Source organism: Aequorivita sinensis (genome assembly GCF_006346335.1).
GTDB classification, from domain to species: domain Bacteria; phylum Bacteroidota; class Bacteroidia; order Flavobacteriales; family Flavobacteriaceae; genus Aequorivita; species Aequorivita sinensis.
Genome location: NZ_VDMC01000005.1, coordinates 57,672 through 115,342 on the forward strand (window position 1 = coordinate 57,672; position 57,671 = coordinate 115,342).

General features: G+C 35.2%; 47 protein-coding genes (2 of these 47 cut by a window edge). 11 read left to right on the forward strand and 36 right to left on the reverse strand.

Going from position 1 to position 57,671, the window contains the following annotated elements:
* The 4 genes from bamA to murI all read left to right on the forward strand — a co-directional run.
* A protein-coding gene (bamA, locus tag FHP04_RS07785) for an outer membrane protein assembly factor BamA (RefSeq protein ID WP_139855533.1) crosses the window boundary here: on the forward strand, window positions 1-882 show its final stretch. 1,719 nt of this gene lie to the left of the window's left edge; the window shows 882 of its 2,601 coding nt (coding positions 1,720-2,601); the start codon falls outside the window, past its left edge; its stop codon occupies window positions 880-882.
* A gap of 42 nt (window positions 883-924) precedes the next feature.
* The gene (locus FHP04_RS07790; protein ID WP_139855534.1) at window positions 925-1,761 is read left to right on the forward strand and encodes an OmpH family outer membrane protein; all 837 of its coding nucleotides are present in this window, start codon (window positions 925-927) and stop codon (window positions 1,759-1,761) included.
* Between the two features lie 122 nt (window positions 1,762-1,883).
* A complete protein-coding gene (locus FHP04_RS07795; protein WP_139855535.1) occupies window positions 1,884-2,393 on the forward strand; it encodes an OmpH family outer membrane protein in 510 nt (169 codons plus the stop codon).
* A 93-nt stretch (window positions 2,394-2,486) separates the two neighbouring features.
* Window positions 2,487-3,278 carry a glutamate racemase gene (gene murI, locus FHP04_RS07800; RefSeq protein WP_139855536.1) on the forward strand — a complete coding sequence of 264 codons (792 nt, stop codon included), beginning with the start codon at window positions 2,487-2,489 and terminating at the stop codon, window positions 3,276-3,278.
* 4 nt (window positions 3,279-3,282) lie between these two features.
* Here murI and FHP04_RS07805 read toward each other — a convergent pair whose 3' ends face one another.
* From FHP04_RS07805 to FHP04_RS14505, 4 genes are all read right to left on the reverse strand, one after another.
* On the reverse strand, window positions 3,283-3,792 hold the full coding sequence (locus tag FHP04_RS07805) for a gamma carbonic anhydrase family protein (RefSeq protein ID WP_139855537.1): 510 nt from the start codon (window positions 3,790-3,792) through the stop codon (window positions 3,283-3,285).
* A gap of 101 nt (window positions 3,793-3,893) precedes the next feature.
* Complete coding sequence (locus FHP04_RS07810) at window positions 3,894-4,895, reverse strand: PorP/SprF family type IX secretion system membrane protein (RefSeq protein WP_139855538.1); 1,002 nt, start codon at window positions 4,893-4,895, stop codon at window positions 3,894-3,896.
* A 91-nt stretch (window positions 4,896-4,986) separates the two neighbouring features.
* A complete protein-coding gene (locus FHP04_RS07815) occupies window positions 4,987-11,331 on the reverse strand; it encodes a T9SS type B sorting domain-containing protein (RefSeq protein WP_139855539.1) in 6,345 nt (2,114 codons plus the stop codon).
* 6 nt (window positions 11,332-11,337) lie between these two features.
* Window positions 11,338-11,490 (reverse strand): hypothetical protein, encoded by a 153-nt coding sequence (locus tag FHP04_RS14505; RefSeq protein ID WP_158319128.1) that lies wholly within the window; start codon window positions 11,488-11,490, stop codon window positions 11,338-11,340.
* Between the two features lie 90 nt (window positions 11,491-11,580).
* Here FHP04_RS14505 and FHP04_RS07820 point away from each other — a divergent pair, with 90 nt between their 5' ends.
* From FHP04_RS07820 to FHP04_RS07840, 5 genes are all read left to right on the forward strand, one after another.
* On the forward strand, window positions 11,581-12,492 hold the full coding sequence (locus FHP04_RS07820) for a NifU family protein (protein WP_139855540.1): 912 nt from the start codon (window positions 11,581-11,583) through the stop codon (window positions 12,490-12,492).
* Between the two features lie 177 nt (window positions 12,493-12,669).
* Window positions 12,670-12,870, forward strand: coding sequence for a dodecin family protein (locus FHP04_RS07825; protein WP_139855541.1), 201 nt, complete (start codon window positions 12,670-12,672; stop codon window positions 12,868-12,870).
* Window positions 12,871-12,941: 71 nt separating this feature from the next.
* A complete protein-coding gene (locus tag FHP04_RS07830) occupies window positions 12,942-15,047 on the forward strand; it encodes a thioredoxin domain-containing protein (RefSeq protein ID WP_139855542.1) in 2,106 nt (701 codons plus the stop codon).
* 24 nt (window positions 15,048-15,071) lie between these two features.
* Complete coding sequence (locus FHP04_RS07835) at window positions 15,072-15,926, forward strand: mechanosensitive ion channel family protein (RefSeq protein WP_139855543.1); 855 nt, start codon at window positions 15,072-15,074, stop codon at window positions 15,924-15,926.
* A gap of 11 nt (window positions 15,927-15,937) precedes the next feature.
* Window positions 15,938-16,639, forward strand: a complete 702-nt coding sequence (locus tag FHP04_RS07840; RefSeq protein ID WP_139855544.1) for a hypothetical protein — start codon at window positions 15,938-15,940, stop codon at window positions 16,637-16,639.
* Window positions 16,640-16,646: 7 nt separating this feature from the next.
* On the opposite strand, the gene tsaB is transcribed toward FHP04_RS07840, so the two are convergent.
* The 15 genes from tsaB to cyoE all read right to left on the reverse strand — a co-directional run bounded on the left by tsaB (window position 16,647) and on the right by cyoE (window position 29,963).
* Window positions 16,647-17,306 (reverse strand): tRNA (adenosine(37)-N6)-threonylcarbamoyltransferase complex dimerization subunit type 1 TsaB, encoded by a 660-nt coding sequence (tsaB, locus tag FHP04_RS07845; RefSeq protein ID WP_139855545.1) that lies wholly within the window; start codon window positions 17,304-17,306, stop codon window positions 16,647-16,649.
* A gap of 3 nt (window positions 17,307-17,309) precedes the next feature.
* Window positions 17,310-18,578: an efflux RND transporter periplasmic adaptor subunit gene (locus FHP04_RS07850; RefSeq protein ID WP_139855546.1), complete on the reverse strand. Its 1,269-nt coding sequence runs from the start codon at window positions 18,576-18,578 to the stop codon at window positions 17,310-17,312.
* Window positions 18,579-18,580: 2 nt separating this feature from the next.
* Window positions 18,581-19,912 carry a TolC family protein gene (locus FHP04_RS07855; protein WP_139855547.1) on the reverse strand — a complete coding sequence of 444 codons (1,332 nt, stop codon included), beginning with the start codon at window positions 19,910-19,912 and terminating at the stop codon, window positions 18,581-18,583.
* A 144-nt stretch (window positions 19,913-20,056) separates the two neighbouring features.
* On the reverse strand, window positions 20,057-21,211 hold the full coding sequence (locus FHP04_RS07860; protein WP_139855548.1) for an efflux RND transporter periplasmic adaptor subunit: 1,155 nt from the start codon (window positions 21,209-21,211) through the stop codon (window positions 20,057-20,059).
* A gap of 161 nt (window positions 21,212-21,372) precedes the next feature.
* The gene (locus tag FHP04_RS07865; RefSeq protein ID WP_139855613.1) at window positions 21,373-22,635 is read right to left on the reverse strand and encodes an ABC transporter permease; all 1,263 of its coding nucleotides are present in this window, start codon (window positions 22,633-22,635) and stop codon (window positions 21,373-21,375) included.
* A gap of 1 nt (window position 22,636) precedes the next feature.
* Window positions 22,637-23,881 carry an ABC transporter permease gene (locus tag FHP04_RS07870; RefSeq protein WP_139855549.1) on the reverse strand — a complete coding sequence of 415 codons (1,245 nt, stop codon included), beginning with the start codon at window positions 23,879-23,881 and terminating at the stop codon, window positions 22,637-22,639.
* On the reverse strand, window positions 23,874-24,581 hold the full coding sequence (locus tag FHP04_RS07875) for an ABC transporter ATP-binding protein (RefSeq protein ID WP_139855550.1): 708 nt from the start codon (window positions 24,579-24,581) through the stop codon (window positions 23,874-23,876). The genes FHP04_RS07870 and FHP04_RS07875 overlap by 8 nt, the downstream gene beginning before the upstream one ends.
* 140 nt (window positions 24,582-24,721) lie before the next feature.
* The gene (locus tag FHP04_RS07880; protein WP_139855551.1) at window positions 24,722-24,955 is read right to left on the reverse strand and encodes a hypothetical protein; all 234 of its coding nucleotides are present in this window, start codon (window positions 24,953-24,955) and stop codon (window positions 24,722-24,724) included.
* A gap of 27 nt (window positions 24,956-24,982) precedes the next feature.
* Window positions 24,983-25,507: a DUF420 domain-containing protein gene (locus FHP04_RS07885; protein WP_139855552.1), complete on the reverse strand. Its 525-nt coding sequence runs from the start codon at window positions 25,505-25,507 to the stop codon at window positions 24,983-24,985.
* Window positions 25,508-25,510: 3 nt separating this feature from the next.
* Complete coding sequence (locus tag FHP04_RS07890) at window positions 25,511-26,134, reverse strand: SCO family protein (RefSeq protein WP_139855553.1); 624 nt, start codon at window positions 26,132-26,134, stop codon at window positions 25,511-25,513.
* Window positions 26,135-26,183: 49 nt separating this feature from the next.
* The gene (locus FHP04_RS07895) at window positions 26,184-26,828 is read right to left on the reverse strand and encodes a hypothetical protein (protein WP_139855554.1); all 645 of its coding nucleotides are present in this window, start codon (window positions 26,826-26,828) and stop codon (window positions 26,184-26,186) included.
* 150 nt (window positions 26,829-26,978) lie between these two features.
* A complete protein-coding gene (locus FHP04_RS07900; protein WP_139855555.1) occupies window positions 26,979-27,362 on the reverse strand; it encodes a cytochrome C oxidase subunit IV family protein in 384 nt (127 codons plus the stop codon).
* Between the two features lie 18 nt (window positions 27,363-27,380).
* Window positions 27,381-28,364, reverse strand: coding sequence for a cytochrome c oxidase subunit 3 (locus FHP04_RS07905; RefSeq protein ID WP_139855556.1), 984 nt, complete (start codon window positions 28,362-28,364; stop codon window positions 27,381-27,383).
* Between the two features lie 46 nt (window positions 28,365-28,410).
* Entirely contained in the window at window positions 28,411-28,992 is a 582-nt protein-coding gene (locus FHP04_RS07910) for a cytochrome c oxidase subunit 3 (protein WP_139855614.1), read from the reverse strand.
* Between the two features lie 71 nt (window positions 28,993-29,063).
* Complete coding sequence (gene cyoE / locus FHP04_RS07915) at window positions 29,064-29,963, reverse strand: heme o synthase (RefSeq protein WP_139855615.1); 900 nt, start codon at window positions 29,961-29,963, stop codon at window positions 29,064-29,066.
* Between the two features lie 118 nt (window positions 29,964-30,081).
* On the opposite strand from cyoE, the gene FHP04_RS07920 reads away from it, so the two are divergent.
* Entirely contained in the window at window positions 30,082-31,065 is a 984-nt protein-coding gene (locus tag FHP04_RS07920; RefSeq protein ID WP_139855557.1) for an MBL fold metallo-hydrolase, read from the forward strand.
* A 28-nt stretch (window positions 31,066-31,093) separates the two neighbouring features.
* Here the strand turns inward: FHP04_RS07920 and FHP04_RS07925 are convergent, their stop codons facing one another.
* The 8 genes from FHP04_RS07925 to FHP04_RS07960 form a co-directional block, all read right to left on the reverse strand.
* Entirely contained in the window at window positions 31,094-33,184 is a 2,091-nt protein-coding gene (locus FHP04_RS07925) for a gliding motility protein RemB (protein ID WP_139855558.1), read from the reverse strand.
* Between the two features lie 106 nt (window positions 33,185-33,290).
* Complete coding sequence (locus FHP04_RS07930) at window positions 33,291-34,070, reverse strand: energy transducer TonB (RefSeq protein WP_139855559.1); 780 nt, start codon at window positions 34,068-34,070, stop codon at window positions 33,291-33,293.
* A gap of 111 nt (window positions 34,071-34,181) precedes the next feature.
* The gene (locus tag FHP04_RS07935; protein WP_139855560.1) at window positions 34,182-34,904 is read right to left on the reverse strand and encodes an energy transducer TonB; all 723 of its coding nucleotides are present in this window, start codon (window positions 34,902-34,904) and stop codon (window positions 34,182-34,184) included.
* A 66-nt stretch (window positions 34,905-34,970) separates the two neighbouring features.
* Window positions 34,971-35,363 (reverse strand): VanZ family protein, encoded by a 393-nt coding sequence (locus tag FHP04_RS07940; protein ID WP_139855561.1) that lies wholly within the window; start codon window positions 35,361-35,363, stop codon window positions 34,971-34,973.
* Entirely contained in the window at window positions 35,353-35,733 is a 381-nt protein-coding gene (gene gcvH / locus FHP04_RS07945) for a glycine cleavage system protein GcvH (protein WP_139855562.1), read from the reverse strand. Before gcvH ends, FHP04_RS07940 begins: the two co-directional genes overlap by 11 nt.
* Before the next feature lie 18 nt (window positions 35,734-35,751).
* Window positions 35,752-43,014: a T9SS outer membrane translocon Sov/SprA gene (gene sov, locus FHP04_RS07950; RefSeq protein ID WP_139855563.1), complete on the reverse strand. Its 7,263-nt coding sequence runs from the start codon at window positions 43,012-43,014 to the stop codon at window positions 35,752-35,754.
* Window positions 43,015-43,017: 3 nt separating this feature from the next.
* Window positions 43,018-43,599 (reverse strand): Holliday junction branch migration protein RuvA, encoded by a 582-nt coding sequence (ruvA, locus tag FHP04_RS07955; protein WP_139855564.1) that lies wholly within the window; start codon window positions 43,597-43,599, stop codon window positions 43,018-43,020.
* Window positions 43,600-43,850: 251 nt separating this feature from the next.
* Window positions 43,851-46,133, reverse strand: a complete 2,283-nt coding sequence (locus FHP04_RS07960) for an NADP-dependent malic enzyme (RefSeq protein WP_139855565.1) — start codon at window positions 46,131-46,133, stop codon at window positions 43,851-43,853.
* A gap of 202 nt (window positions 46,134-46,335) precedes the next feature.
* Between FHP04_RS07960 and FHP04_RS07965 the strand changes: the two genes are divergently transcribed.
* On the forward strand, window positions 46,336-48,204 hold the full coding sequence (locus tag FHP04_RS07965) for a hypothetical protein (RefSeq protein ID WP_394344271.1): 1,869 nt from the start codon (window positions 46,336-46,338) through the stop codon (window positions 48,202-48,204).
* A 29-nt stretch (window positions 48,205-48,233) separates the two neighbouring features.
* On the opposite strand, the gene queG is transcribed toward FHP04_RS07965, so the two are convergent.
* From queG to nrfD, 9 genes are all read right to left on the reverse strand, one after another.
* Window positions 48,234-49,160: a tRNA epoxyqueuosine(34) reductase QueG gene (gene queG, locus FHP04_RS07970; RefSeq protein WP_139855566.1), complete on the reverse strand. Its 927-nt coding sequence runs from the start codon at window positions 49,158-49,160 to the stop codon at window positions 48,234-48,236.
* Window positions 49,161-49,163: 3 nt separating this feature from the next.
* Complete coding sequence (locus FHP04_RS07975; RefSeq protein ID WP_139855567.1) at window positions 49,164-50,495, reverse strand: cytochrome P450; 1,332 nt, start codon at window positions 50,493-50,495, stop codon at window positions 49,164-49,166.
* Window positions 50,496-50,503: 8 nt separating this feature from the next.
* The gene (gene ruvB / locus FHP04_RS07980) at window positions 50,504-51,526 is read right to left on the reverse strand and encodes a Holliday junction branch migration DNA helicase RuvB (RefSeq protein ID WP_139855568.1); all 1,023 of its coding nucleotides are present in this window, start codon (window positions 51,524-51,526) and stop codon (window positions 50,504-50,506) included.
* 220 nt (window positions 51,527-51,746) lie between these two features.
* A complete protein-coding gene (locus FHP04_RS07985) occupies window positions 51,747-53,576 on the reverse strand; it encodes a cytochrome c oxidase subunit I (protein WP_139855569.1) in 1,830 nt (609 codons plus the stop codon).
* Window positions 53,577-53,605: 29 nt separating this feature from the next.
* On the reverse strand, window positions 53,606-54,667 hold the full coding sequence (locus FHP04_RS07990) for a cytochrome c oxidase subunit II (RefSeq protein ID WP_139855570.1): 1,062 nt from the start codon (window positions 54,665-54,667) through the stop codon (window positions 53,606-53,608).
* 29 nt (window positions 54,668-54,696) lie between these two features.
* Window positions 54,697-56,067, reverse strand: coding sequence for a quinol:cytochrome C oxidoreductase (locus FHP04_RS07995; RefSeq protein WP_139855617.1), 1,371 nt, complete (start codon window positions 56,065-56,067; stop codon window positions 54,697-54,699).
* A gap of 39 nt (window positions 56,068-56,106) precedes the next feature.
* Window positions 56,107-56,751, reverse strand: coding sequence for a c-type cytochrome (locus tag FHP04_RS08000; protein WP_241836853.1), 645 nt, complete (start codon window positions 56,749-56,751; stop codon window positions 56,107-56,109).
* 1 nt (window position 56,752) lies between these two features.
* Window positions 56,753-57,289: a DUF3341 domain-containing protein gene (locus FHP04_RS08005; protein ID WP_139855572.1), complete on the reverse strand. Its 537-nt coding sequence runs from the start codon at window positions 57,287-57,289 to the stop codon at window positions 56,753-56,755.
* A 2-nt stretch (window positions 57,290-57,291) separates the two neighbouring features.
* Window positions 57,292-57,671 carry the 3' end of an NrfD/PsrC family molybdoenzyme membrane anchor subunit gene (gene nrfD, locus FHP04_RS08010; RefSeq protein ID WP_139855573.1) on the reverse strand. It continues 1,357 nt past the right edge of the window, so the window shows 380 of its 1,737 coding nt (coding positions 1,358-1,737); its start codon lies off the right edge, out of view — the gene reads right to left on this strand; its stop codon occupies window positions 57,292-57,294.

Consider the following 57,671-nt stretch of genomic DNA (forward strand, 5'->3'; position numbering starts at 1 on the left):
AAGAAGGTTAAATGGCCAGATGATTATTTTGTGTGGTCTAATGCTCTTAGTTTTCAACATTACAACTTAAATAATTACAATACTGGATTGTTTACATTCGGTGATGGGTACTCAAATAACTTAGCCTATACTATAGGGATAAGCAGAAACAATACCGCTACAAACCCGATATATCCAACTTCTGGATCGGACTTCAGCATTACTGCTAAACTTACCCCTCCATATTCAGCATTTAACAGTGTAGATTACGGTGCTTTAAAAGATGAAAGAGCTAGATTATTGGAAACATTACCAGACGATCCTAACTTTGTAAATGCAAATCAGAGAATTTCTGAAATTGATCAAGAACGTTTTAAGTGGTTAGAATACTATAAAGTTAAATTTAAAGGAACTTGGTACACACGTTTATACGATAAGCTTGTGCTTCGTACAAACACTGAATTAGGATTCTTAGGCGCATACAACCAAGACCGTGGTGTTCCTCCTTTCGAAAGATTCTTTGTTGGTGGTGATGGTCTAGGAGCTTATAGCTTGGATGGTCGTGAAGTAATTCAAATGAGAGGATATCCAAACCAAGGACTTTCTGATCCTGATGGAAATACGATTTACAATAAATTTTCGTTAGAGGTAAGATATCCTGTAACTTTGGCACAAATGGCGTCGATTTACGTATTAGCTTTTGCTGAAGGTGGAGCTTCATACGATGGCTTTAGAAATTACAATCCATTCGAACTCAAGCGTTCAGCTGGAGCAGGATTACGTATATTTATGCCAGCATTCGGACTCTTAGGTATCGATTTCGGATATGGATTTGATCCAGCGTTAGGAGGCACCGAAAAAAATGGATGGGAGACACATTTTATCATCGGACAACAATTTTAAAAAAACTGGCACGATATTTTCTTAACCTACAACCAAACAACTATGAAGACAAAAAAAATACTCTTTTTTACTATTGCCCTTTTTTGCTTTACCTTCATGGCAGAAGCACAACGAGGTGTTCGTATAGGATATATTGACATGGAATACATTCTAGAGAGTGTTCCAGAATATAAAGAAGCGTCAATTCAATTAGAAGGAAAAGTTCAACGTTGGAAGCAAGACATCGAAAAAAGGCAAAAAGATATCGATCAGATGAAATTGAATCTTGCCAATGAAAGAGTGTTACTAACACAAGAATTAATTGAAGAACGAGAAGAAGAAATAAAAATTAAGGAAGATGAAATGCTTCAGTACCAGCAAGACCGATTTGGCCCTAATGGTGACTTAATGATTCAGCGCAGACAATTAGTTCAGCCAATTCAAGATCAAGTATTCAATATTGTTCAAGAAATTGCAGAAGGTAAGAAATACGACTTTATTTTTGACAAGTCTGCAGATGTAGTAATGTTGTTTGCAGCAAAAAGAAATGACATTAGCGACTTAGTAATCAGAAGCATCGAACGTGCTGGTAGAAGAACGCAAGCTTTAGATAAAAAAGAAAAGCGTGAAATAGAACGCAAAGAAAAACTTTCTTTAGAAGAGGAAGGAGCACTTTCAGAAAGAGAAGAAGAAATTCAAAAGAAACAGGAAGAGCGCGAGGCTATTATCGAGGCTAAGAAAACAGAGCGTGAGCAAATGATGGAAGATCGCAAAAGAGAACGCGATTCTATTAGAGATGCAAAAAGAGCTGAAATGGAAGCTCGCAGACAAAAAATGATTGAAGAAAGAGAACGCAGAAGAGATTCTATATTAAATGCTCGAAAAAATAGAAACAACTAAAACCCTGGAAACAGTGGTGAGGAATAGGAAGTAAATAAATGAGTTGTTAAATCTCACTAAACCTTTAACAGAATAACCAAATCAATTTAATTAAAATAACACTTAAATTTAATACACTTACGATGAAAAAAATGAAAACCTTATTAATGGCAGTTGCACTAATGATAGGAGCTACTAGTTTCGTAAACGCTCAAGTAAAAATTGCTCATATTAATGCACAAGAACTTATTGAGTCAATGCCAGACTATAAAGCTGCTCAAAATCAGTTAGACAAAGTTCAAAAGACTTACGATACTGAAATTAAAGCAATGGTGAAAGAATGGGAAACTAAAATGAAGCAATACGATGCTGAAGCTTCATCAAAAACCGACGAAGAAAACCAAAAGAGATTCCAAGAGGTTCAAGCAATGCAAGAAAACATTCAAGCATACAGACAACAAGCATTACAAGATTTAGATAAGAAAAGAGCTGATACATTTAAGCCAGTTCTTGAAAAAGCTCAATCTACAATCCAAAGAGTTGCTAAATCTCTAGGATACCAATATGTATTGGATTCTACAATGGGAGGTGGTGTAATTCTTGCCGATGGTAAAGACCTTATGGCTGATGTGAAAAAAGAATTAGGAATGTAATTCTTTTTTAGATTATACTTTTTAAAAAAACTGCCCCTCAAAAGGGCAGTTTTTTTATGCAATATTTTTAATGGAATTGGCTACTTTTACGATATGAATAAAAACAGTCCAATAGGAATTTTTGATTCTGGAGTGGGTGGCACTTCTATATGGAAAGAAGTAGAAAAGCTACTTCCTTTCGAGCACACCATTTACCTTGCTGATAGCATAAACGCTCCTTATGGCGATAAGTCTGCTGACGACATTATCGCACTCAGTATTAAAAATGTAGATAAGCTACTTAGTTTAAAATGCAAGATTATAATTGTAGCCTGTAATACAGCAACTACAAATGCAATTTCAGTCCTTAGAAATAAATACGATATTCCAATTATCGGAATAGAACCTGCAATAAAACCTGCAGCATTACAAACCAACTCAAAGAGTATTGGCATTCTAGCTACAAAAGGGACGCTTAGCAGCGCACTTTTCAGCAAAACCACCAAAGAGTTCACTAAAGATATTAACGTTGTTGAAATCATAGGAGAAGGACTCGTTACGTTAATTGAAAAAGGAAATTTAGACGGTCCAGAAATGATGGCTCTTTTAAAGAAGCATATTCAACCTATGATTGATGCCAATGTAGATTATTTGGTTTTAGGATGTAGCCACTACCCTTATATTATCCCTCAATTAAAAATGATTTTACCAGACAACGTTAAAATTATTGATTCAGGGGAAGCAGTGGCCAAACAAACAAAAACGATACTACAGAGCTTGGATTTACTTCGTGAAGAAACTTCTGCTCCAACTCTTCAATTCTATACTAATGCCAAAACAAGAACTTTAGAATTTCTATTAGAAGAATATTCTAAAATCATTACTATAGAAAAAAAAGACTTTTAGAAAGTTATTTAAACCAAGAAGAATACATCACGTAATTTTCGGCAATACGTTCAACTTCGCCTTTTGTAAGTTCTGGACTAATATCCTTAATTTTTTTTGCTGGGATTCCAGCGTAAATACTGCCACTTTCAACTACAGTGTTTTTAGAAACAACAGCTCCCGCAGCTATGATGGTATTACTCTCAACAATACAATCGTCCATAACAATACTCCCCATCCCAATTAGCACGTTATCGTGTACCGTACAACCGTGCACGATAGCATTATGACCTATGGAAACATTATTACCAATGGTTGTAGGTGAGGTTTTGTAGGTAGCGTGAATTACTGCTCCATCCTGAACATTTACCCTATTTCCCATTTTAATATAATTCACATCTCCGCGAATAACTGCATTAAACCATACACTACACTCATCACCCATAACTACATCGCCAACTATAGTAGCATTTTCAGCTATAAAACAATTTTCAGGTATTTCAGGATGTTTTCCGTTTACTGATTTTATGATCATAAGAATATATTAAGAAAGTAAAGTTCAAATCTATTAATAAAACAAAGCCTAATACAAATTTAAGTATTAGGCCTTATTGTAAAATATAAAAACTGTATCAATTAGTTAATCGCAGGGCAATTACATTCATACGGCGCTGGTCTTCCACCTAAAAAGTCGAAACCTAAAGTAATTTGATGAAATCCTCCACTTTGATATTTAACATTCCCAGATTGATATGAATAAGTATAAGCAAACATAAAGTTGTTAAAGTCTATCCCTAAAACTGGAGTAAAATATTGAAGTTTTTGATTTTCAATTTTTGTACCATCTAAGTATTCTGCACCGTCTAAAGTTCTTCTGTACGATATCCCTCCCCAAAGTTTTCCAAAATCCATTTTGCGATAGGCTTTCATATTTACATCAACAGTTTTTTCACCTGTACGTTCAGCCCATTGGAATAGAAATGAAGGTTCGTAACTCCAATCGGAATCAAACTTTCCAATTGCGTAAGCCATAGAAGCTAAGTATTTACGCTGGTTGTTCGATTCAAATTCTTCACTGTAAATATTTCTATTTCTAAAAATGATGTTTTTAACAGTAAGGTGACTTGAGAAATTTAAAAAATTATAAGAAAACCCTGCGTCTACATTAAAGTAAGTACTACTCTGAATAATTCCACCAATAACAGGATCGAAGTCGGATAAATCAAAGCTTGTTTCATCCAATCTACCTTGAGTAATTCCCGCACTTAATCCAAAAGATAATTGATTTAAATCAACTTCAGTTCTGGAAAACATAATATGATGCGCATAAGTTACATAGCCCCCGGTTTGCGAATGGTATCCATTTTTATCGTTATACAGAATTAATCCAAGACCAGATTGTTCTCCTACTCGAGCATTAACACTCAATGTTTGCAAATTTGGTGCTTCCTTTTGATCAAACCATTGCTTTCTAGCCGTTAGTCTAATCTTGTTATAATTTGCTGCACCCGCCATGGATGGATGAATAAGATATAGATTATCTGCAAAATAGTCTGAGTACACCGGAATTCCATCTTGTGAATAACCACAGAAAGAAACTATTAGTAGCAGTAAAATGGGGAATTGTTTAAATTTCATGTGCATAAAATATTTGATAATGCGTAAGATAAATTGCCTGTTCTAATCTTCGGTAATTTACTATTTTTTGTTAAACACTTTATATTTTCTATTAACGTTTTAAAGTAAAATGTCCTTTAAATTCTTTTAATTGATCGTCTTCTTTATATTCAACTCTAAACCAATAGTCACTAGATGGTAATGGTGTTCCATTATATGTTCCATCCCAACCTTGTTCTGTAGGGCTTAATTGCTTCAATAATTTTCCGAAGCGATCAAAGATATATATTTTTGCCGTTGGGTCACTTGCACCAATGCCATAAATATTCCAAGTATCGTGATAACCATCTTCATTTGGAGTAAAATACTGAGGATAATCTATTACACTTACTTCAAAAGTAACAGATCCGCAACCATTCACATCCTTAATAGTTATTAAGTGAACTCCAGGACTTACATTTTCAAATATATTGCTAGTTTGAAATGGTCCATTATCGAGTTGATATTGATACTCTCCAATACCAGTAGCGAGCACTTCTATTATATGATTTCCTGCAAAAGCTCCATTACTTAAAACAGCCTCATAAGTAAGCGGTGGAGATGATAAAGTAACCGTTGTACTTGCTGTGGTTTCACAGCCTGTAGCAATTTCAATAATTGTAACTGTATACACCCCTTCTTCCAAAGCAGTTATAGAAGGTCCGGTTTCTCCAGGCACTAGTACTCCATTTAAATCCCACATAAATGAATACAGGTTAGGGTCTAAACCAGTATCAATTACAGGAGGCGACACACTTCCCTCTTCCTCAGGAATCGGATTGCCATTTTCATCAACACATAATCTATATTCATCATCAAAAACAATAGTTGGCAAATAATTCACTTTCAAAATCATTTCAACTACTGCATAACATTTCGGAATAAAAGTATTGCTTTCATTAGTAACCCTTACATAAATACGTTGTGGATTTATGATGTTTACATAAGGGAATTCAATTGCACCTTCTCCACTTTCGGCACCTTCAATTGTTTCATAGAAGGTTAATTGGAAATTAGCAGGATCTTGACCATCTAAAATTTCATTGTGAAGATCTTGCACTTGTGGATCTGTTAAATCGTATAAATCAAATTCTGTAAAACCATCACTTGGAGGAAGGTTGTCACAAACTACAAATGGTTGAGCTGGTGTATTTGCAAGTGCCTCTCGATTCACCTGAAGTTCGAAAGATTGATTGCCACCTACATAACATCCTGTTTCTGTGTTGAGAATACCTGTGTAAATAATCTGTGGGTTTATAGCATTGTTATTCGCATCTCTATTTTGATAAGTAGTAGTGTTTACAATTGCATTTGTTTGATTTTCTGCATCTACTATATCTGTATAAAAACTTACTTCAAAAATAGATAAAGACTGACCATTTAATATTTCATCAACCTTAGAATTTAAATTGAAAATACCAATTCCGCTATCATTCGAGATACAAACTACATAGGGAGAAACCTCAGCCGTATCATCAGGAATTGGGTTTACGATTAGTTCCAATTCTACTATTTCAAAACATAGTGAAGTAGGATTGGTTGTACGAACGTAAATTGTTTGTGGATTACTTATGTTTTGATAAGCTGTTGTTTCCGCCTCTGGAATAGCATCGGTTTCTGAAACCGCATTTTCATAACTTAAATAATAATCTAACGTCCAAGTGGTGTTTCCATTCAGAATTTGATTATTGCGAGAAGTAAGGTCGAAAAGTTCTGTTTCATCATATGGTCCCGGAGGAATAATCAAGTTGTTATCGCAAAGCACTATAGGGTCTGGTGTAACAGGTTCTGGATTGCTTTTAACTCTTATGGTTAATGTTGTAAAAGACAAACATCCGCTATCACTATCTTCTACTCTTACATAAAGCACTTGAGGATTAATAGCATTACCTGAAGTGTCAACATTTACATAAGCTGTATCTGGATTTATAGGGTTAATATTATCCTGAGCATCTTCTTCTGTAATAAAGTAAGAAACTCCATGTGTAAGTACTCCCCCTGTAATTTCACTATTTTTAACTGTAAGGTCAAAAGTTGTTATTCCGTCGTTTGCCTCACCTAAGTCATCACATAAAGACAATGGTGTTGGGTCTATTATTTGCACTCCATCTTGAACTACAAGATCAAATTCGCCTAGCTTATAGCATTCCGTGACATTATCACTTAACCGAACCCATATTGTCTGTGGGTTGCTTGTGTTTGTATAAGATTCTGGTTGAGCTATAACATCTGTTCCTAAGGCTGCTGAAGCTTCCGATTCATGATACGTCAAAGTAAAATCACTGGTCGACTGACTGCCAAAAATTAGATCTTCCTGAACAGTAAGATCAAAAACAGCAAAATTATCATCGCCACAAAGTATTAAATCTGGTAAATCTTGAGGAACAATTGGCGTTGGATTAACGATAAGCTCTAAGGTAGTAACATCAAAACATCCTGTCCCGTCTGGTTCATCTTCAAAGGCTACTCTTACAAATATCGTTTGATTGTAAGCTATAATATTTTCATAAGGACTTTGTAATGGAAAATTACCTGTATTTGCATCCTGTAGTGTTTCGTGATAGCTAACATTAAGAAGTGTATTACCTCCGCTAATTTCATCACTCTTACTTTCTAAATCAAAATCGGAAACTATTCCATCGTTATCCATATCGCAAACAACTAATGGTGTTGGCTCTACAGGAACAGGAAGTGGGTTTACTATTAGATTAAACGAAAGCTCTGCCATACAATCCTGCTGATTTGAAATAGAAACAAATATTTCGTGGGGATTGCTTGTGTTTTGAAACGCTGTAGGGTTATCAATAGGAATATTATTCGCTAAATCGTTTGCATCTTTATAGTACGTTACTGTTAATGTTGCATCATTATTAGTTATCAAAGGCGTATTCAATGTTAAGTCGAATGTAGATACCTCATCATTTGATGTACTTCCATTAACTTCATCATCGCAAAGTTCAAGATCTTCTGCCGTTCCCGAACCAGGGAATTCTCCAACTTCTAAATCAAAAGAAGAAACTCTGTAGCAACCAGTATTTAAATTTTCTAAGCGCACATATATAGTTTGTCCCATGCTAGAAAACTCATTTGCTTGCGTAATTTGATTAATACCGGTTATGGCATCTGATTCAACTTCATAATAAGAAATTGGCGCAAAATCGGTAGGATTTTGAATTCCATAAACTGAAGAATTTTGAATTGTTAAATCAAAAATTCCAAATCCATCACCGTTTAAATCACAAACGATATATGGATCTAAAAAGTTAGCATCTGGCGCATCTGGCAATGGAATAACAATAAGTTGCAGTTGCACAATGGCATAGCATTCAGATTCATTCTTCTCAACTCTTGCCCATACAGAATCATTAAAGGCAACAACGTTTGTATATAGGAAAGGAGCTACAATTTCACCTGCACCCCCTACTTCAGCTTCTGCTTCGGTTGGGTAATATTTTACCGTTACGTCCAACTCTCCATTCATTATTTGGTTTGTACGCAAACTAAGGTCGAATTCTGCAAATCCATCACCTTCATCACAAAGTTCAAGTGGATCAGGAACAGCTGGAGTTGGCAACGGGTCTACCACTAATGTTAAAGTAACAAGGCTTTTACATTCAAAAGTATTTGCAACTCTTGCCACAATAGTCTGTGCATTTGTAATATTTTGATAAGCGGTTGGGTTAGCTATTGGATTATCGGCAGCTTCATCTGCAAAAGTTTCAAACCAGGTAACAACTAAATTAGGAATGCCTCCTGTTATCTCGTTATTTTTTGAAGTTAAATCGAAAGTACTTATTTGGTCAGTAGTTGTACTTCCATTTACAGTATCATCACATAAATGATAATCGACTGGTTCATTTCCTACGGGACTTGGCTCTACAATTAACTCCAACTCAACAATTGTATAACATCCCTGTCCTCCATTATTTGGAGTAGTGTTAGCTGCTGAACCAACTCCAAGAAAATAGATAATCTGGGTATTTGGAACTATATTTTGATAAGCAGTGGGGTTTGCAATTGCTTGAGAGAAATCTGGATTTTCTAATGCTGAAATTCCAGCATCTATAGCATCTTGTTCTGATGCATAGTAGTAAATGTCGTATTGCAACGGATCAAGTCCGTTAAGTATTTCGTCTTGTTTAGTTGTTAAATTAAAAATTTCAAAACCATCGTTATTATCATCGCATATACGATACACTGAAGGTTCGTTTAGCATAGGGCTGTCACGTACTTCAAGCTTTAACAAAACAGTTGTGTAACAAGTTGAATTCGGACTCTCTATTCTTGCATATACCTCGTCGTTATATGGAATAATATTCTCGAACGGTTCTGGTAAAACCCCTTCGTTGGTTTGTGCATCTGATAAGGTATAATGATATGTAACTGTTAAAGTAGGATCTCCCCCTGTAATATCTTCGTCTGCATTATGGAGAAAAAAGTCTGTAAAACCATTGCTATCACTATCACATGCAACTAATGGATCAGGGTTTTCATTTACTACCTGAAGTGAATCAACAGTGATTTCAACAGAGGTAGTTAAAAAACAGTCTGGATTTATAACTGTCTCAATCCTAGCAAAAATCGTTTCGCCTGGAACAGAAACTGGATAAACAATTGGAAGTGGATTAGCTCTTGTTTGAGCTTCATTTAAAGTGTTGTGATATGTAATATTAAATTCTGAAGCATTTTGACCGTCCAAAACAAATGCATCAAACTCTAATGGTAAATTTACATCCTCACTACCATTTTCATCTTGATCGCATAAAGCCATTGATGGAAGTACGCCTACGCTAATTGGAGTATAATAAATCTCAAATTGTTCAAGGTCGTAACACATTTCCTGTGCTCTGTCATGAATACGCACATAGATTGTTTGTGGTGATGGCCCCACCATAGGGTAAGCCCCTGGTGTTGTAATTGTATTTATGTTATTTTCACTATCTGAATATGTTTCAAAATACTTAACCTCAAAAACAGTTGAGTTTTGCCCACCTAAAACATTTACGTCATTCTGAGTAAGGTCGAAAAAATTTGTTTGGGTTCCATTATCGCACCTAAAAAGATCTAATGGTTCATGGGCGACAGCTTGCGGATTGATTGTGACAATAAATGCGGGTGATTCTTCCACAAAACAAGCGGCTTTATTACCACTTACAGTGTAAACCCCAGACTGGGTTACATTTATTGTAGGCGTATTGCCACCATATGGATTTCCATCAAGAAACCAGTTATAGGTGTCTAAATCATTAAAATTAGCCGTTAATGTTTCTGTTTGACCTTCGCAGCTTTCGTTATTTCCTGTTATAAATAAACCCTGTGCTGCTAGATCTACTGTTTGCTCAAATTCATTATTTTCTTCATTAGTTTCTAAAACAATCCCCACCCCTGTTCCGTTGTCATCAACAACCGCTTTTAGCGTAAATATTTGAGGTGTACCTACTGGAATATTAAGGTTAATCGTTCCGCTTTCACTGCCATCAATTGGAAGTTCAATATTTGTTTGTGTTTGCCCTAACAAAACTGCATCGGCATAAAATGCTATAGGAGTACCAGCTGGCAATGCTGCAGTACTGTTAATATTGTATACGGTATAGTCTACTTCTATAGTACTATCTGCACAAAGCACCCCAAGATTATCAATAGTTATGGTAGCATCTGGAAGTTCTGAATTTACGCTAGTAATGATATTATTTACCATTATCCAGTCTTGGTCTGATGTAAGTTTAATTTCAATAGTACTATCACCAGGCTCAACGATTCCTACTAAATCGTAAAAATCCAGGTCCATATTATAATTTTGGGCATTTCCAGGAGCACCAATATAGGAGTTGGTTCCGTTAAACGCATTATTTGAAGGGTTTAATGGCGGATCGGATATTAGTTGTCCATTGATGTATAAACTTTCTTGATTATCGATAAACCTATCACCTTCCCAAGCAAGAAATCCAATTTTTGATAATTCATCTGAAGCTACAGAAATATCAGTAAGTGTTATTTCAATTGGATTCTCAAATTCGTTAACACCTTCAAGTCCGTCAAAAAGACTAATCTGATTTAATAAAATATCTGGATCGGTAGGGTCTTCATAAATTATATAGATGGCCCACCCTCCAAAGTTAGTACCACTACCCGAACCATTGGGAGGCGAACAGTAGTCAGACAGAATATTCATTACATCCAATCCAGAGAATGTATAAACTCCATTCCCATTAGCTAACAATAAATTTGTAACATCTGCATAAGCTGCAAAATATGGTAGGTTTCTAAAAGTATGTGAAAAAGTTCTTTCAGCAGTTATTGCTGTTCCATTGATATCAACTTGGAAATCTCCCGGGCCAATTGAAGACCAGTATAGATGAGCGGAAACTAGGCTTTGGGTTGCAGATAAATTTAATGTTGCGCTGCTTTCTGAAAGCATATCACACTAAGAACCACCGTTTTCAGCAGCATTTAAAGTATTACCTATAGCTGTAAAATCGTAACGCCCATTAAACTGTTGAAATAATCCTATTGGATTCTGTTGAGAAAATACTAATAGAGGTATTAGAAAAAGTAAAGAGAGTATTAATTTTTTCATAATTCGGTGTTAAGATACCAAATATATTGAATGTTCTGATTTCCTTTTTATAATTTCGCAAATTATTCCTAAAACTCTCCCCTTTTTATTATGGAAATCGCCAAAACATCTAATCCTAGTATAGTAAAATTTGTGTCTGATTCTTTTCTTACTAAAGCATCAAGTTATGAATTCAAAAATATTGATGAAGCTAAAAACAGCGTTTTGGCACAACAACTTTTTTACCTTCCCTTTGTGAAAACAGTTTATATTTCTCAAAACTTTGTTGCCATTGAAAAATACAATATTGTAGAGTGGGAAGATGTTCAAGAAGAGGTAGCAGAATCTATTTCAGAATATATCAAGTCTGGGAAATCTGTTGTTACAGAAGCTGAAGTTGTGGCTCCAAAAAAACTTCCTGTTAGTATTTATGCAGAAAGCACACCAAACCCAACGGTTATGAAGTTTGTTGCCAATAAAACATTAGCGGAAGGTACTTTTGAATTTAAAAGTGTTGAAGATGCTATTCTTTCACCACTGGCACAAGCGTTATTTAACTTTCCATTTGTAAAAGAAGTTTTTATTAGCAACAATTATGTTTCAGTTACGAAACACAATATGATTGATTGGGAAGAAATTTCTATGGAAATTAGAGAGTTTCTTCGTCAATATGTTCAAGACGACAAACCTATTGTGAAAGATGAAATTACCAAGGCTTCAAATATTTCGAACAATATTGGTTCGGCAGATTCTTCTCTAGAAAAAGAAGACAAAAATTATTCGGATATAGAAAAAGAAATCATATCTATCTTAGACGAATATGTTAAACCTGCTGTAGCCAGAGACGGTGGAAATATTATGTTCGACTCCTTTAACGAGAGTTCTAAAACCGTTAAGGTAGTACTTCAAGGAGCTTGTAGCGGATGTCCTTCATCAACCATCACTTTAAAAAATGGAATTGAAACCATGCTTAAAGAATTAATGAAAGGACAGGTGGAAAGTGTAGTTGCAATTAACGGATAATCTTTACTTTCTGAATTACTTGATAGCAATTTTATAATTTATTTAGTTCATTCTCAACTTTTAAGATCAAGGTTTAACTTAATTTTCAGACTAATAATTCTTAATAACTGTATCTTAGTGTTTTATTAATTATCCCACCTTGTTATTCAACGAGATGAGAACAAAAACTAAGTAATTATGGCAGTATTAAAAGTAATTGAAATTCTTGCTAGCTCTAAAGAAAGCTGGGAAGATGCTACAAGAAATGCAGTAAAAGAAGCTTCAAAGAGTGTAAAAAACATCCGTTCTGTTTATGTTCAAGAAAACAGTTGCGTTGTAGAAAATGGGGATGTAACTCAATTCCGTGTTAACGTAAAGATTACTTTCGAAGTTAAATAAATACTTCAGAAAATATTAAAAATACGCTTTTGAGCTTTCAAAAGCGTATTTTTGTTTTATAAACTTCTGTAATGAAGCTATTTTCTTCTATTTTAATTCTAGGTATTCTACTTGCCTGTAATACTTCTAAAAAAGACACTTTGGACACACATCTCTTTACAAACGATTTAATTCACGAAACTAGCCCTTACCTGCTTCAGCATGCTCATAACCCTGTAAATTGGAAACCGTATAATGATGCAGCATTGCAACAGGCCAAAAAAGAAAAAAAACTCATCATAATTAGTATTGGATATGCCGCCTGCCATTGGTGTCACGTTATGGAACATGAAAGTTTTGAAGATATTGAGGTTGCAGAGGTTATGAACAAAAATTATATCTCGATTAAAGTAGATCGAGAGGAACGACCAGATGTAGATCAAACATATATAAATGCAGTTCAACTTATGACTGGAAGTGCGGGTTGGCCATTAAATGTTATAACGCTTCCAGATGGTCGACCTGTTTGGGGCGGAACTTATTTTCGTAAAAGTGATTGGATAAATGCTCTAGAGCAAATTCAGGAGGTGTACAAAATAGAACCTGAAAAAATTATTGCTTATGCTAACAGGTTAGAACAGGGTATTAAAAGCATGGATCTAATTGAGTTAAATACTGAAGATGTAGATTTAACTCAGTTTCCAACAGCAGACATTATTAAAAATTTTTCAGAGAGATTTGATACTAAAAATGGTGGATTTCGAGGAGCTCCGAAATTTATGATGCCTAACAATTTTGAATTTTTATTACGACAAGCTGTTGAGAGTAACGATGAAACCTTATTGAACTACGTTACTTTATCATTAGATAAAATGGCATACGGTGGGCTTTACGATCAATTAGGAGGTGGATTTTCACGTTATAGTACAGATGAAAAATGGCACGTACCTCACTTTGAAAAGATGCTGTACGACAATGCCCAGCTTGTAAGCCTATATAGCAATGCCTATCTAGTTACTAAAAAGCCACTTTACAAAGAAGTGGTTGAAGAAACGCTAGATTTTATCGCCTTAGACCTCACCAATAAAGAAGGAGGATTTTATTCATCCTTAGATGCAGACAGTAACAATAAAGACGGAAAATTAGAAGAAGGAGCTTTTTACGTTTTCACTCAAGAGGAATTAGAAGATTTGCTAGAAGACGATTTTAAAATTTTTAGAGAGTATTACAATGTAAATAGCTATGGGAAGTGGGAACACAATAATTATGTTTTAATAAGAAAGAAAACAAATTCAGAAATTGAAAAAGAGTTTAATATTTGTCATGAAGCATTACAACAGAAAAAGAAAAGCTGGAAGCAAACCCTTTTAAACTATCGAAACAATAGACCAAAACCAAGACTGGATGACAAAACACTTACTTCTTGGAATGCCATGATGCTAAAGGGGTATATAGATGCTTACAAAACATTCAACAATCAAGAGTATTTAGATATCGCTCTTAGGAATGCTGAGTTTCTTGCTAAAAATCAACATCAGAAAAACGGCACATTATTTCATAATTATAAAGATGGGAAAAGCACAATTAACGGCTTTCTGGAAGATTACGCTTTTACAATTGAAGCTTTTATAAGTTTATACCAAGTTACCTTGGATGAAAAGTGGCTTAACATATCAAAAGAAATGACAGATTATTCAATCTTAAACTTTTTTGACGAGGAAAAACATATGTTTTATTTTACATCAAAAGAAGACCCAGTCATTGTTAGTAGAAATTTTGAATATCGAGACAATGTCATTCCTGCTTCGAATTCAGTTATGGCAAAGAATTTGTACAAACTTTCAAAGTATTTTGATGAGCCTCGTTTTAATGAAATTTCTAAGCAGATGCTAAAAAATGTATTAGCAGAAGTAGAAAATTACCCTAGCGGGTTTTCTAATTGGTTAGATTTGCTTTCTAATTTTCAAAATAACTTTTTTGAAATAGTTGTTGTTGGAGACAGTGCATCTGAAAAAATTCAGGAATTCTACAGTCACTATCTGCCCAACACAATTTTAGCTGCAAGCAATGTAGAAAACATTGCTCCTCTATTTAAAAATAGGTTCGTCAAGGATGAAACACTTATTTATATTTGCGAAAATAATACGTGCAAGATTCCAGTTAAGGATTCCGAAATTGCAATTAAATCATTAAACTAAAAATTAAAAAACAGTAAAACATTTATGGAAAAATTTAAGGACATTAATATTTATATCGAAGAATATGGTCAAAAATTAATTGACTTTCTACCGAGTTTAATCGGGGCTATTTTACTTCTGTTTATAGGAATGTGGGTTATAAGACTTATAAATAAGGTAGTTAGAAAGTTTTTTGACAAAAAAGATTATGATCCTACTTTAGAAAACTTTATCGCTAGTTTAATTAACTGGGCCCTTAAAATTGTTTTATTTGTTCTTGTAGTTACCCAGTTAGGAGTAGAATCTGCTTCGCTAGTCGCTATAATTGGTGCTGCTGGTCTTGCTGTTGGTTTAGCATTACAAGGATCATTAGCAAACTTTGCTGGGGGCATTCTAATTTTATTGATGAAACCCTTTAAGGTTGGAGACTTTATTAGCGCTCAAGGTATTGATGGTACTGTAAAAGACATTAATATATTTAACACTAAGCTTACCACTTTTGGAAACCAACTCGCTATAATCCCTAACGGAAAGTTAAGTAACGACAATATAGTTAATTATACTTCTGAAGGTATTAGAAGAGAAAACTTAACCTTTGGTATAGGTTATGACGATAATATTAAAGAGGCAAAAGATATTTTGCTTAACTTAGTAAACGAACAAGAGGCTGTATTACAACTTGAAGATAAAGCACCTATGATTGTAGTTGCCGAATTAGGTGATAGTTCAGTTAATTTAAGTCTACGTTATTGGGCTAAAAATGAAGATTTCTGGAATTTAAGATGGTTAATTTTAGAAGAAGGAAAGTCTAGATTAGAAGCAGCTGGAATTTCAATTCCATTCCCACAACGAGATGTTCACCATTTTAATTTGGAAACACTTAACACTAATAAATCTTAATATAATAAATCATGAAAAAAATATTGTTAATAGGACTAATTGCCCTTACTGCAAGTCCTTTATTTGCACAACGCGCAAGCACTAGTTTCGATATGTATGCTACTACTATAGATATAAATCAAAAAGCATTGGCTTTTGGATTAACTGAAGCCGAGTTTGAGTCTATAGTAGATGACGCTTATACAAATCCTAATTTCTTAGAGGGCTCTATTTTCCAAGGGGAAGATTTAATGAAGTCTAAAGTTCTTATGCGTTATAATGCTTTCGCCGATGAAATAGAAATTAAAAAACACGCTACCGACAAAAATTATGGAGCCTTAATTAAAGACCCAGAAGTATTTGTAAAAATTGGTAGAGACATTTATCTATTCGTGCCTTACCAGGGTAGTAATGAAAAAGGTGGTTATTTTAATGTGCTAAGCGACGGAAAAAACTATGATCTTTACAAAAAAGTGACATCAAAGTTTAACGAAGCAAAAAAAGCACGTAATAATTACCAAACAGACACTAAACCTTCATTTTCAAAAAATGTGAAGTATTATTTAGTAGAAGATGGAACCTTCCTAGAAATGCCGAGCAACAAGTCTAGAATTCTTAAAATGATGGATAAGAAAAAGACTGAAATGAAAGCTTTTATCAAGGAAAACAAATTAGACCTTGACAAAGAAGCTGATTTAATAAAAGCTGTTCAACATTTCGATTCTCTTTTATAAATCGAAATTAATTTAAAAGAAATTCTTTTAAATAATAAGGTTCAAAATAGGCGACGCTTTCAGTGTCGCCTATTTTATATTTAGCCTCTGCCAAACTAGCCATTTCAGCTGATGAAGGATGTGTTATTTTATGAAACTCTGCATTGTTATGATTACAAATTGCTTCAAATTTTGCTGAACCATCACCAATGAAAACTGTTTTTTTCTCATTTAGAAATTCAGCGAAAGAATTTTCATCGATAATTTCCGCTTTAGTATCTTTTATTTGCTTTTTCTCAGCGTTAAAAACAGCAGAGTAAACCTCCATTCTTCTAGCATCTAGCAAAGGAATAATAAAGCAGTCTTCGCACTTAACTTGCTGTGCCAATACTTCCAAGGTAAGTGTAGATATTAAAGGTATATCTAGCGCGAAGCACAGGCCTTTAGCTGCAGAAACACCAATTCGCAAGCCTGTGTAAGACCCAGGGCCTTTACTAACGGCAATTGCGTCTAAATTAGATTTTTCAATATTTGCCTCATTTATAACTTCATCAATAAAAACGTGAAGTTTTTCGGCATGCGAATATTTTAGATTGTTTTCTTCCCTTATAGCTTTTACTTCACCATCTATTGAAAGTGCAACAGAACAATTAGTTGTAGCCGTTTCTATGCAGAGAATTATTGCCATTTTTTAGTTATTCTTTGAATTTGAACTAACCTCAACTTTATCACCTTGCTTTAGTAATTTAGTTACAGTAGTATATGGACCAGTAATAACAGTTTCACCCTCTTTTAAACCAGAAAGAATCTCAATATTTGATTCATCCTGAATACCTGTTTTTACAACTCTTAACTTAGCCTCATCCCCTTCTTTCACATAAACCGCTTCAAACTTTTCGGTATTCGATTTTACTTCACTAGTCTTTGGTTTTCTAGTATCTGATGTATCAGTTTTAACAACAATTGAACTAATTGGAACTCCAATTACATTTCGTTTCTTATTTGTGATAATATCTACTGTAGCAGTCATTCCAGGACGGAACGGAGAATAGCTTTCTGGCTTTCCTTCAGTTAGATCCTTATATGATTCTGGAAGAATACTAACTTTAACTTTAAAATTAGTTACCTGATCGGCTGTTAAAGCATTTTCAGCACTATTTGCAATTGCAGTAACCACACCTTTAAACTCTCTTTTTAAATACGCATCAACTTCAACCATAGTTGAGTCACCAACCGATACTTTTACAATGTCGTTTTCGTTTACATCAACCTCAACTTCCATTTTCTGTAAGTTTGCAACACGAACAATTTCTGTACCTGCCATTTGAGCTGTACCCACTACTCTTTCCCCTAGTTCTACAGACAACTTTGAAATTGTTCCGCTCATTGGAGCATAAATTGTCGTTCTTGAAAGGTTATCTACCGATTGTTTAACGTTGGCAGCAGCACTTTGTACACTGTAATAAGCAGCTTTCACATTAGCTTTAGCCATATCGAAATCTGTAACAGATTTATCCCATTCAGACTTAGAAATCACGCCTTTTTCAAAAAGCGTCTTATTTCTTTCATAGGTTAATTGGGCATTCATTTTACTAGCTTCGGCTTGTGCTAATTGCGCTCTTACATTCTGAAGTCCAGCTTGGGATTGGCTTACCGCAGCTTGAATAAGGTCTGGGTTAATTTTAACCAAAAGATCTCCTTTTTCAACCGTTTGACCTTCTTTAATAGGAAGCTCAATAATTTCACCAGAAACCTCTGAAGAAAGTGCCACTTCCACTTCAGGTTGAATTTTCCCAGTTGCAGCAACAGTTTCAGTGATGTCTAATAATTCTATTTGAGTTATTTCAACCTCTTTGAAATCGCCTGATTTTCCAAACCAGCCAGCTTTTTTCCCGAAAATCAATAAAACTATAAGCAGGACAACCGCTACAACAATCCAAATAAGTGTTTTTTTCTTCATATTTAAAATTTTAATTCACTTGCTGGAACGCCAAAATACAATTCCAAAACTTTTAATTTAAAAATATACTCAAATTTAGTTCTGTTTTCTTCAATTTTAGCATTGTCATATCTCAGTTTCGACTGACTAAAATCGAAAGCATTGGTTAAACCAACATCATAACGATCTTTTGCATATTGATATGCTAATTCTTGCGATTCCATTGCAACTGTAGCAGCTTCATAAGCTTTTAATGCACCATTCGCATCTACATAGGCTTGGTAAACATTAGATTCAAGATCAAGCTGTGCCTGCTCTAATTGATATTCAGTATTCTTTAAATTTACTTTACTTCTCATTACCCCACTACGTGCTGCAAATCCATTGAATATAGGGATATTTAGCTGTAAACCATAACCTATTCCATCGTTCAAATACAACTGCTCCACGAAATCGCGTTCAAGCGGGTCATTATCTGCATAACGTGTATTATAACCAAAAAAAGCTGAAAGCGTAGGGTAGTAACTTCCTCTAGAAATCTGTAAATCCTTTTCGGCAAGCTCTACATTTTTTTGAGCAATTTTTACTTCAGAGCGTGTTTCTTTCGCACTTTTAATAATTTCTGAAACATCTTTATCTGCAATTCCGCCATCGATAATATTGTATTCTTCTTCGGCTATATCAAAACTAGAGTAATCCTTAATCAATAATAATTGCGCTAAACTAATTAGTGAAATTTTTACGTTGTTTTCCGAAATAGCAATTCTTTGTTTTTCACCGGCATCAGTTGCTTTTATTTCTAAAAGATCTCCACGAGGAAGCACTCCCGCATCTACAAGGTCATTAGTCCTTTGTAACTGTTGAAGGGTAACTTCATTTTGCGATTTTATAACTTCTAAGTTTGCCTTATTTAATAATACCTGCAAATATGAGTTTGCTACAGCCAAAGCAATATCATCTTTCATTTTGTCTAAACGATACTGTGCTGCAAGTTCTGAAAGTTTCGCTCGTTGTAATTGACGTACGTTCCTTAAACCATCAAAAAGTGTATATCCTACATTAATAGCTCCAGAGGCAGAACCAAGAGTTGTATTTTCTAATTGATTAGTTGTTGGGTTTAAACTAAGTCCTGTGTTTTTTGATGCTGAAGCATTGGCATTTAAACTAGGTAAAAAATTACCAATAGCTTGTAATTTATCAGCTTCGGTAAACTCTAAGTCTAACTGACTTTGTTTTACTGAAATATTATTTTCTAAGGCGTGGTTTACACATTCCTGAAGTGTCCATTGTTTGGTTTGAGCATTTAAGGAAATGCTACAAATCAATAAAAGAAATGGGATTACTATCTTTTTCATAAATTTTTCTATTACTGAATAAGTCTTTTGTATTGCTATTGCGTTACAAAAATTATGAAATTTAAATTTTTATAAGTTTTTAGTACGTAATAATTTGAAGCAAAGGTATCCTATAGTTATACAATGCATTTTCCCTTTACTATTTTATCTATCTGCAGGTTTTAATTGATTCCATACTTTAATAGCATCATCTTCGGAAACGCCACTTTTTACTTCTACATCTATACCATCACTTATACCTAACTCAACATCTTTTCTTTCAAACTTTTGGTCTCCAACCATAATTTCTACAAAAGGTTTTTGTGTTTTTGGATCGTATTGAACCAAAGCTTCCTTTATGGTCAGAACATTTTCAGCTTTAGCTAAGATTATTGAAGCGTTAGCACTTAATCCAGCACGAATAAATACTTTGGAGGTATCTAAGCTTTTCATTGTAGCTTTTATCTCAAACTGAATAGCTCCATTTTCATCTACACCTTTTGGTGCGATATAATCTAATTCCGCATTGAAAAGTTCATCTGGAAGTGCTCCAACTGTAATTTCAAGAGGTAGACCTTCTTTTATTTTTCCAACTTCACTTTCATCTACTTTACCTTCAAAAATCATTTTATCAACATCGGCTATGGTTGCAATAGTTGTCCCGTCGTTAAAGTTATTCGATTCAATTACTTGATTTCCCGTTTTTACAGGAACATCTAAAATCATCCCAGATACCGTAGCTCGAATTTCAGTATTAGCCAAGGCTCCCATTCCTGTAGTGGTTCCAGTTCTGATGATGTCGTAATTTTGATTTGCAGCCGTTAAGCCCACTTGTTCTTGCTTTAATCTCTGTTGAGCTTGATTGTATGCTAATTGAGCGTTATCAAATTCATTTGCAGAAATCACTCCTTTTTCAAACAGTTCCTTTTGACGATTGTAGATGTTTTTCTGATTTTCAAAAGCAAGGCGAGCCGTTTCTACTTGAGTACGAACATTGTTTATATTGCTTTTTGCACTATTAAGTGACGAAACATTCGGTACAACTTTCACCTTTGCAATTAAATCGCCAGATTTAACCACTTCACCGGCTTCAACAAATATTTGATCTATAATTCCCGAAATATTAGGTTTTATTAATACCTCCTCCTTGGGAACTATGCTTCCTGTTGCGACAGTCTTTTTTAAAATAGTGCCTATTGCGGGTTTTTCAGTTTCGTAAACCACCGGATCTTCAATATTTTTACTATACAGCCAATACATTGAAGCCAAAAACAATATCGCTATTGTGGCAAGGATGATTATGGTTTTTGATTTTTTCATTGGTATCGATGTTGATTTAATTTCATATTTTATTTTTTACTCCTAATAATGGCAAGTGTTTTAATTTGTGATACATCATAGCCATTGAAATACACTGCTTTAATTCATCTCTAGGAATTTCTTCAACTTTATTATTTGTTATTAATTTCATTTTTAAAGTTCTATTCCGTTCTTAAGGCTTCTACAGGTTTTATTTTTATTGCATTTTGAGCAGGGATTAAACCAGCTAAAAGCCCAGATACAATCAAAATCGTTAAAGCGATAAACACTACACCTATATTCACTGATGGGTTTATAAACATCATTTCTGAAGTATCCATACCATCGAGTTGATAATTCACAAACCAAAGTACTGCAGTTGCTAAAACAATGCCTGCCATTCCTGAAACAATGGTTAAAAATATCGACTCTAATAAAATTTGAGCACGTATACTCCAAGGAGTTGCCCCCAAAGCTCTACGGATACCTATTTCTTTTGTGCGTTCTTTTACTACAATTAGCATTATATTACTAATACCAATAATACCAGATAGCAACACTAATATACCCACAAAATAGGCTACAAAATTTAGAGCAGAAAACAAGCCTGTTAACTTAGTGTATTCTTGAAAAAGATCGAAATTTCCTACTGCGCGATCGTCTTTGGGGTTAATGGTGTGACGAGTTTTGATAACATCAAAAATTTGTTCTTTCAAGTTTGTAATTGAGTACCCATCTTTCGCGGTTATCGCCATCCAACCTACAATATCTCCCATATTAAACGCTTGTGAAAAAGCTGTAAATGGTACATAAATTTCCTTTTGCATCTCTTCTGGGTCGCCGTTACTTCCTTTCTTTTTATAGGTTCCTACAACCATAAAGTTCACTCCGTTAATCTTAATGTACGAACCGATAACTTCTTCACCTGAATCATATAAGGCACTTTTCACCCCACTTCCTATAATTGCGATTTTTCGTTTTTCCTGAATGTCTGAATAATTGATGAATCTACCTGATGTAATATCCATAGGTTGCTGTTGGATAATTTCAGGATAGTCTCCATAAACATTAAATGCTCCTGTTTGAAGACCTCTTACTACGTTATTACTTCCTCTAAAGCCACCTAATTGATTTCGAGGAGAAACAAATTGTAAACCTTCTACACTTTGCTTTATCGCTGGAACATCGTCGGTTTTAAAATTATAGCGTCGTCCTTTAGGCAAACCTTTATAGGGCTGAGAAGCAGTTTGGGTCCACATAAACATTGAGTTTGTAGCCATCCCATTAAATCCCTGCCTTATACCGTTTTCTAAGCCGTTTCCAGCCGCAAGAAGAATTACTAAGATGAAGATACCCCAAAGCACACCAAAAGCGGTCATAACTGTCCTAAACCAATTGCTACTTAAAGCCTCGATGATCTCTGTCCAACTATCCTTGCTTAATATTTTACTCATCTCGCAAAGCTTCTATGGGTTTAATATTTGCTGCTCGGTATGCTGGAAAAAAGCCTGCAATTGCACCCGCAATTACAAGAATTATCACAGTTGTTATCGCTACTGAAAAATCTACTGAAGGGTTTTTAATATAGTCCATCTCAATAAAGGGTCCGACTATCTGAAGGAGAAACAAACTAAATATAAGCCCTATGAAACCTGCGATTGCTGTTACAAATATGGACTCATGTAGAATCATTCCTATAATCGACCAAGGTTCTGCACCAATTGCTTTTCGGATGCCTATTTCTTTTGTACGCTCTTTTACGATAATTAGCATAATGTTACTCACTCCTACAACTCCAGCAATAATGGTACAAATTCCAACACCCCAGAAAAACCAGCGTATCATTTTATTCAAGTCGTAGAACTTTTTAGCGTTTTCTAAGGAATTGTTCACGTTTACAGCCCTATCATCAGTTGGAGCAATTGTATGCTTAGTTTTTAAATCGGCTTCTAATTGCGCAGAAAAAGCTTCCGAAGCCGCTAAAGCATCTTCATAGCTATCGTGTTTTTCTAAGGTAAAAGCTAAGGACCGAAGTTTATCTCCAGCGTTATATACACGTTGTGCCGTTGAAATGGGAATAAATATTCGGGTTTCTTCGCGTTCCCCTCCTGGGTCACTATAAACACCTACTACTTTAAATTTTATTCCAGCAACATCGATGTATTCACCCAAAGCATCTTTTCCTTTAAAAAGGTCGAGATACACTTGGTTTCCTATTACAGCATGTTTTTCGTAGTTATTTACATCTCCTTGATTTATATATCTACCAACAACAAGAGTTTCATTTTCTAAAAATTGATAATCCCCGTGAACTCCTTCTACTCGATAGCTCCCGCTTTCTTTTTTAAAGGTTGTTAATTGTCCCCATCTACTGTAAACACCGGATTTGTATTCAATATTATCTTCATTTTTATTTACTGCTAGGTCATAGTCACGATTATCCATTTCTATTCTTCGACCTGGATTTAAACCTTTATATTCAACTGAAGTTACATTTGTCCATACACTAATCCTATTGGTAGCATCACTTTCAAATTGCTGCTGTACTCCATTTTGCATTCCTTGACCAATTCCGAGGAGAATAACCAAAATAAAAATACCCGAAGCTACAGATAAACCCGTAAGAAAGGTTCGCAATTTATTTTTTCGAATTGCCTCAAAGATCTCCTGCCAGCGTTCCAGATTAAACATAATTGTTGGTTTTTGCGCGTACCTGTGTAACAATGGAGTCGTCTATAATTAAGCCATCTTTTAGATTTACAATTCGCTTAGTCATATGCGCTATGTCATCTTCATGAGTGACTATCAGAATAGTTTTTCCTTCATCGTTGATACCTTGAATGAGCTCCATTACTTCGTAAGAAGTTTTAGTATCCAAAGCACCTGTTGGTTCATCTGCTAGTAGCACTTTTGGATCGCTTGCTAAAGCTCTAGCTATCGCCACACGTTGTTTTTGACCACCAGAAAGTTCATTTGGTAAATGTGTAGCCCAATCTGCCAACCCTACTTTCTCTAGGTAATGCATCGCTTTTTCAACTCGAATATTTCGTTTTACACCTTGGTAATAAAGAGGCATTGCTACATTGTCTAATGCAGATTTGTAATTGATAAGATTAAAAGATTGAAAAATAAAACCAAGAAATTTGTTTCGGTAACGAGCAGCTACCCTTTCATTTAGGTTTTTTATAAGAGTACCATCAAGTGTGTAAGTTCCTTCATCTGCTTCATCTAAGATACCCAGAATATTGAGCAATGTAGACTTCCCTGAACCGGAAGAGCCCATTATAGAAACCATTTCACCTTCAGAAACTGTAAAGTTGATGCCTTTTAAAACATGGAGTGAATTTTTCCCCATGTGATATGATTTGTGAAGGTTTTTAATTTCTATCATTTTGAAAATATATTGAATTACAAAACTTGAAAATCGTTATTAAAATAACGAATATCATGTTAAGACTTAAATCAATTAAGACTTTCGGTCCTTAATTAGACATTAAAAACCGCTCCTTGTTACAATAGAAATTAAAAAAACTAAGCTTTATCTTGAGTACGCGCTTTTTTACGACTTCTATAGATTACATAGCCCACCCCTCCAACTAATAGGTAAGGAAAGATCATTAGGTAAACAATACCATTGTTTATGCCTTTTGCAGCTCCCCCACCGTCTTCAGTTTCTAAAACTGCTCGACACATGGAGCATTGCGCTTCGGCAGGAAGAACAACTATAAAAACAAGTATTAATATTAATAGAACCTTTAGTTTCATTTTTTTATTCAATTAAATCCACAGTGTTTAATAATATGGAGATATCATTAGATAAACTATAACCCCACTAACAGCTACATAAAGCCATAATGGATAGGTAATACGCGCAATTTTTCGATGTTTATAAAACTCCCCAGAAAGTGCGCGAACAAATGTAATCAACACAAAAGGTATAACGATAATTGAGAGCAATATATGCGTTATAAGTATAAAATAATAAACATACTTAATCACTCCCTCGCCGCCATAAACTGTAGAGTCTGACGTCATGTGATAAGCCACATACATTAGCAAAAACAATACTGAGCAACCAATTGCTGTTTTCATTAAGCGTTCGTGAGCTTTTCTATTACCTTTTCTTACCTGATATACTGCAGCAACCAAAAGTATAGCTGTAAAAGCATTTATAGTTGCATAAATAGGAGGCAAAAAGCCTAATCTTTCAACACCCGGAATTTTAACTGTAAACAAAACAGCAACTGCTATAGGAATCGCAATAGATAAAATCCAAATCCAAACGTTATACTTATTTTTCTTCACTGTATTATTCATTATTTACAAAAGTGCTTTAATATCTTCTTTTAACATTTGTATTTGCTTATCCTCTAATCCATCGTAATAAATAATAGGATTGTCAAATTCATCTATACGAGAACGGATATTCCCATCTTGATCGATTAATGCAAAATATCCAGAGTGCTCAAAGCCGCCTTCTGCTTCTGAACCTTTACCTACATACAGATTAAACCCTTCGTTAGCAAGTTTAAAAATATCGTCTTTATCACCTGTTAGCAAATGCCACTGAAGCTTGGTAATACCAGTATTCTGGGCATAAGTTTTAAGTACTTCTGGAGTGTCGTGTTCAGGGTCGATTGTAAACGAGGCGATACCCACTTTAGGATTACCTAAAAATTCATTTTGAATTTTTATCATATTCTCATTCATTATTGGGCAAATACTTGGACAAGTTGTGAAGAAAAACTCTACAACATAAACCTTCCCTTCATAATCTTTGTTGGTAATGGTTTTTCCATTTTGATCTGTGAATTCAAAACTTGGAACAGGTCCTATGGTTGCAAGCTCTGGTTTGGACAAAGTCTCTACAATTTTTGGTACGGCCCAAATTCCAAAAATTAAAATAATAAAAGAAATACCTATGTATGAATAATTTTTTTTCACTTGTAAAATATTTAATGACTGGTTCTATTAAAACAGCTTTATTATTAAATTAAATCTCTCTATCTACATCGTATTTTTTTAAAGCTCTTCTGTATTCAGCTAAAAGAACTTTAACGTCGTCGCTCATTTTATTATTGATTTCTGCAATAATACTAGAATCGAAACCATACATAACTCCTACTTCCTCATCTTCCTTACGACCACGTAGACTACCTTCTTTATCAACTATAAATACAAATGGAGTAGACAAATTTGAATCTAATGATAAATTAGATTGTAACGAATTAAATACATTATGGATGCTCTCCTTAGTACCAAAGGCAAAAAACCATGAATCCAATGGTGCAATTTGTTCTAATTTTTCACTAACGTTTCGAGCTTGATCTTCTGTACCTTCCGGCAAAAGAATCACAAATTGAAATTCGTTGAAGCTGTGATTTTTGGTGTATATTTTATGAGCTAGGTTATAAGCGTAGGCTCTATGAACTTCTAAATCACTTCCAAAAAAGCCTAAAACTGTAATCCTTCCTTTTAGTTGGACAGGCTCACCATCAAGAGTTTTAAATCCATCTAGTTCTTGAACAGATTCGGTTAAAATTGGCAATGGCTTAAAGTAATTAGTACTCATTGCAAAAAAGATGTAAACCGTAATTGGCAATATAAACAGTATGCCGAGGACCAAATATTTTTTCATTCTGAACAATTTATCACTCCTACAAGTAACGCTGTAGATGAGACTACAAAAATACAGGGTAAAAGGAGGTAAAACAATGTTTTAGCTGTTAATTTTTAAGCATAAAAAAGCCCTCGAAAAGAGGGCTTTAATTTATCTTAAAAGGTTCAATTAGAAATTAAATTTAATAAAACCGTTTTTATATACTTCGTAGATATAATCTCCTTCAATTAAGATTAGGACGATTATATAAGCAATCAAAAATACTCCTGTCCAGACTACTGCTCGACGTAAGCCTACTGTTTCATCACGCATGTGCATAAAGTCCCATGTAATGTAATAAGCTTTAACTATTGTAAGAATTATAAAGATCCAGTTAAGCAAGTTCATTGCTAAAAACTTATTCCCAACTAAAGCCTCAGGGCGTAAAATACCAAGTGCAACTTCAATTATTGTAACGATAGAAAGTAAGATAAATACTCCCCATATTTTGGATACATTAGATTTGAACTTTAATGCTCCTCTAAATATTTCTAATTTATGTTCGTGTGCCATTGTTAAACTTTAATAATTTTATACAAGATAAAAGAATGTAAATACAAATACCCATACTAAATCCACAAAGTGCCAGTATAGACCTACTTTTTCAACCATTTCATAATGTCCTCGACGTTCGTAAGTACCGATTACAACATTGAAGAAAACAATTAGATTTAATAATACTCCAATAGAAACGTGGAATCCGTGGAAACCTGTAATAAAGAAGAAGAAATCAGCAAATAATGGGTGCCCGTATTCGTTGTGACGAAGGTTCGCCCCTTCAACAACTAAGTTACCATCATTAACTAATTTAGTAATAGATTCTTCTCTAGACAAAACAATATGCTGTCCATTTTCATCTTTATTTGGTAGTCTTATAAGTAGATTTTCATTAGCTAAAAATCCTTCTTTAACTTGTTCAAATGAAACTGAAGTTTTGTATTCAGGTTCACTCTTGTACCATATACCGCTTTCATTTGTATGCTCTACTCTACTATCAGTTTGAGCAGCAGCAAAATCGGCTAGTGCTACACGCTTTCCATCTGTATCCAAGAATTGAAGAATCTGACGTCCATTAGTTTCAACAGCTCCATAATCACCTTTGATGAATGTTTTCCACTCCCAAGCTTGTGAGCCTAAGAACACAAAACCACCAATTAAGGTTAAGAACATGTACAAAATAACTTTTTTCTGTTGCATTTTCTGACCTGCATCTACAGCTAACACCATAGTTACAGAAGAAAAAATCAGAATAAAAGTCATAAACGCCACATAGTACATTGGCGCTTCTACTCCGTGTAGAAAAGGAAAGTGGGTAAATACCTCATCGGCGATTGGCCATGCATCAATAAATTTGAAACGGGACATTCCATAAGAGGCCAAGAAACCTGCAAATGTCAATGAATCTGATAGTATAAAAAACCACATCATCATTTTGCCATAACTGGCCTTTAGCGGGTTATTTCCGCCTCCCCAGGTTTTTCCTTCAGTACCTGTTTTTACAACAGTTGCTTCCATAAAAAGAATTTGGTTTTTAAATAGGGTTCAAAAATACGTTTAATTTTTATTTAACGAAATATAAAAACAAAAAGAGGTAAATCCACACAACATCTATAAAGTGCCAAAATGTTGCAGCTAGCTCAACACCAAGGGTTTTCCCGTTTTGATATTTTAGTTTATAATGATTATAAATTACAATTAAAAGACTTACTAAGCCTGCAAAAACGTGTGCTACGTGAAGCAATACCACTAAATAAATAAAAGAGGTAGTAATATTACTTGTTGGTCCTGTAAAATTATATCCACTATCGATTATTTCAGAAAAGCCTACAAATTGAAATACAATGAACAAAATCCCTAAAATTAGCGTTGAAACTAAAAGGATCATACCCATACTGTGTTTCTCTTTTTTAATCACTTTAAGCGCCAAGTGAATTGTAAAACTACTTACAAGAATCAAAGCAAGACTTATGTAAAATGCTGGTGGAATTTCAAAATTTGAAATCCAATCCGGTCTTTCTTTACTTACTACATAAGCACTGGTAAGACCAGCAAAACTCATTGTTAAACTAATGATACCAAACCAAAGCATATTCTTTTTTGCTCTGTTTACCTTAATCTCGTCACTAACCTCTGTTAAACTCATCATATTTTTTATTAATACTGAAATCAGTATATGGCAATCATTTATTATAAAATGAAATTATTTCTTTCTACTTACCTCAAAAACTTATCTGCAACAAATATTATCTGTAATAAAGTAATATAGCTAACACTTGCTAGCATAAGTTGTTTTGCAGCTTTTGATGTTTTTTCTTTATAAAGTCTTATTGCATAGTACAATAGACCAATTCCTAAAATCCCTATAATTACACCAGATACTGTAGTTAAATAAAGTTTTCCAGTGATTCCGAATGCAGGTATTAACGATGCAAAAACCGTCCATAAAGTATACAACACAACCTGAGTTGCTGTTCCTTTATCGCGTTTTCCGTTTGGAAGCATAAAGAAGCCTCCTTTTTTATAGTCGTCGAATAAAAACCATCCAATAGCCCAGAAATGTGGAAACTGCCAAAAGAATTGGATCATAAATAATGTCCCTGGTTCTATACCAAATTCTCCACTTGCTGCAACCCATCCCAACATAAAAGGTATTGCCCCTGGAAAAGCACCAACAAAAACCGACAATGGTGTTTTAGTTTTTAAAGGCGTGTACAAACTAACATACATAAATATAGACACGGCCCCAAACATGGCCGTAATCGGGTTTATAGAATACAGCAAACCTATACCTGCAATTGTAAGTACGATAGCCAATATAAATGCAGACTGCACACTCATCTGTCCAGCTGGAAGTGGCCTGTTTTTAGTGCGATCCATTAGCTTGTCTAAATCACGCTCGATAATCTGGTTGTAAACGTTAGAAGCACCAACCATACAATAACCACCTAAACACAAAAGAAATAACACAAAGAAGTCTATAGAATCTGCGCCTAAAAGATAACCCGCAACAGATGAAAAAACCACACTTACAGAAAGTCGCAGTTTCGTAATCTCAGTAAAATTCCTGATTACGGACTGAAAAGATGATTGGGAATGTGTAACAGACAAACTCATTTTTTTTAAGGCTGCGCAAAGATACGCTTCCTGTAATTTTTCCACAATTTATTCTTGATAAGAAATGCTTTATTTCAGCTTTTTTAGTAATTTGAACTAATTTTCAAACTAAAAAAATATGTTATCAAAAATAATTTTAAGCGCCACTTTTTTATTTTCGGTATTTACAGCCCACGCTCAAAGCGATACAGGTCAAGAAATAAACACTAAGATGCTGAAGGTCAGCAACAATATATATATGCTTGAAGGCAAAGGAGGGAATATTGGTTTAAGTTTTGGTGATGACGGGATATTTATGATAGACGACCAATATGCTGAAGGTGTTGAACAAATTCAAAACGACATTAAAAAAATAAGCGATAAACCTGTTCGTTTTTTAATCAACACACACTTTCACGGAGACCATACGGGTGGAAATGTTGCTATGGCGGAAACTGGAACAGTAATTTTCTCACACGAAAACGTCCGTTCTCGACTTCAGGACATCATGGAAGCAGAAAAAAAGAAAACTCCAAAAGAGTCGCTACCAGTAATTACATTTTCAGACGACCTTACTTTTTACTTCAACGGTGAAAAAATTTATGTTTTCCACGTTCACAATGCGCATACCGACGGCGATGCTATGGTATATTTCACCAAAAGCAATGTACTACATGCAGGCGATGTGTTTTTCAATGGGAAATATCCTTTTATCGATACCAATAACGGAGGAAGTATTAAGGGGTATATGTCTGCTATAAACAAAGCACTTCTTGTAATTAACGAAGACACTAAAATAATTCCAGGCCATGGCAATATAGCAAGCTATTCCGATTTTAAAGATTTTCAGGAGATGCTAAGCATATCCTATAGAAAAGTAGCTAAACAATATCTACTAAGTAAAACCGAAGTAGAAGTATTAGCTGATACCAGTTTAACTCAGATGTATGACGATAAAGGCTATGGCGATGGTTTTATCAATAGAGAGCGTTTTTTAAAAATGTTATATGCGGAATTTGCTAAAGAAAATGCTGGTTCTGAAAGCAACAATGAAAAAAATACTAAAGCTCGTGAAAAAATAGAGGAAATGAAGAAAAAGCACGCTGCGAAAGGCAAAAATTAATTTCTAATTTTCCTAAATTTATTTCTCCTTAAAAGTCGTAATACCAGTTAAATAAATCGGTACGGATTCCGAAGTTTATCCAACTTGTTTGATTTTCATAAACAGTTTCAGTATTAACCATCGGATTAAAATCTCTGTAAATAAAACTACCGTAAATCTTTAAGTTGGTTGCGGGATTTATAACATATCCTGCTTGTAATTCGGCGTGAAAGAAATCTGTTGTATTTCCTTGAGCCAAAGTGTTACCATTTTCTGAAACACGATCGTCTTCTGTACCATAGATATCACTTCCATAGAACTTAGAATCCTCGTCAGTGTTAAATTCAAATCCTCGTTTAGCGACTATAAATTTAGCATCACCATATAGTCTTCCTTTCTGATAACGAGCAATTGCAATAAACTCAGAGAAATTTGCTCCTAAAGTATGCGCCAAGGATTGGTTGTTGTGTCCGTAATTAAGTATAACTGAATTATGCGAATAGGTATAAGGACGAACTCTGTTATATTCAGTTTGCAAGTAAAGGTTTTTCAAACCAAAAGCATCGTAATACTTCAGTCCTAATTGATAGCCAGTTTTGTTTTTATAACTTCCATTTCCACCAAACACATCACTACTCGAAAACTCATCTATGATAAACTGTCCATAAGCGTTTATACGATCGTTCACTTTGTATTTCGCACTTAAGCCTATAAGTGCATTTCCACCACGAGACCCAGTAGAGAACTCTATTGCTCGATAAAAAATTATTGGGTTTAAATAATTTACATCAAAACCTCTATCGTTATCATTTTGCCAAACTACTGATTCGAATAGACCTATGTTTAAACGTTTGGTAATATTATAGCTTAAATAGTGATTAGCGATATATTTTGTCCTAAACGAACCACTTTCAGTAACCTCTGGACGTACATCGCGAAGCGACATCCAAGTGTTGGTATATTTCAATTTCCAAAATGTAGTATTTATCTTGAAGAACGGATACGGACTTGAATTATCACTAGTAAGCAATGAACGATAGCCATCTCCTAAAAAAAATTTTCCATGTCCTAATTGAACATTAAAATACTTTGAAGGAGTATAAGAGATATGCCCAGTTGCAATAGGATAATCGTAAGAATCTGTTTTGAAACCTTTTGCTATTCCTCTACCGGGGATGATTGCAGGATTCCCTCCCGCAGGACGAATGGATTCCGCATATCTATTGAAGTAGTCTGCAAAACGACCTTGACTTTCATAAATTACTCCGAAGAAACCTAACTTTTTACCAATCGCTCCTTGAGTATAAACCAAACGAGTATTATTATACGTATCAATATCGGCGTCAAAATCTTTTCCTGCTTGTAAATCAACTCCAACATCTAATGTAATCCAATAATCTTTACCCTTAATTGTAACTAAGTGTTCATCCCAAAACTTCCGACCGAACCATGACTTTTTGTTTTTAGACAACAATTTATTGGCCGCTTCAAAATCGTAATACTTATTTACTTCACTGTATATATATGGCTTTTGTGCTGTGTGACTATTTAATCCAACTCGATTTATAGCAGCATCGAACAAGCTATAGTTATGATGAGAAAGCGGAATATTTATATTGCTTGTATACTCTTCATTATTATAAGGAAGGTTTTTTATATCGTCGTATTCATTTATTAATGCAACTCTAGAATCGTTTTCCTCAATAGCTTTAGAAGTAATTATATTTTCACCAGGTGCAATTAACGGAATAGCAATAGGAAGCGTAAATTGTACATAGGTTGGCGCCCCATTATAAGTTGCTGGACTTACTTGAGGAAGCATTTCAAAAACACGACGTGCTTCATCCTTTAACTCCTCGTAAATACCATCTACATACAAAACCTTAAACTTTCCCTCTTTGGTAACTTCAAATAGCACATTTACATTACCCTTATAATTTTCCTGTACCACTTTTTCAGGTACTTCAAAATTCTTAAAAATGAAGGATTGCAGCGTAGTCTTAAAGCAGCTTTCTAAAGCATTAACATCCACTTGTACACATTCTTCAAAAACCGGATATTTCTCATAATTTGCTAAGGTAACTTGAGCAAAAGACACTATTGAAAAACAAAATGTAATAAGAAAAATAACCTGCTTCATAGGAGTTTATATATTTTAAACCGAAAGATACATTTTTTTTAGAATGAGAAGAATAAAAAAAGGCTCCCATTAAAAATGAGAGCCTTATAAATCTAATAATAACTGATTAATTAATTTTAAACACTATAGGCACAGTGTACAAAACATCTACATATTTATCGCCCTGCTTACCAGGTTTCATCATTGGCAAATTAGCAATAACTCGCTGTGCTTCGTTTTTCAATTTTACATTATGAGAATTGGCTTTAACATCGGTAATGTACCCTTTTGAATCGATTTTGAAGTTCACATAAATTCTATGTGTTTCATTTTTATTCAAATCTTCTAAAAGCTCTTTTCTAAAATTTTTATTGATGAAAGAATTGATTTTAGAAGACATACAATCTACCTTTTCAGTATTTGTACTCAATACTTCGCAACCAGGAAAAACCGGCACAAACTCAACATTTAAAATATTCTTGGGACCTTCAGCTACCGGTTCTGAAGGGGTGCTTACTGAAGTTTTTGGCTCTTCAATAACTGGGAGATCAGTTTCAGCTATTGGAGTTTCAACTTCTGTTGAAGTATCTGGCTTAACCTCAAAAGATGTTGTTTTTACAACTTTTTTAATTGGAACTCGCTTTTCTTTAACTTTTTCAACTGGAGCTTCAGGCTTTGGAATATCTACATCAATTACATAATCAATAATAGGAGGTTCGTTTAAGCCATCAAAAGTATCAGGCTCAACCACAGATGCAGTAGCTTTAAAATTGGTTTGCATCACTATGAAAACGATTAGCAAACTCGCAATTACACCTATTTGGAAAAACAAACTTGAATTCCACTTGATGCTTATAGCGCGCTTATCATCTCTTTTGTTTTGAGTACTTTTTGCGGTTGTTTTCATAATAATAGTTTTTAAGGGTTACATTATTATGAAATACAACTGTTATGCCAAAAAGAAAAAGCCTCGTATTTGCTAGTGCAAACCGAGGCTTTTAATGTTATGTAATTTCAATTATTGAATATCGAAAACAATAGGTAGTGAGTATAATACCCCAACTGGTTTCCCACGTTGTTTACCCGGAGTCATATCAGGTAGAGATCTTACAACACTCACTGCTTCTTTTTCCAATCTTGGATGCGGAGCACGAGCACGTACATCAATTACCTTCCCACTTTTGTCAATTTTAAACTGAACTGCGATACGTTGTCTTCCTTCCAAACCTAAATCTGAAGCTAGATTAGTATCGAATTTCTTGTTGATAAAGGCGCTAATTTTAGAAGACATACACTTTTTCTTAGCGTCATTTCCTCTTTCGTTTTCACACCCAGGATAAACCGGTACATTTTCGATAACTGCGAAAGGTACATCAGCAATCTCTTCTTCTACTACCTCTTCTACAATCTCCTTAACCTCAACAATTTTTTCATCTTGTTTCACTTCAGTCGATTCGATTACAGTTTCTTCCTCTTCCACTTCGTCTTCCATAACCTCAATAACTTCTGGAGCAGGTGGCGGCGGTGGCGGCGGTGGCGGTGGTGTCAATTGTTGGGTAATTGGAATTTCTTCTTCCAATTCATCACCTACATCAAGAAGACCGTAGTCTAGATCTGATTTATCATAGGTTTTCCATTCTATTGCTTGCCACGCAAGAAATAACATCGCTATCATTCCAATTTGGAAAAAAAGTGTGCTTCTGCGGCCTACATCAACTTTTGGGTTTTTTTTTGTTTCCATTATAGTGGGTTTAACTTGGTGCTAAAATATATAAATTATCGTTCAATTTAAAACTTATTATAAATTTTAAGAATGAAACTTTTCTTTAAACATCTTAAACACTAAAATTCCTAATAAAGCACCTAGTAAATCTGCTAAAAAGTCGAAGACATCGCCAGATCGAGAAACAGGTGACAGTTCTTGAAGTACTTCAATTATTATGCCATAAAACATTAAAATCACAAGCAAAACTGTGATAGTTACGGCACTTAGATTATGTTTCTTATGTTTATAAAAATACCATTGCCAAAGATAAATTAGGACAAAAAATATGATTCCGTGAACCCATTTATCAATATGTGGGATATTTATTTTTGATACTTTTTCATTAGGCACAAGCAAGTAAGTAGGTAGAAAAAAAAGTGCTGTTACTGCACAGCTATAAACTACAGCTACAAACAATAAAATCTTACGCTCCAATTACTTCTTTATAAGCATCAGCATCTAACAAATTTTCAATCTCTGAAGCATCACTAAACTTCATTTTAATCATCCAGCCTTCGCCATAAGGATCTGTATTTACCTTCTCTGGCTCGCTTTCAAGGCTTTCATTAAACTCAACAATCTCACCTGATAGCGGCAAGAACAAGTCTGATACTGTTTTAACCGCTTCTACAGATCCAAAGATTTCATCTTTATCAAGTGTATCACCTACGGTTTCGATGTCTACATAAACGATATCACCAAGCTCACTTTGAGCGAAATCTGTAACGCCTATTATTGCAACATCTCCTTCAATTTTAACCCATTCGTGGTCTTTAGTGTACTTTAATTCTGATGGTAAATTCATAGTAATTATTTTTTAAAATTAGTTTCCAAAGTTATATCGCAGGGTAAAGCCACTGCGGATTGTTGTTTGAGGAAATGCAGTTGAGATTGCATACTTCGAGAAAGTATGGTCGTAATAGAATAAAGCCGTTAAGTTTTTACTCAACGCATAATCCATAGTCAATTGAGCTCCGTACATAGTTTGTCCTGCTGTGGTTTGACTATTCTCAATATCTAGATATCTTATTATTGTAACATTATCTCTTCTTGTAAGGTCTATCTTAAAGTTAAGATCACTACTCATAACAGATTTCTTTCCTCCAAAATTGGTTGCAATTCGCAAATCTTTAATTCGGTAACCTAGGCCCACAGTATATTCATTTCCTCTAATTTCGGTAAGCAGGTTGTTGGCAAAACTTAATGCTAGCGCTCGGTCTTTTCGTACCTCTGCTAAAATTTTAACCGAATTCTTCATCTCAAAATCCATTCTAATTAACGGAGAAAACTGTTCGGTTAAGTTAACATTAGTTAATAATGTTTTCACTTTAAAATTACCCGATTGATCTACAGCTTCAGGATCTGCGTGGTTGTAATCTAAATTAGATTGGAATTGGTTTACAGTATACCCAGCTCTATATCCATGAGCTAATGAGAAACGCTTGAAGTTTTTCTTAAACCAAGGCAACCTCATTAATCCAGTATATTTAATATCCCAGTTTGGAAGTGGCACATCCCTAAAGATACCCGTACTTTCTTTACCTGCTTTATTTCCTTTATAAGCTGCAAGGAAGGCTGGCAACAATACGTCCTGACTATTTCTTCCGAAACCTACCGGAAAACCATCTTCCGTTCTAGGAATTGGGCCTCCTTGATAATGTTCTTCCGCAAGTCTGTTTGCAATAATCAAACGGTTATTTCTGAAATCTTCAAACGCAGCAGAATTGGTTTCATCACTAGCAGAAAATGCTGTTTTAATCAACATAGTTGAAATGTTGAAGTTACCAAATGTATTAGGCGTTAAAGAGTTATAAAGCCCATTTTCAACAATGTAGTTTTCAGAATAGTTTTCAGAATATACTCTACTACCATTTACATCAATCGTTAAATCAGTGAATGGTGTTAAGTTAGCCTGAATGTCTAACTGGCGGCTAGTAGTTTCGGTATACTGTTCATTAAATTCAGGGTACAGTGTTAACCAACCTTTACGAGCTGCCAATTCGCGAATTTCATTTTGACTTCCAAACACAAATCCCGTAGTAGGTTTTAAGGTTCCAATAAATCCAACTGAAGGCGTATATCCTGGTAAGTAAATACCATTGTTTTCTTTATAGCTAAGTTGAATTTTCTTTAATGAAGTTGCAAGTCCGATTAAGGTGTTTACAGCTTTATCTCCAGTATTTAAACCTCCTTCACCAGCTCCTGCTGTACCTCTACCCATTACATTAGGGTTTTCAGTTGCAGCTAAACCTAGTCTGCCAGACTTTTCATCTTTACTGTTCTTACCATCTAACCCAGTTCTGCCACCTCTTTCACCAGCTCTTCCTGTTTTAATATCTCCCTCGCCAGTTTCAGTTCTTCGCTGTTTACTTTTCTTTATTTTGGTTAAACCAATATATCTGTAAAAGCCAGTCATATCAACACTCGAGTTGATTTGATGTGTGCTTGCATTCTGAATTGAATTCCCTAAATCATAGTTATTAGTTGAACCATCAGTTAGCGTTACCGGTATATTATTGAATAAGTTACTACTAGCTTGCCACTGATAATCTCCAGTATATGAATAAGTCGCTCTTATAAATTTCAAAAATGGAAACTTATTAAACGGCAAGTCGTAATTCACTTGAAGTGACTGGAAGTGTTGATTAGGATTTCCTACATCGAAGAAACCATCCCACACTCCTACATTATTATTAACGTTACCATCATCATCAAGATAATTGTTTACAATCATGTTGTTGGTTGATGTGAAGTTGAATCGTAATGACTTAGTCAAATTATGATTAATAGTGTACTGCCAATCAAATAAGAAGTTACGCTGGTACAATGTAGGCAATCCAATATTCCCTTCGATAAAGTTAATATCTCTAAATTTTTGCTCGTTATACTGACGCGTAATATTTGAACCAACTGAAATATTAGTCGGCAAGTAATTAAAGTTTAAGTCTTTTAAGAACTGCCAATATTTACCTCTAAAAATTGAGTCGTTCTTTTTAAATGGCTCTATTGGTTTAGCTTCAAAATTGTAATTGTAAGTTGCACCAACTCTTACATTTTGTTCAACAGCATCTTCAACTTCAAAATCGTGGTGATCTGTTTGATTGTATGAGAATGATCCTGTAAAGTTTTCTATGTCGTAAACTTTAGGCTTAGCCTCACCAGTACGTTCTTTACGAACACCTATAAAGTTAACACTTTGACGTTTTGTATAGTCTACAGCTTGCTCCTTAATTCTATCGTGTTCAGCATCACTTACTGCATTATCCAGTCTTGTTTGAAGTTCGATATCTTGGAATTCAGGGTCGTATTGTGGAGTGATAAGCTCTTCAGATCTTCCATAGTTAAATGGCAATTGCACACCCCATTTTTTAGGCAACAACTGTCCTAAGTTAACATTGGTAACAACGTCGTATTGTTGTACGTCTTCTTTACTACGTTGGTTTGGACCTTGCTCTAATGAACCAAATCCAACGGTACTTCTTCTACCTGAAGCACTTACTGTTGCGAAGTCGGCAATATTAGCGTCAAGCGCTACTACCGCAGCCCAACCTCCTTGGTTTTCTAATTCTGAAAGGCGTAATTCATTAAACCACACTTCTCCACTAATATCATTAGTAGTACTATTTTTAACACCCAACATTATAGTTCGAACATTTCCGAAACTTGGATTTCCTTTAATTCCAATGGTCAATTCATTTTCACCACCAGATAAATCTCCACCTAATTCAGACTCGGTGTAATAAACTACTTCAGTAGAGTTTGCTGGAGTAAGGGTTTTTACTTGTTGCAGCAATTCCAATGGTAAATTCAATCGGTTTGCCAATGGCCAAATATCTTCGGGATTTCTCGCGCCAAAACTTGTTGGATTCAACGGAATTTGAACCTCGTAATAGTTGTCGGTTAAATCGTTACCCAATCTAATGAACGCCAATAAATCGCCATTAGTAAGTTCGGTTTCATTTTGAAGCGACTCCGCGTGAATAAACATTTCAAGATTTTTATATTGACGCATATCCACATCAAAATTCTTGTAAACTGCGCGACCGTCATTCGGTTCTAATCCACTAACACGAAGTGAAAGCGATTGTTCGTTTTGACGAATAATATCGTTGTTATTGTTTAACTGCTCACGTTCAAGTCCCGGAGGTAATCGATAAGGAATTGGCTCGCGGTTTTCGTTTTCTTCAATACTTACTGTTGTTACTTCAAAAAGTGTATTGTCCAAAATTGGATCTTCCATAGTAACATCATCCAATGTTTTATCGAAACGCTTATAATCTCCGCGCACTAATTCTAAAGTACCAAATCTTAAAACTGTGTTTTCTGCGAATTGAGACATAAACATTCTCATAAAGCGGATAGAACGGAAATCTGTAATTCCGTTAATAGCTTGGTCAGGCTCACTGATTGGAATTTTAAATTGAACCCAACGCACTGGAATCACACTATTGTTTTCAGTAGTAACTTCTAATTCTTTTACATCAGATACATAGTTATTGTTATCTCTATTCATTCCTGGAAACATAGGAACGTTATATTCGAAATAACTATTTACTGTGTTCATTGTATTATCTCTGTTGATGTCTTCAACATCAGGCTGCGCAGTACTACCTCTATTAGTATCAGTTACTTCTACTGGAGAGTTACCCTGAGTACCATTGTATCTCAAATATCTATCTAAGATATTTCCTTCTGCTTGAAGGAAGTATTGATAATCATCGTTTGCTGGATCTGCTAAGCCGGCAAATTGTGGAAATTCTGCAGCTTCTTCGGCATTGTTTAATCCATCTAATCCTATATCTTGATTAATCCGCTCCTGTCCCTCGGTATTGAAGGTGTAAACTAAAGATTGATTTGAAGGTACTTTACCCCAAGCTGTTGAAGTAGTATTTCCGGTTGAACCATCCTTAGGAAGTCCATTTTCATACTGCTTTCTTCCATCTTTAAGAATATCTTCCGAAATATTCCCAAGGTTAAAGTTTAGCATTCCACCAGGGTTGGTATTGTTTTCCTCATAAATAAACGGGTCCATCACCCAGAATTGAATATACTCTACATTTGAGCGCTCAAAATCTGTGGTTGTAAGTGGTCTCATTATACCTCCAAAATTATCTTCTGGATTAGGAAGTTCATTTGTTCCGTTTGCTGCTGGGTTGTAATTATACTCTCCACGGCGTGAAGGGTAGTAAGCTAAATCTAAGGTGAAAAGTGCTTGTGTTTGTCCTTGTATAATATCTTGATTGGGGAATATTTCATCTCTAAATACTCTTCTTGAGAATGGCGAAGAAAGGTCTTCATCATTAATTCCGTTTGGACGTTGTGTACTATAAAAAATAGGATCAATGGTATACCACGCTAACTTAGCACGCTTGAAGTTATAAGACAAATCATTATTTATAACTTCTCCTCCAAATCCTACCGGAGTACTTGCTAAGAACCAACTTGAAGGACTACTAATATCATTTGCTGTTTGTGAAGACTCAAAATCATCTACATAAACAGTTGTTTTCCCACCAAAGTCAGAAACTTTTGGAGCTCCAGGGCTTAAGTAAGCAAATTCACCTCGTAACGAAACGTTTGACTCAACATCAGTATCGATGTTTGGTAGGTGATTAACCATTCTTGTTAAGAAAGGTACTTCGGTAGAATAAGTTGCATTTATACCATATACAGTGTTGTTGATAGGTTCTACACCATACGATGATTTTTGAGTTAGCGGACGCTCATTTAAGTTTAAATACGTAGCACCAATCATAAATTTATCACTGAATTTATGCTCAACATTTAAACCTGTAAATCGCTTACTTTGTTGACCAAAAAGTGAATTGTTTTCAGTGCTAATAGAAATTGGCGTTTTGCTGTTTAACAAACTTGGGTCTATAATTTTAACTCTACCTAATTGATAGTTTACTGTATAATCTACACCCTCAACTAAAGTACGACCACCAGCGGTAACAGTAACGGAACCTTGAGGAATGTTAAATGCCCCAATAGGAATACCATCTGCACCTGTAGATTTATAACTACCTTTTAGTTGGAATTTATTTTTCTCACTTTCTAATTGTTCAGCTCTAGTTTTTGTAGAAGTATAAAGCGATCTAAAAACGTATTTATGCTGGTTTGCATTATACGTTTCGGGAATATCGTAGCTTGCAGGAGGAACTCCTGTAGTTGGTGTTTGATTTAATTGATCGAATAAGTGCTTACCGAAAGGCTCAACAGTAGGGAATATAATTCGACCATTTTGTGAATCTACGGTAATTCCATCTAAGAAATCAAAGAAACCATCCCCTCCATTTTGAGGATCGTTGTTAAAGTTAAGTCTATCTAAATTAAATACTCTAAGAAGAATTTCATCTTTTACATCTTCAGGAAGTTGTGCATAAGGATGACCAGGAGATGCTTGAGCTTCAGTAATGAAGTTTACAGGAGAAGGATCTGTATAGAAAATATTTAATTTAAAATCTTCCTTTTCAAGTTGGTAAGCTCCAATTGGATAGATGTTTTTCATCATCAAATCCCAAATTGGTTCGGTTACACTAGTAATATTACTCTTTAGAAGTTTTACTACCAGGTTTTGCGCCATTCCTACTTCATTGTTTCCTCCCGGAGGATTGCTGCCTCCTAATTCTCTTGGCCCTCCATTCGCTTCAACCCCGTCGCTAGAAAACTCTCCAACTTGGTAAACCTTTCCGTTTGCAGTAAATTGATAAGAAACCGCAAGAACTTCATCGTTTGATAAACTTTGATTTAACGAGATATACCCTAATTCAGCGTTTAATTTGTACTCGCTCTGGTCTAGTCTTCTCGCATTCTCAAGCGTAGCATAATCGATACCTTCACTTACTTGAACTCCAGAAAAACCTTGCCCTACAGTAGCAACGTCTCGAATAGCTGGGGTTAGTAAAGAAGATGCTCCACCATTTATTCCAAATGGGTTAAAATCGTTGTTCGCGTTATCTGGATATGCATTTCTTCCTACATTAATAAATCCTCCTGGAGGAGTGTTTAAACCAATGTTTAAAGGATCTGATTCCCCAATATCCTGAATTGCAACAATATTTCTTACGTTTTCAGTACGAGAGGTACGGTTTGTAACCCATACTTCCATACGCGTTACTTGTACATTGCTATTTACAAATGGATATTGCGCCAATGCACGATCGTAGTTATCTCTAAAATAATGCGCTAAGAAGAAGTGACGGTTTTCGTCGTAATCTAGTGCATATAGTTCAAAATCGGTGACCGTAGCTCCACCTTCGGCAGTTACAGTTCGCGATTCAGATTTTTGTTCAGAAAACACCCCGGTTATGGTTGTTTTACCAAATTGTAGTTGTGTTTTTACACCAAAAAGACTTTGCGCTCCTTGAATTAAAGAACTGTTAAGCGGCATACTAACATTACCAACTTCAATTTTTTGAATAATATCGTCTTCTGTTGGGGTATATTCAAGTTTTATTTGGTTTTGGAAGTCGAAAGTACTTTGCGTATCGTAGTTTGCGTTTACCTGAAGTCTTGTTCCAACTTTCGCTAAAAGGCTTAAACTGATTCGCTGGTCAAAATCAAAAGAAAAATTTGTTCGGTTTCTCGGTGAAAAAGATGGGTTATCTTGCTTTGTATACAAAACACCAAGATCCATTTCAACAGAACCTTGAGGAATTACTTCAATTGAGGTACCTCCAAAAACAGTTTCAAAGAAGTTTGAATTCACATAAAACGTAGGAAGTAAGTTTTTCTGTTCTTCTTCAGAACCTTCTTTTCGTCCATCAGCAGCGTCGATTTTCTGCTTGAAGTACGATTTCATCTGCTCCTTTTGAATTAAATCTTGATATTCTTTAGGCGTAAGAATAGTTGGATAATTTATATTAAAACCGCCAAGAGTTTGCGAATAGATATACCTGTCGGTAATAGGGTCGTATGTGTATAAATCCTGGATGCTGGTTGGGTTTGGAAGTATCATATTCCCCATTTCATTACCAACTGCGGTTGAATCTTGTGCTAGCGAAGAGTTGCTAACCAAAATGAAACTTAACACTGCTAAAAGCTTGAAAAAGCTACCCTTGTAAACGTAATTTTTTGCCTTCAAATTTTATAAATTTTTTAAAGCTTGTTTAATAATCAATTCTACCGAAGCCTGTGGAGTTTCCTTAATAATGGCATCCACCACCTTTTCAGCCTTTTTTCGAATAAAACCTAGCGTCTCCAAAGCAGATAACGCTTCATTTTTATTCGTATTGCTTGTACCGGCAGAATTTCCTGACAAACCGTACACTTTTAAAATTTTATCTTTTAAATCCAACACTACTCGCTGAGCTGTCTTGGCTCCAATTCCTTTTACCGACTGTATAACTGCAATATCATTCTGTGCGATAGCATCAATAACTTGATCTGGGGATAATGACGAAAGCATAGATCTAGCCGTACTTGCTCCCACTCCTGATACGCTAATTAACAATCTAAATATTTCTCGTTCTGCAACACTGGTAAAACCATAAAGAATATGGGCATCTTCACGTACCTGCAAGTGAGTGTAAAGCTTTATACTTTCACTGGCGGGAATTTCGGAAAATGTATGCAAAGATATATTGATGAAATACCCTACACCATTGCAGTCTATCACTACGTCAGTTGGGTTTTTTTCAACTAATCTGCCCTGTATATGGGTTATCATATGTTAATAAAAACTAAAGGGTTCAAATATAGTATAATTATTTGCAACTGCCATTGGGGATTTTTGGAAATATAAATAACATATTAAGCTTAAAAACAAGGTGATTTGAATTATAAAACTTCAACAATAACTATCTATATTGTAGCTTTTATATAATTGTAAATAAAAAAGCATTGCTCTAAATCTAGGCAATGCTTTTTTAATGTGTATAAACTAACTTATAGAATTAATATAAAAATATGGAACTCTAATTATAATTTACCTCGTTTCTCCTTCTGCTGGGCATCCACAACGGCAACGGCACTCATGTTTACGATTTCATCTACACTAGCTTTCATCTGTAATATATGCACTGGTTTACGCATTCCCAACATTATTGGTCCGATAGATTCAACACCGTTTAGTTCTTTTAAAAGCTTATAATTGCTGTTTGCAGAATCTAAGTTTGGAAAAATTAATGCATTCACCTTTTTTCCAGCCAATTTTGAAAATGGGAATTTCTTCTTTAATAGCTCTGCGTTCAAGGCAAAGTCTGTCTGTAGTTCTCCATCCAAAATCATATCTGGATTACTCTTGTGAATGATATCAACCGCTTCTCTAACTTTAGTTGCGTGAGGATCCTTTGAAGAACCGAAGTTTGCATACGAAATCATCGCTATTACCGGCTCCATACCAAACATTTTGATGGTGTAATTGGTCATTCGAGCAATTTGGGCTAGCTCTTTTGCTGTAGGGTCAATATTTAAAGACGTGTCTGATATAAATATCGGACCACGTTTTGTGATCATTAAATTGGTTGTAGCAACTTTATTTACACCATCAAATTTTCCTATAGTTTCAAATACAGGTTTTACCACAAGTGGGTAAGAACGGGAGAACCCTGAAATCATCGCATCTACATCCCCTTCACTAACCATCATCCCTGCAAAGTAATTACGCTCTGTCATCAACTTTTGAGCATCGTATAGCGTAACACCTGTTCGCCTTCTCTTCATCCAGAATTTTTCGGCGTATTCATCAAATTTTTCAGGTTTTATATCACTCTTTGGATCAATAATTTCTATATCGGCATCAAACTCCAATTGCTCCATATAATCCTTAATAACATCTTTTCTTCCTAATAAAACTGGAATACCGATACCTTCTTCATATACAATTTGAGCCGCTTTTAACACGTCTAGATGATCTGCTTCTGTATATACAATACGCTTAGGTTTTAGCTTTGCTCTATTGATTAATAAACGAATGGTTTTATTGTCACTACCCATACGTTCGTATAGTTCATCTTGATACTTCTGCCAATCGGTAATTTCGTGTGTTGCCACTCCGCTTTCCATTGCAGCTTTTGCAACTGCCGGAGGAACAGCAGTTATTAATCTAGGGTCAAAAGGTTTTGGGATTATATATTCTCTACCAAACGTAAGCTTCGTTTCCCCGTAAGCAATATTAACCTGCTCTGGCACTGGCTCTTTTGCAAGATTTGCAAGTGCTTTTACAGCTGCCATTTTCATAGCTTCGTTTATTTTTGTTGCCCGTACATCTAGTGCACCTCTAAAAATAAATGGGAAACCTAGAACATTGTTTACTTGGTTAGGATGATCACTACGTCCCGTAGCCATTATAATATCTTTTCTAGTTTTTACAGCTAAATCGTATTCAATTTCCGGGTCAGGATTAGCCATGGCAAATACAATAGGATTTGCATTCATGCTCAACAGCATTTCTGGAGTTACAATGTCTTTTACTGAAAGCCCTACAAACACATCTGCATCTTTCATAGCTTCCTCCAAGGTGTCTATTTTTCGATGAGAAGCAAATTCTGCTTTTTCGTCTGAAAGGCTTTCGCGATCATCCCTAATCACTCCCTTGCTATCCAACATTACAATATTTTCAGCCTTTGCTCCGCATGATTTGTAAAGTCGCGTACAAGAAACCGCGGCAGCACCTGCACCACTAATTACGATAACAGCATCTTCAATTTTCTTATTTGCTAATTCCAAAGCATTGAGCAATGCTGCTGCCGAAATTATTGCTGTACCGTGCTGGTCGTCGTGCATTACAGGAATATTCAACTCTTCTTTCAACCTTCTTTCAATCTCAAAGGCTTCAGGAGCTTTTATATCCTCTAGGTTTATTCCTCCAAAAGTTGGCGCTATGTTTTTTACTGTAGCGATAAATTCTTCAATATCTTCTGTACCAATTTCAATATCAAACACATCGATGTCTGCAAAAATCTTAAACAGCAAACCTTTACCTTCCATTACAGGCTTAGACGCTTCAGGGCCAATATTGCCCAATCCTAACACCGCAGTTCCATTAGAGATAACTGCTACTAAATTCCCTTTGTTAGTATATTTATATGCGTTTTTTAAATCTTTTTCTATTTCAAGACAAGGTTCTGCAACTCCTGGCGAATATGCTAAGGAAAGATCACGTTGTGTAGAATAACCTTTGGTTGGAACTACCTGAATTTTCCCAGGTTTTGGTTTTGCATGGTATAATAATGCTTCTCTGCGTTTGCTCTGTTTGCTCATATTTCTTTACAACATTTATTTATAAAAATCACCAATCAATAAATCTAGTGATGATACTCCAAAGGTACGAGTTTTGAAATAATCCGTAGCATGAATAGCTTCTCGGTTTTTAATATGAATATTTAGAAATGTTTAAAATTTTAAAGCAAAGAAAATGCTTAGCTTTCAATACTTTTGAAAAGAATTAATCTTAAAGGTGAAATTGAAAAAGCTTTTATTTCTCATATTACTATTTTATACATCCTCCCAACTTTCCGCTCAAAACAAACAGACGGAAAAGGATAGTACTGGGATTTATCAAGAAATAGAGTCGTATTCTAAAAAGAGTAAGTTTACAAAAATGGTTCATCGGTGGCTATTTAGATCTACTGCTAATAAATCTAAGGTGGAACCTACCCATAAAAAGAACCCTAATTATAAAAAACACGAAGGAAAAATAATCCGTAAAATAATAATCAACACTAAAGATCCTTTTGGGTATTCTATAAATGATAGTACTCAAACTGCAAATAGTTGGCTAGAGAAAACTGGAAACAATCTACATATTAAATCTAAACCTTTAGCTATTCATAATTTCTTGCTTCTAAAAGAAAAGAAACCTTTAGACACCTTATTGCTTTTAGAAAGTGAGCGTTTGCTTCGTTCACAAAACTACATTCGTGAGGTTAAGATTGAAACCCAGGAAATCCCTAATTCCAAAGATTCTGTAGACGTAGTTATTACCGCGCTGGATTCGTGGAGTTTAACACCTAAGGTTCAGCTTTCTAGTTCTCAGACGAAATTCAAACTAAAAGAGCGGAACATTCTTGGTACAGGGCATCAGTTAAGACTAGAATTTTCAAATAGATTGGATGATGGAAGAGACGCCTACAAAGCAAGTTATAGCGTTCCAAACTTCTTGAATACTTTCATAAGTGCTGATGGAAGGTATTCTATTGATTACGAAGGTTATTTTGAAAAAACCCTAGCACTCGACCGCATATTCTACTCACCATTAACCCGTTGGGCGGGAGGAGTATTTTTACAAGAACGCTTTTTAGGAAGAGAACTAAAAAACGACACCGCAGGCTACGCAATAAAAAACATGAAATTTATTGCCCAAGATTACTGGGGCGGACATTCATTTCGGCTATTTGAAGGTAATTCCGAAAGAGAACGAACAACAAACCTTATTTTAAGTGCGCGTGCTTTACTAGTAGATTATAGAGATATCCCTCCTATTGAATACGATAGCATCCGATTCTTTTCCGATGAAAAATTTTATTTAGCAAGTATAGGAGTAGCCTCTAGACAATTCGTGAAAGACAATTATATTTTTAAAGATGGGATTACCGAAGATGTTCCGGTAGGCGTAGTCTATTCAATTACTGGGGGGATTCAGAATAAAAACAATAAAAACAGACCTTATCTTGGAGCGAAAATAGCCTATGGAAATTATTTTAAGTTTGGGTTTTTAAGCACCAATTTTGAACTTGGAACATTCTTTAACGATGCGCATACGCAGCAAACTGTATTCAATTTTGAAGCCACCTATTTTTCGCACCTCCTACAACTTGGTGACAAATGGAAAATGAGACAGTTTGTAAAACCTCAATTTGTAATAGGAATGAACCGTCTAGAATCTGAAGTGGATAGGCTAAGCCTAAATGAGCGAGGTTATTTTAATGGAGCATATGGTAACCTTTATTCCAATTATAGAAATGGAGCCATTCACGGCTTCGACGCCTCAATTGTAGGAACTCAAAAATATGTTCTTGCCTTGCAAACCCAATTTTACTCACCTTGGGAGCTCTTAGGTTTTAGATTTAATCCATTCGTGAATGTTACCCTAGGAATGCTTGCGGAAAGTAATAGAAGTTGGAAACGAAATCCTATATACTCTTCGTTTGGACTAGGGTTTATTATCAGAAATGACTATTTGGTTTTTAGTTCTTTTCAGTTGTCATTTGCATATTACCCTCAAATTCCTGGACAAGGAAAAAATATCTTTAAATCTAATGCTTTTGAAAGTGAAGACTTTGGCTTCCAAAACTTCCAAATTGGGAAACCTAGAACTGTAATCTATAATTAACCTTCAACTTCTTTATTCTGAAGCAGAAATCAATCTTTTAAAAATTGAATGTTTCTTGTGAGTCCGGTGTACTTTGTTCGCTTTACTGCACTCTTTTTAAATATTTCACGAAAAACGTCTTCGGTGATTTCCTCCCAATCTTTTTTCGTCATAGAAAGTAATTCAGGATGAGGATTAAAAAGCGGTTCGTTATGTGGTTTACTGAAACGATTCCAAGGGCAAACATCTTGACAAATGTCACAGCCAAACATCCAATCTTGAAATTTTCCTTTTTCTGAAATAGGAATTTCGTTTTTTAATTCGATAGTGAAATATGAAATGCATTTGCTTCCATCTACAACCCTATCTGCTACAATAGCATTTGTAGGGCAAGCATCGATACAAGCTGTACAGGTGCCGCAATGGTCTGTAACGGGATTATCGTATTCTAAGTCGAGATCGACGATTAACTCGGCAATAAAATAAAATGACCCAGATTGTTTGGTGAGCAAGTTACTGTGTTTTCCTATCCACCCTAATCCACTTTTTGCAGCCCATGCTTTATCTAATACTGGAGCAGAATCGACGAAGGCTCTTCCATTCACTTCACCAATTTCTTCCGATATAAAGTGCATTAGTTCTTTTAGCTTATCCTTTATAATAAAATGATAGTCGGTGCCGTAGGCATATTTAGAAATTTTATATGAATCATTGTTTTGAATTTGAGTAGGGTAATAATTTAGCAATAATGAAATCACACTTTTAGAACCAGGCACTAGAACTGTTGGGTCTAGTCTTTTATCAAAATGGTTTTCCATATATCCCATTTCGCCATTCATATTATTTTTTAGCCATTTTTCTAATCGAGGCGCTTCTTCTTCAAGAAAAGCTGCTTTGCTTATACCACAAGAAAGGAACCCCAAGCGTTTTGCTTCGGATTTTATTAATTGCGAATATTTTGCTGCATTTTCAATCAAAACTTATCTTAAATAAAACTCCAAAATTGCATTTTTTGGTTTTAAGGTTATTAGTGGTTTTATTTCTATTGGTGAATTCTTTTCAGAAATCTTATATGTTTTTACAATTTCTGCAATCGCTAGTATCATTTCATACATTGCAAAGTTATTACCAATACACATTCTTGGGCCAGCGCCAAAAGGAAAATAGTGCCCCGAATACTCTTTAGCGTTCACATCGGAAAACCGTTCTGGCCTAAATTTCTCAGGCTCATCCCAGTTTTTTGGGTCGGTATGAATCTCTAACAATGAAAATAATAAACTTGAATTTTTCGGAATAAACATCCCTTCAAAAGTATCGTCTTCAATATTCACTCTATCTATAAAATATGCCGGAGGGTAAAGACGAAGTGATTCTTCTATTACATTCTTGGTATACGAACAGTTTTTAATGAAGTCCATTAAGCCTGTCGAATTCTCGGATGCGGCAGTTATTTCGGCATAAATCTTATCTTGTACTTGAGGGTTTCGAGCTAATAATTCACAAGTAAATGTAAGTGCATTTGAAGTTGTTTCGTGACCAGCAGTAAACAATATTAAAATTTCATCTATCAACTGCTTATCGTCCATTCCACTTCCATCTTCGTATCTAGCGTCTAAAAGCATATCTAGTAAGTCATCCTCACGAACACCCGATTGTCTCCTTTCATTTACAAGTCTCTTAAGAATGTTTCTCGCTTCTTTAGTTTCAGCAAGATGTTTAGAAAGTTCGCCGCTCAACTTAAACCACCAGCCCAAGTACGGCATACGCAATTCCTTTACCAGCATGTGTTGAGCAGATTCGGTGATATGTTGAAGCCTTTTTATTTCTCGACTGTCAACGGCACTACTAAAAAGAGATTTTACTACCGTTTGAAAAGCGAGGTCGTTGAAAACAGGAAAGATATCTTTCGCTTTAGCCGTTTCAATTTTGGAAAGTTCAATTTCAATTGCACTTTGAATAGCGTCTAGTAAATTAACCAACTGTTTTTTATGAAAAGCAGGTTGAATTAGTTTACGTTGTTTTTGCCAAAACTCTCCTTCTGAAGTAAGAAGTCCGTTACCTACATACTTAACAAGATCTCGAGTTTGTATGGGAGATTTTTTATAATTCTTATGGTTTTTCTGAAGTGCATATTGTGCTAAGCCAGCATCACGAGAAAAAATCACAGATTTTCCAAACCCGAGCTTCAACCGAAATGTGTCCCCCTTATTTTCAAAATTACTATGATGAAATGGCAGAGGGTTTTTTAAAATCTGAGTGGAGTGAATCAGAAATCGGAAGGCAGAAACCGATGGGATTTTCTTTACTTCCATAGCACAAATTAAAACAATTCACTTTGAGTTGAACCTCTATTCTTGCCAAGATGCTTATAAGCCGCCTCAGTAACTTCCCTTCCCCTTGGAGTTCTCATAATAAACCCTTGTTGAATTAAGAAAGGTTCGTATACTTCTTCTATGGTTTCAGGACTTTCGGAAACAGCGGTTGCAATAGTTGTAATTCCAACAGGTCCGCCTTTAAACTTTTCGATTATTGTAGAAAGAATTTTATTGTCCATTTCATCTAAACCGAAGGCATCTACATTCAAGGCGTTTAATCCAAACCTTGCTATTTCAATATCAATTTTTCCATTTCCTTTTATCTGAGCAAAATCTCTAATTCTACGTAAAAGAGCATTTGCAATACGAGGTGTACCACGGCTGCGTCCTGCTATTTCTATAGCAGCTTCCATAGCGATAGGCACATTTAAAATACTTGCACTACGCTGTATTATTGTAGTTAACAATTCGGTAGAATAGTATTGAAGTCTGGAAGAAATTCCAAAACGTGCACGCATAGGCGCTGTAAGTAAACCTGAACGGGTTGTTGCACCTACTAGCGTAAAGGGATTTAAATTAATTTGAACCGAGCGCGCATTAGGCCCAGATTCAATCATTATATCAATCTTATAGTCTTCCATTGCTGAATAAAGATATTCTTCAACAATGGGGCTTAAACGATGTATCTCGTCAATAAAAAGTACATCCCGTTCATCCAAATTGGTGAGTAATCCAGCAAGGTCACCCGGTTTGTCTAATACAGGACCAGAAGTTACTCTAATATTAACGTCGAGCTCATTTGCAAGAATGTGTGCTAATGTTGTTTTACCTAATCCTGGAGGCCCGTGAAATAGCGTATGATCTAAAGCTTCACCTCTTTGATTTGCAGCTTGCACAAAAATTTGAAGATTTTCCAGTGCTTGATCTTGTCCTGTAAAGTCTTCAAAGCTTAATGGACGTAGTTGTTTCTCAATATCCAATTCCTGTGGGGATAAATTTTCGCCGGTGGGATCAAGGTTTTCATTCATAAAACAAATATAAGGAATCGGCAGATAGGAAGTGTAATTGTAATAACTGTAGAAATAAGAAAAAGCAGAAAAAACAACAAGCCGTGCTTTTTAGCACGGCTTGTCAAATAACTTGTAGTCTCCTCACTTCCTACTCATTATTATCTATTCAAAGATAACATGGTTTAAACTACTAGGAAATACGTGTTACTACTAATATTTTGCGTTAAACAGAGATTAATTAGTGTTCTAATTCATCCTCATTGTCCTGTAATGGCACGTTTTGAGGAACATAATCTTGACCAGCAATTACGTAATCTGTTTCGTCTTTATTAAGTTTACTATAATCGTAAGCCCAACGGTACACATGTGGTATTGGACCAGCCCAGTTTCCATGGATGTGTTTTTGTTCGGCTGTCCATTCTAATGTTGTAGAATTCCAAGGGTTTTTTGGACCTATCTTTCCGTAGAACATAGAGTGGAAGAAGTTGTAAAGGAATACTACTTGTACTGCAATCGTCATAATTGCAAATAGCGTCATAACAACATTAATATCATGTAAGTCATCAAAATATGGGAAACTTGTGTTGTTGTAGTATCTACGGGGTAGACCTGCTAAACCAACAAAGTGCATTGGGAAGAAAATCCCGTAAGCTCCAATTGCTGTTACCCAGAAGTGGATGTATCCTAATTTTTTATTCATCATACGTCCTTCAAACATTTTAGGGAACCAGTGGTAAACCCCAGCAAGAAGTCCATAAAGCGCTGAAATACCCATCACTAAGTGGAAGTGAGCTACAACGAAATAAGTATCGTGAACGTTAATATCTAATGCACTATCTCCAACGATAATACCAGTAAGACCACCAGTAATGAAAGTAGAAACAAAACCGATACTCCATAGCATAGCTACGTTCATCTGTAAGTTACCTTTCCATAAAGTTGTAATCCAGTTAAATGCTTTTACAGCAGATGGAATTGCAATAAGTAATGTGGTAAAAGTAAACACAGAACCTAAGAATGGATTCATCCCTGAAACGAACATATGGTGACCCCATACAATTGTTGAAAGGAATGCAATTGCAAGGATAGACGCAACCATGGCACGGTAACCGAAAATTGGCTTACGAGCATTTGTAGCCATAATTTCAGATACAATACCCATTGCAGGTAGAATTACAATATATACTTCAGGGTGTCCAAGGAACCAGAATAAGTGTTCAAACAATACTGGAGAACCTCCTTGGTGATGCAATACTTCACCCGCAATATAAATATCTGATAAGAAGAAAGAAGTACCAAAGCTTCTATCCATGATAAGCATTAAAGCAGCTGAAAATAATACTGGGAAGGCAACTACACCAATAATAGCAGTTACAAAGAATGCCCAAATTGTTAAAGGAAGACGCGTCATGGACATTCCTTTAGTACGCATATTTAATGTTGTAACGATATAGTTAAGCGAACCTAACAATGACGATGCAATAAATATTGCAATAGAAATCAACCATAATGTCATACCTGCTCCAGAACCTGGAATAGATTGAGGCAAAGCACTAAGTGGAGGATAAATTGTCCAACCTGCTGATGCCGGTCCTGCTTCAACAAATAATGAGAAAACCATTATAGCACTAGAAATAAAGAACAACCAATAAGAAACCATGTTTAGGAATCCTGAGGCCATATCTCTTGCACCAATCTGTAAAGGAATTAATAGGTTACTAAAAGTACCACTCAATCCAGCCGTAAGTACGAAGAATACCATTATAGTACCGTGAATCGTAACTAATGCAAGGTAAACACTAGGATCCATAACTCCATCTGGAGCCCATTTCCCTAGTAACATTTCAAAAATTGTAAAACTTTGGTCTGGCCATGCTAGTTGTATTCTAAACAATAATGACATTAGAATACCAATAGTCCCCATAAACAAACCTGTAATTAGGTATTGCTTAGAGATCATTTTATGATCTTGGCTAAAGATATATTTAGTTACAAATGTTTCTTTATGATGATGCCCATGATCTTCGTGATGATCTTCTATTGCGTGAGCCTGTGCGTGTGCTGACATATCTTTTTAAGCTAAATTTTCTATTAATATTATTTGCTAAGTTGTTCTGCCAAGGTAGGCTGTTCTGCCAACCAAGCATTATATTCTTCTTCAGATTCAACTACAATCTTCATTTGCATATTATAGTGGCTAATACCACAAATCTTATTACAAAGAATCATATAATCAAATTCATAAGGGTCTAGAGGTTCTTCACCAGCAGCTTGAAGCTCTTTACTCTTCTCGGCTCTAATTTCATTAATGTTTTGAACCTTGTTTATAATATGATCTTCTTGACGCATTTCCTCAGTTGTAACTGTAGGGGTAAATGCAAATTGAGTAATCATACCAGGAACACAGTTCATTTGCGCTCTAAAGTGTGGCATGTAAGCAGAGTGTAATACATCCTGAGAACGTATCTTAAACAATACTTTTCTACCAACTGGTAAGTGAACTTCAGTTACAACTTTGTCGTCTTGACCGTTAGGGTCTGAAGGATCAACACCTAAAACGTTAACACCTTCGATTAATCGAACGTTAGCATCACCTAGCGTGTTATCATTACCACCGTAACGTGCTTTCCAATTAAATTGTTGAGCATATAGTTCTATAACAAGTGGATCATCATCCTTATCAACATTCATGATATCTGTCCAAGTGAAAAGACCATAAATAATAAGACCGGCAAGAACAATTACAGGAATAATAGTCCAGATAAATTCTAATTTATCGTTATCGGCATAGAAAGTTGCTCTTTTCGTTTTGTTACCTCTGTAAACAAATGCAAAGTAGTGTAACAACCATTGAGTTAGAATACCAGCCGCGAAAATAACGATCATTGAAATCAACATTAAGTTGTCAATTTGCTCACCGTGTTCTGATGCAGACTTTGGTAACAAGGTATCATACCATAACCAAAATGAAACAATAGTTAAGATATAGATAAAGGCTAAAAATGCTAACATTAAATAACCTTGGTGGTTATTGTCTTCATCCGAGGCAATATCAGAATGAGTTGTCGATTTAATCTGAGCCAATCGAAATATCCTGCTTATTTGCCAAACGGAGATTCCAAAAAGGAGAATTACTAAAATTACTAAAAATGCGGTCATCTTTAAATTTCTTCTTTTAAACTAAATGATTAAAAATGGTAGTTTTCACTTTCTTTAATAAATGGGTCGTTCTTAGGTCTAAGAGATACTTTTCCAAGTCCATTTCCAACAACCAAAATGAAAAGCCCTGCAAAGAATAACAATGCAGCTATTTCAGGTATTCCAAAGCCCCAGTTGTGTCCAACTGTTGATGGCATAACTAATAGGAAGACATCTATATAGTGACCTACCAAGATGAATACTGCTGCTATAACAACAAACCATGGAACTTTTTTGAAATCGCTATTCATTAACACAAGCATTGGGAATACAAAATTAAGTATTAGCATTCCAAAAAACAATCCTTGATACTCCTGAATTCGTATAATAAAGTAAGTTACCTCTTCTGGAATATTTGAGTACCAGATTAGCATAAACTGGCTAAACCATAGGTAAGTCCAGAAAATACTAAAAGCAAACATATACTTAGCTAAGTCGTGTAAGTGTCTATCACTTACAAAAGACAATAGCCCTTTGCTCTTTAAGTGAATTGTTACTAAAGCAATCACAGTGATTGAAGAAACAAACATAGTTGCGAATACATACCATGCAAACAATGTACTATACCAGTGTGGAGTCATAGACATGAACCAATCCCAAGCCATTGTAGCTTCAGTTAATAGGAAGAAGATAAGGAAGAAAACTGATGCCTTAAAGTTCTTTCTATAGTGATCGAAGTTATTTGCTTCAGCTTGTGCTAAAGAGTTTTTTCTTGAGTAGTAACGGTAAATATTCCATCCTAAAAGATAGATTGCGGCACGGATAACAAAGAATGGGAAGTTAAGGTATCCCGACTTTCCTTGTAAAATTTTATCTTCTGCAACTAAATCAGCATTTTGCCAAGGATAGAAATGTTCTCCTGCAAAAATTACAAGAACAAAAACAATAATTGACCCTGGTAATAAATAAGATGTTATTCCTTCCATTACTCTATATAGTACTGGAGACCATCCTGCTTGAGATGCAAATTGAATTGCGTAAAACACAAGTACACCTAAAGCAATCATCATAAAGAAGAATGCAGCTACGAATGTAGCAGACCAAGGTCTTGTTTGTAATTGGTGTAGTACGTGTTCTTCATGTGATGAAGCTCCGTGACCTTCAGCACTTAAATCGGTTGCGTGCTCCATTGCAGCTCCTGAGTACCCTTCTTCACCTCTTGCAATATCAATGAAGTTAGCAGTATCTTCTTTATGATCTACTGCATGGTTTTCGCCATGGTGAGCCTCTTGTTCTGCTAAAATCTTTTTAACATCATCAATGGTCTTGGGAGTAGTCATAAACCCAAAGATTATTCCTGCAAGCCCTAGGACCATTAGAACAATAGAAAACAGTTTTAATTTACTTGGTAGCGTATACATATCTTTAGCCATTCTCTTTAATAAATCATTAATTACGTTCTACTTTTGAGTAGAGTTGTCATCTGTAACTGAGGTAAGAGACTCCGTTAATTCTTTCTCAGCTTGCACTGTTTCAAGAACACCAGGTTCACCTTTTAAGGATGCTTTTAAGTCCATTACATGCATTGCTATTTGCCAACGTTCTTTTTCAGTTGTTTGCGAAGCATATGAACCCATTGCATTCAATCCATAAGTTTGTACGTGATAAATCCCTCCTGGTACAATTGTACGTCCTGCATCAGCAAAACTTGGAATACCTAAAAACTTTTCACGAGTTGCTAGGATTCCTTTTCCATCTCCTTTATCACCGTGGCAAACTGCACAATATATATTGAATAAGTCTGCTCCAACTTTTAAGTTTTCTTCAGTAACCTTATAAGGATTATCAAGTTCAGCTTTAGCTAAATTTAAACCTTCTGTACTGTTTTCATATTCATAAGGAACAAAACCACGAGGAACAGTATTTTCTACTGGCATCATTGCTGATTGTTGCCCTGGGAAAATTTCATACTCTCCATAGGTTTCGTAACCTACCGACTCATACATATTCGGGAAGTACTGATAATTTGGCTTTTTGTCATTAAAACAAGAAGTCAAAACTACAGAGGCACAAATTGCGATTGCTATGTTTTTTAATGTTTTCATACTAGTGGTCCTGCTCATTTTCAATTAAACTAATCTCTGATGCACCTGTGTCATACAAGAATTTAGAAAGCGTTTCAACATCGTGATTGTCTACATCTACTTCCATTAAGAAATGGGCATCAGTAGTACGTGGATCTGGATTTTCTGCTTTTCTAAAAGGCCAAAGCTTACTTCTCATATAAAATGTAATTACCATTAAGTGACCAGCGAAAAATACAGTCAACTCAAACATAATTGGGATGAAAGTAGGCATGTTTTGGTAGAAAGTAAAACTTGGTTTTCCACCAATATTTTGAGGCCAATCTTGAATCATCATATAATTCATCATCAGCACAGCAACTGTTAAACCACATAATCCATAAAGGAAAGATGTAATGGCTAGTCGCGTTGGAGCTAGACCTAATGCATGGTCTAATCCGTGTACTGGAAATGGAGTAAATATTTCAGAAATATGATATTTTGCCGCACGGGTTTGGTTTACAGCCTGCAATAACAGGTCGTCATCCGTGTAAATAGCGTGTATTTTCTTTGCAGCCATAATTATTTGTTGTTTTTTAGGATTAGCGCCTGTCCAGCCCAATCATCACGTTTGGCTCTTCCAGGGAATTCACTAACAATCTCATCTAATAAATCGTATTCACGGTCAGTCATTCTACTTACCTGATCAAAAGTAAAGATACCTATCTGATGCAGTTTTTGCTCCATTACAGGTCCAACTCCATTAATCAACTTCAAGTCATCTTGCTCTTCAACATCAGGATTAAATGTTCCTATAGTTGAAAGTAATGAGTCTACTTTTGCTTTATCAGACACAACATTTTGTGAAGCTACAGGCTTTTCAACTACCGGTCCACCGTCAAGTGCTCTTACGTGACTAACATCATTCCCGTGTTTCGCACGTAAATTCTTGAATTTTTCAC

Bases quoted from the DNA above. Each gene is read 5' to 3' on its own strand.
- FHP04_RS07885 (WP_139855552.1), bottom strand. From the start codon at position 25,507: ATGAATAATACAGTGAAGAAAAATAAGTATAACGTTTGGATTTGGATT.
- ruvB (WP_139855568.1), bottom strand. From the start codon at position 51,526: ATGAATGAAAACCTTGATCCCACCGGCGAAAATTTATCCCCACAGGAA.
- murI (WP_139855536.1), top strand. From the start codon at position 2,487: ATGAATAAAAACAGTCCAATAGGAATTTTTGATTCTGGAGTGGGTGGC.
- FHP04_RS07895 (WP_139855554.1), bottom strand. From the start codon at position 26,828: ATGAAAAAATATTTGGTCCTCGGCATACTGTTTATATTGCCAATTACG.
- FHP04_RS07870 (WP_139855549.1), bottom strand. From the start codon at position 23,881: ATGTTTAATCTGGAACGCTGGCAGGAGATCTTTGAGGCAATTCGAAAA.
- FHP04_RS07900 (WP_139855555.1), bottom strand. From the start codon at position 27,362: ATGGCACACGAACATAAATTAGAAATATTTAGAGGAGCATTAAAGTTC.
- FHP04_RS07935 (WP_139855560.1), bottom strand. From the start codon at position 34,904: ATGGAAACAAAAAAAAACCCAAAAGTTGATGTAGGCCGCAGAAGCACA.
- FHP04_RS07905 (WP_139855556.1), bottom strand. From the start codon at position 28,364: ATGGAAGCAACTGTTGTAAAAACAGGTACTGAAGGAAAAACCTGGGGA.
- FHP04_RS07855 (WP_139855547.1), bottom strand. From the start codon at position 19,912: ATGAAAAAGATAGTAATCCCATTTCTTTTATTGATTTGTAGCATTTCC.
- FHP04_RS07995 (WP_139855617.1), bottom strand. From the start codon at position 56,067: ATGTATACGCTACCAAGTAAATTAAAACTGTTTTCTATTGTTCTAATG.
- FHP04_RS07930 (WP_139855559.1), bottom strand. From the start codon at position 34,070: ATGAAAACAACCGCAAAAAGTACTCAAAACAAAAGAGATGATAAGCGC.
- tsaB (WP_139855545.1), bottom strand. From the start codon at position 17,306: ATGGCAATAATTCTCTGCATAGAAACGGCTACAACTAATTGTTCTGTT.
- FHP04_RS08005 (WP_139855572.1), bottom strand. From the start codon at position 57,289: ATGGCTGCAAAGAAAATACACGCTATTTACACGGATGACGACCTGTTA.
- FHP04_RS07910 (WP_139855614.1), bottom strand. From the start codon at position 28,992: ATGAGTTTAACAGAGGTTAGTGACGAGATTAAGGTAAACAGAGCAAAA.
- FHP04_RS07840 (WP_139855544.1), top strand. From the start codon at position 15,938: ATGAAAAAAATATTGTTAATAGGACTAATTGCCCTTACTGCAAGTCCT.
- FHP04_RS07990 (WP_139855570.1), bottom strand. From the start codon at position 54,667: ATGACCGCATTTTTAGTAATTTTAGTAATTCTCCTTTTTGGAATCTCC.
- FHP04_RS07920 (WP_139855557.1), top strand. From the start codon at position 30,082: ATGTTATCAAAAATAATTTTAAGCGCCACTTTTTTATTTTCGGTATTT.
- FHP04_RS07795 (WP_139855535.1), top strand. From the start codon at position 1,884: ATGAAAAAAATGAAAACCTTATTAATGGCAGTTGCACTAATGATAGGA.
- FHP04_RS07850 (WP_139855546.1), bottom strand. From the start codon at position 18,578: ATGAAGAAAAAAACACTTATTTGGATTGTTGTAGCGGTTGTCCTGCTT.
- FHP04_RS07875 (WP_139855550.1), bottom strand. From the start codon at position 24,581: ATGATAGAAATTAAAAACCTTCACAAATCATATCACATGGGGAAAAAT.
- cyoE (WP_139855615.1), bottom strand. From the start codon at position 29,963: ATGAGTTTGTCTGTTACACATTCCCAATCATCTTTTCAGTCCGTAATC.
- FHP04_RS07820 (WP_139855540.1), top strand. From the start codon at position 11,581: ATGGAAATCGCCAAAACATCTAATCCTAGTATAGTAAAATTTGTGTCT.
- FHP04_RS07825 (WP_139855541.1), top strand. From the start codon at position 12,670: ATGGCAGTATTAAAAGTAATTGAAATTCTTGCTAGCTCTAAAGAAAGC.
- FHP04_RS07790 (WP_139855534.1), top strand. From the start codon at position 925: ATGAAGACAAAAAAAATACTCTTTTTTACTATTGCCCTTTTTTGCTTT.
- FHP04_RS07960 (WP_139855565.1), bottom strand. From the start codon at position 46,133: ATGAGCAAACAGAGCAAACGCAGAGAAGCATTATTATACCATGCAAAA.
- FHP04_RS14505 (WP_158319128.1), bottom strand. From the start codon at position 11,490: ATGAAAAAATTAATACTCTCTTTACTTTTTCTAATACCTCTATTAGTA.
- FHP04_RS08000 (WP_241836853.1), bottom strand. From the start codon at position 56,751: ATGAAAACATTAAAAAACATAGCAATCGCAATTTGTGCCTCTGTAGTT.
- ruvA (WP_139855564.1), bottom strand. From the start codon at position 43,599: ATGATAACCCATATACAGGGCAGATTAGTTGAAAAAAACCCAACTGAC.
- FHP04_RS07835 (WP_139855543.1), top strand. From the start codon at position 15,072: ATGGAAAAATTTAAGGACATTAATATTTATATCGAAGAATATGGTCAA.
- FHP04_RS07880 (WP_139855551.1), bottom strand. From the start codon at position 24,955: ATGAAACTAAAGGTTCTATTAATATTAATACTTGTTTTTATAGTTGTT.
- FHP04_RS07860 (WP_139855548.1), bottom strand. From the start codon at position 21,211: ATGAAAAAATCAAAAACCATAATCATCCTTGCCACAATAGCGATATTG.
- gcvH (WP_139855562.1), bottom strand. From the start codon at position 35,733: ATGAATTTACCATCAGAATTAAAGTACACTAAAGACCACGAATGGGTT.
- FHP04_RS07925 (WP_139855558.1), bottom strand. From the start codon at position 33,184: ATGAAGCAGGTTATTTTTCTTATTACATTTTGTTTTTCAATAGTGTCT.
- FHP04_RS07805 (WP_139855537.1), bottom strand. From the start codon at position 3,792: ATGATCATAAAATCAGTAAACGGAAAACATCCTGAAATACCTGAAAAT.
- FHP04_RS07985 (WP_139855569.1), bottom strand. From the start codon at position 53,576: ATGTCAGCACACGCACAGGCTCACGCAATAGAAGATCATCACGAAGAT.
- FHP04_RS07815 (WP_139855539.1), bottom strand. From the start codon at position 11,331: ATGCTTTCAGAAAGCAGCGCAACATTAAATTTATCTGCAACCCAAAGC.
- FHP04_RS07975 (WP_139855567.1), bottom strand. From the start codon at position 50,495: ATGGAAGTAAAGAAAATCCCATCGGTTTCTGCCTTCCGATTTCTGATT.
- FHP04_RS07810 (WP_139855538.1), bottom strand. From the start codon at position 4,895: ATGAAATTTAAACAATTCCCCATTTTACTGCTACTAATAGTTTCTTTC.
- FHP04_RS07830 (WP_139855542.1), top strand. From the start codon at position 12,942: ATGAAGCTATTTTCTTCTATTTTAATTCTAGGTATTCTACTTGCCTGT.